The 57,671-nt window shown below is 57.6% G+C and carries 50 protein-coding genes (2 of these 50 cut by a window edge); 19 read left to right on the top strand and 31 right to left on the bottom strand.

Features of this window, described 5'->3' with window-relative positions:
- The 5 genes from ACODTZ_RS22760 to ACODTZ_RS22740 all read right to left on the bottom strand — a co-directional run.
- On the bottom strand, positions 1-380 hold the 5' portion of the coding sequence (locus ACODTZ_RS22760) for a hypothetical protein (protein ID WP_489028273.1). 163 nt of this gene lie to the left of the window's left edge; only the first 380 of its 543 coding nucleotides appear in the window; it begins with the start codon at positions 378-380; its stop codon lies off the left edge, out of view.
- Between the two features lie 361 nt (positions 381-741).
- Complete coding sequence (locus ACODTZ_RS22755) at positions 742-1,029, bottom strand: hypothetical protein (protein WP_489028271.1); 288 nt, start codon at positions 1,027-1,029, stop codon at positions 742-744.
- A complete protein-coding gene (locus ACODTZ_RS22750; RefSeq protein WP_489028269.1) occupies positions 1,029-1,568 on the bottom strand; it encodes a hypothetical protein in 540 nt (179 codons plus the stop codon). The genes ACODTZ_RS22755 and ACODTZ_RS22750 overlap by 1 nt, the downstream gene beginning before the upstream one ends.
- Before the next feature lie 7 nt (positions 1,569-1,575).
- Positions 1,576-3,510, bottom strand: a complete 1,935-nt coding sequence (locus ACODTZ_RS22745) for an AAA family ATPase (protein WP_489028267.1) — start codon at positions 3,508-3,510, stop codon at positions 1,576-1,578.
- 170 nt (positions 3,511-3,680) lie between these two features.
- Positions 3,681-5,153 carry a hypothetical protein gene (locus tag ACODTZ_RS22740; protein ID WP_489028265.1) on the bottom strand — a complete coding sequence of 491 codons (1,473 nt, stop codon included), beginning with the start codon at positions 5,151-5,153 and terminating at the stop codon, positions 3,681-3,683.
- 649 nt (positions 5,154-5,802) lie between these two features.
- Here ACODTZ_RS22740 and ACODTZ_RS22735 point away from each other — a divergent pair.
- The 3 genes from ACODTZ_RS22735 to ACODTZ_RS22725 all read left to right on the top strand — a co-directional run bounded on the left by ACODTZ_RS22735 (position 5,803) and on the right by ACODTZ_RS22725 (position 8,449).
- On the top strand, positions 5,803-6,255 hold the full coding sequence (locus ACODTZ_RS22735; protein WP_489028263.1) for a hypothetical protein: 453 nt from the start codon (positions 5,803-5,805) through the stop codon (positions 6,253-6,255).
- A gap of 794 nt (positions 6,256-7,049) precedes the next feature.
- A complete protein-coding gene (locus tag ACODTZ_RS22730) occupies positions 7,050-7,460 on the top strand; it encodes a hypothetical protein (protein WP_489028261.1) in 411 nt (136 codons plus the stop codon).
- Between the two features lie 95 nt (positions 7,461-7,555).
- A complete protein-coding gene (locus ACODTZ_RS22725; RefSeq protein WP_489028259.1) occupies positions 7,556-8,449 on the top strand; it encodes a PcfJ domain-containing protein in 894 nt (297 codons plus the stop codon).
- Positions 8,450-8,622: 173 nt separating this feature from the next.
- Here ACODTZ_RS22725 and ACODTZ_RS22720 read toward each other — a convergent pair whose 3' ends face one another.
- Positions 8,623-8,793 (bottom strand): hypothetical protein, encoded by a 171-nt coding sequence (locus ACODTZ_RS22720; RefSeq protein WP_489028257.1) that lies wholly within the window; start codon positions 8,791-8,793, stop codon positions 8,623-8,625.
- A gap of 340 nt (positions 8,794-9,133) precedes the next feature.
- Here ACODTZ_RS22720 and ACODTZ_RS22715 point away from each other — a divergent pair, with 340 nt between their 5' ends.
- Together ACODTZ_RS22715 and ACODTZ_RS22710 are read left to right on the top strand one after the other, a co-directional pair.
- Positions 9,134-9,523: a hypothetical protein gene (locus tag ACODTZ_RS22715; protein WP_489028255.1), complete on the top strand. Its 390-nt coding sequence runs from the start codon at positions 9,134-9,136 to the stop codon at positions 9,521-9,523.
- Between the two features lie 266 nt (positions 9,524-9,789).
- On the top strand, positions 9,790-10,275 hold the full coding sequence (locus ACODTZ_RS22710) for a hypothetical protein (protein WP_489028253.1): 486 nt from the start codon (positions 9,790-9,792) through the stop codon (positions 10,273-10,275).
- Between the two features lie 142 nt (positions 10,276-10,417).
- Here the strand turns inward: ACODTZ_RS22710 and ACODTZ_RS22705 are convergent, their stop codons facing one another.
- From ACODTZ_RS22705 to ACODTZ_RS22695, 3 genes are read right to left on the bottom strand one after another with little or no spacing between them, the layout of a single operon-like run.
- Positions 10,418-13,672, bottom strand: coding sequence for an error-prone DNA polymerase (locus ACODTZ_RS22705; protein ID WP_489028251.1), 3,255 nt, complete (start codon positions 13,670-13,672; stop codon positions 10,418-10,420).
- Positions 13,669-15,180, bottom strand: a complete 1,512-nt coding sequence (locus tag ACODTZ_RS22700; RefSeq protein WP_489028250.1) for a Y-family DNA polymerase — start codon at positions 15,178-15,180, stop codon at positions 13,669-13,671. Before ACODTZ_RS22700 ends, ACODTZ_RS22705 begins: the two co-directional genes overlap by 4 nt.
- A complete protein-coding gene (locus tag ACODTZ_RS22695; RefSeq protein WP_489028248.1) occupies positions 15,101-15,856 on the bottom strand; it encodes an ImuA family protein in 756 nt (251 codons plus the stop codon). The genes ACODTZ_RS22700 and ACODTZ_RS22695 overlap by 80 nt, the downstream gene beginning before the upstream one ends.
- Positions 15,857-16,042: 186 nt before the next feature.
- Between ACODTZ_RS22695 and ACODTZ_RS22690 the strand changes: the two genes are divergently transcribed.
- From ACODTZ_RS22690 to ACODTZ_RS22680, 3 genes are read left to right on the top strand one after another with little or no spacing between them, the layout of a single operon-like run.
- The gene (locus ACODTZ_RS22690; RefSeq protein WP_489028246.1) at positions 16,043-16,318 is read left to right on the top strand and encodes a hypothetical protein; all 276 of its coding nucleotides are present in this window, start codon (positions 16,043-16,045) and stop codon (positions 16,316-16,318) included.
- Entirely contained in the window at positions 16,315-16,641 is a 327-nt protein-coding gene (locus tag ACODTZ_RS22685; RefSeq protein ID WP_489028244.1) for a hypothetical protein, read from the top strand. Before ACODTZ_RS22690 ends, ACODTZ_RS22685 begins: the two co-directional genes overlap by 4 nt.
- A gap of 12 nt (positions 16,642-16,653) precedes the next feature.
- Positions 16,654-17,382 (top strand): SOS response-associated peptidase, encoded by a 729-nt coding sequence (locus ACODTZ_RS22680; RefSeq protein ID WP_489028242.1) that lies wholly within the window; start codon positions 16,654-16,656, stop codon positions 17,380-17,382.
- A 157-nt stretch (positions 17,383-17,539) separates the two neighbouring features.
- Here the strand turns inward: ACODTZ_RS22680 and ACODTZ_RS22675 are convergent, their stop codons facing one another.
- Positions 17,540-18,313 carry a hypothetical protein gene (locus ACODTZ_RS22675; protein ID WP_489028240.1) on the bottom strand — a complete coding sequence of 258 codons (774 nt, stop codon included), beginning with the start codon at positions 18,311-18,313 and terminating at the stop codon, positions 17,540-17,542.
- Positions 18,314-18,834: 521 nt separating this feature from the next.
- Here ACODTZ_RS22675 and ACODTZ_RS22670 point away from each other — a divergent pair.
- Complete coding sequence (locus tag ACODTZ_RS22670) at positions 18,835-19,506, top strand: hypothetical protein (protein WP_489028238.1); 672 nt, start codon at positions 18,835-18,837, stop codon at positions 19,504-19,506.
- 217 nt (positions 19,507-19,723) lie between these two features.
- Here ACODTZ_RS22670 and ACODTZ_RS22665 read toward each other — a convergent pair whose 3' ends face one another.
- The 7 genes from ACODTZ_RS22665 to ACODTZ_RS22635 form a co-directional block, all read right to left on the bottom strand.
- Positions 19,724-20,758 (bottom strand): hypothetical protein, encoded by a 1,035-nt coding sequence (locus ACODTZ_RS22665; RefSeq protein WP_489028236.1) that lies wholly within the window; start codon positions 20,756-20,758, stop codon positions 19,724-19,726.
- Between the two features lie 170 nt (positions 20,759-20,928).
- Positions 20,929-21,696, bottom strand: a complete 768-nt coding sequence (locus tag ACODTZ_RS22660) for a sulfite exporter TauE/SafE family protein (protein ID WP_489028234.1) — start codon at positions 21,694-21,696, stop codon at positions 20,929-20,931.
- Between the two features lie 180 nt (positions 21,697-21,876).
- Positions 21,877-22,902: an ABC transporter permease gene (locus tag ACODTZ_RS22655; protein WP_489028232.1), complete on the bottom strand. Its 1,026-nt coding sequence runs from the start codon at positions 22,900-22,902 to the stop codon at positions 21,877-21,879.
- Between the two features lie 23 nt (positions 22,903-22,925).
- Positions 22,926-24,470, bottom strand: coding sequence for a sugar ABC transporter ATP-binding protein (locus ACODTZ_RS22650; RefSeq protein ID WP_489028230.1), 1,545 nt, complete (start codon positions 24,468-24,470; stop codon positions 22,926-22,928).
- A 57-nt stretch (positions 24,471-24,527) separates the two neighbouring features.
- A complete protein-coding gene (locus ACODTZ_RS22645) occupies positions 24,528-25,457 on the bottom strand; it encodes a sugar ABC transporter substrate-binding protein (RefSeq protein WP_489028461.1) in 930 nt (309 codons plus the stop codon).
- Positions 25,458-25,647: 190 nt separating this feature from the next.
- Positions 25,648-26,778 carry a Gfo/Idh/MocA family protein gene (locus ACODTZ_RS22640; protein ID WP_489028459.1) on the bottom strand — a complete coding sequence of 377 codons (1,131 nt, stop codon included), beginning with the start codon at positions 26,776-26,778 and terminating at the stop codon, positions 25,648-25,650.
- A 46-nt stretch (positions 26,779-26,824) separates the two neighbouring features.
- The gene (locus ACODTZ_RS22635; protein WP_489028228.1) at positions 26,825-27,883 is read right to left on the bottom strand and encodes a sugar phosphate isomerase/epimerase family protein; all 1,059 of its coding nucleotides are present in this window, start codon (positions 27,881-27,883) and stop codon (positions 26,825-26,827) included.
- 463 nt (positions 27,884-28,346) lie between these two features.
- Between ACODTZ_RS22635 and ACODTZ_RS22630 the strand changes: the two genes are divergently transcribed.
- A complete protein-coding gene (locus tag ACODTZ_RS22630) occupies positions 28,347-29,513 on the top strand; it encodes a substrate-binding domain-containing protein (protein ID WP_489028226.1) in 1,167 nt (388 codons plus the stop codon).
- A 5-nt stretch (positions 29,514-29,518) separates the two neighbouring features.
- Here the strand turns inward: ACODTZ_RS22630 and ACODTZ_RS22625 are convergent, their stop codons facing one another.
- The gene (locus ACODTZ_RS22625) at positions 29,519-30,337 is read right to left on the bottom strand and encodes an SDR family oxidoreductase (protein ID WP_489028224.1); all 819 of its coding nucleotides are present in this window, start codon (positions 30,335-30,337) and stop codon (positions 29,519-29,521) included.
- Positions 30,338-30,450: 113 nt separating this feature from the next.
- Here ACODTZ_RS22625 and iolG point away from each other — a divergent pair, with 113 nt between their 5' ends.
- From iolG to ACODTZ_RS22595, 6 genes are all read left to right on the top strand, one after another.
- Complete coding sequence (iolG, locus tag ACODTZ_RS22620) at positions 30,451-31,500, top strand: inositol 2-dehydrogenase (protein ID WP_489028457.1); 1,050 nt, start codon at positions 30,451-30,453, stop codon at positions 31,498-31,500.
- A 231-nt stretch (positions 31,501-31,731) separates the two neighbouring features.
- Positions 31,732-32,796, top strand: coding sequence for a sugar ABC transporter substrate-binding protein (locus tag ACODTZ_RS22615; protein WP_489028222.1), 1,065 nt, complete (start codon positions 31,732-31,734; stop codon positions 32,794-32,796).
- Between the two features lie 17 nt (positions 32,797-32,813).
- Positions 32,814-34,313 carry a sugar ABC transporter ATP-binding protein gene (locus tag ACODTZ_RS22610; RefSeq protein ID WP_489028220.1) on the top strand — a complete coding sequence of 500 codons (1,500 nt, stop codon included), beginning with the start codon at positions 32,814-32,816 and terminating at the stop codon, positions 34,311-34,313.
- Positions 34,310-35,356: an ABC transporter permease gene (locus ACODTZ_RS22605; RefSeq protein WP_489028218.1), complete on the top strand. Its 1,047-nt coding sequence runs from the start codon at positions 34,310-34,312 to the stop codon at positions 35,354-35,356. Before ACODTZ_RS22610 ends, ACODTZ_RS22605 begins: the two co-directional genes overlap by 4 nt.
- Before the next feature lie 77 nt (positions 35,357-35,433).
- Positions 35,434-36,408: an aldo/keto reductase gene (locus tag ACODTZ_RS22600; RefSeq protein ID WP_489028216.1), complete on the top strand. Its 975-nt coding sequence runs from the start codon at positions 35,434-35,436 to the stop codon at positions 36,406-36,408.
- A gap of 130 nt (positions 36,409-36,538) precedes the next feature.
- Positions 36,539-37,762 carry a Shedu immune nuclease family protein gene (locus tag ACODTZ_RS22595; RefSeq protein ID WP_489028214.1) on the top strand — a complete coding sequence of 408 codons (1,224 nt, stop codon included), beginning with the start codon at positions 36,539-36,541 and terminating at the stop codon, positions 37,760-37,762.
- 32 nt (positions 37,763-37,794) lie between these two features.
- Here ACODTZ_RS22595 and ACODTZ_RS22590 read toward each other — a convergent pair whose 3' ends face one another.
- The 9 genes from ACODTZ_RS22590 to ACODTZ_RS22550 form a co-directional block, all read right to left on the bottom strand.
- Positions 37,795-38,631, bottom strand: coding sequence for a TIM barrel protein (locus tag ACODTZ_RS22590; protein ID WP_489028212.1), 837 nt, complete (start codon positions 38,629-38,631; stop codon positions 37,795-37,797).
- A gap of 119 nt (positions 38,632-38,750) precedes the next feature.
- Positions 38,751-40,598 carry a 3D-(3,5/4)-trihydroxycyclohexane-1,2-dione acylhydrolase (decyclizing) gene (gene iolD, locus ACODTZ_RS22585; protein WP_489028455.1) on the bottom strand — a complete coding sequence of 616 codons (1,848 nt, stop codon included), beginning with the start codon at positions 40,596-40,598 and terminating at the stop codon, positions 38,751-38,753.
- 456 nt (positions 40,599-41,054) lie between these two features.
- Complete coding sequence (locus ACODTZ_RS22580; protein WP_489028210.1) at positions 41,055-41,966, bottom strand: MurR/RpiR family transcriptional regulator; 912 nt, start codon at positions 41,964-41,966, stop codon at positions 41,055-41,057.
- A gap of 142 nt (positions 41,967-42,108) precedes the next feature.
- On the bottom strand, positions 42,109-43,056 hold the full coding sequence (locus tag ACODTZ_RS22575) for a substrate-binding domain-containing protein (protein WP_489028208.1): 948 nt from the start codon (positions 43,054-43,056) through the stop codon (positions 42,109-42,111).
- A gap of 76 nt (positions 43,057-43,132) precedes the next feature.
- Complete coding sequence (locus ACODTZ_RS22570; RefSeq protein ID WP_489028206.1) at positions 43,133-44,149, bottom strand: ABC transporter permease; 1,017 nt, start codon at positions 44,147-44,149, stop codon at positions 43,133-43,135.
- Entirely contained in the window at positions 44,118-45,638 is a 1,521-nt protein-coding gene (locus tag ACODTZ_RS22565; protein ID WP_489028204.1) for a sugar ABC transporter ATP-binding protein, read from the bottom strand. Before ACODTZ_RS22565 ends, ACODTZ_RS22570 begins: the two co-directional genes overlap by 32 nt.
- A gap of 2 nt (positions 45,639-45,640) precedes the next feature.
- Positions 45,641-46,627, bottom strand: a complete 987-nt coding sequence (locus ACODTZ_RS22560; protein WP_489028202.1) for a hydroxyacid dehydrogenase — start codon at positions 46,625-46,627, stop codon at positions 45,641-45,643.
- A gap of 1 nt (position 46,628) precedes the next feature.
- The gene (locus tag ACODTZ_RS22555) at positions 46,629-47,447 is read right to left on the bottom strand and encodes an HpcH/HpaI aldolase family protein (RefSeq protein WP_489028200.1); all 819 of its coding nucleotides are present in this window, start codon (positions 47,445-47,447) and stop codon (positions 46,629-46,631) included.
- A gap of 11 nt (positions 47,448-47,458) precedes the next feature.
- Positions 47,459-48,895: an NAD-dependent succinate-semialdehyde dehydrogenase gene (locus ACODTZ_RS22550; RefSeq protein ID WP_489028198.1), complete on the bottom strand. Its 1,437-nt coding sequence runs from the start codon at positions 48,893-48,895 to the stop codon at positions 47,459-47,461.
- Positions 48,896-49,191: 296 nt separating this feature from the next.
- On the opposite strand from ACODTZ_RS22550, the gene pyc reads away from it, so the two are divergent.
- Positions 49,192-52,656, top strand: coding sequence for a pyruvate carboxylase (gene pyc, locus ACODTZ_RS22545; RefSeq protein ID WP_489028196.1), 3,465 nt, complete (start codon positions 49,192-49,194; stop codon positions 52,654-52,656).
- A gap of 12 nt (positions 52,657-52,668) precedes the next feature.
- The gene (locus ACODTZ_RS22540; RefSeq protein ID WP_489028195.1) at positions 52,669-53,058 is read left to right on the top strand and encodes a tautomerase family protein; all 390 of its coding nucleotides are present in this window, start codon (positions 52,669-52,671) and stop codon (positions 53,056-53,058) included.
- A 235-nt stretch (positions 53,059-53,293) separates the two neighbouring features.
- Here the strand turns inward: ACODTZ_RS22540 and ACODTZ_RS22535 are convergent, their stop codons facing one another.
- Genes ACODTZ_RS22535 through ACODTZ_RS22520 form a run of 4 tightly spaced genes read right to left on the bottom strand, consistent with a single transcriptional unit; the run spans position 53,294 to position 57,085 of the window.
- The gene (locus ACODTZ_RS22535) at positions 53,294-53,782 is read right to left on the bottom strand and encodes a hypothetical protein (RefSeq protein WP_489028193.1); all 489 of its coding nucleotides are present in this window, start codon (positions 53,780-53,782) and stop codon (positions 53,294-53,296) included.
- Between the two features lie 7 nt (positions 53,783-53,789).
- Positions 53,790-54,755: a Gfo/Idh/MocA family protein gene (locus tag ACODTZ_RS22530; RefSeq protein WP_489028191.1), complete on the bottom strand. Its 966-nt coding sequence runs from the start codon at positions 54,753-54,755 to the stop codon at positions 53,790-53,792.
- Positions 54,752-55,966: a Gfo/Idh/MocA family protein gene (locus ACODTZ_RS22525; protein ID WP_489028189.1), complete on the bottom strand. Its 1,215-nt coding sequence runs from the start codon at positions 55,964-55,966 to the stop codon at positions 54,752-54,754. The genes ACODTZ_RS22530 and ACODTZ_RS22525 overlap by 4 nt, the downstream gene beginning before the upstream one ends.
- Positions 55,967-55,969: 3 nt before the next feature.
- Positions 55,970-57,085, bottom strand: a complete 1,116-nt coding sequence (locus ACODTZ_RS22520) for a Gfo/Idh/MocA family protein (RefSeq protein ID WP_489028453.1) — start codon at positions 57,083-57,085, stop codon at positions 55,970-55,972.
- 324 nt (positions 57,086-57,409) lie between these two features.
- Between ACODTZ_RS22520 and iolE the strand changes: the two genes are divergently transcribed.
- Positions 57,410-57,671, top strand: the 5' portion of a protein-coding gene (gene iolE, locus ACODTZ_RS22515; protein WP_489028187.1) for a myo-inosose-2 dehydratase. 638 nt of this gene lie beyond the right edge of the window; only the first 262 of its 900 coding nucleotides appear in the window; the start codon lies at positions 57,410-57,412; its stop codon lies off the right edge, out of view.

Below are 57,671 nucleotides of genomic sequence, written 5' to 3'. Positions count from 1 at the left end.
AACCAGGCTCGCAGTGCCTGGATTGTGACGGTCCACTTGTTGGATTCCTTTCGGCCTTCCAGATGCCCGTTGCGGATAGCTCGCTCCAAAGTGCTGACCTTATAGGTCGGACTGGGGAGGCGCTCCCCATTGCGCAGCACCTCCCCGCCAAGGATCGGCAGATAGATCGCATTCGACAGAGTATGCCTGAAATCATCGTCGAACGGCCGGGTTGTCCTACCGGCAGCCTCGACCAAAGCCAGGTCGATCGCCTCATGGAGCGTACGGCTGGCCGAGGCGCAATACAGTTCGTGCTCCACAATGAGCTCGTCGATATCCGCCATCAGACGTCGGCTCATCTCAGCGTCGCTCAGTCCGTCCAGCTCGTCATTTTTGTCCAATTCAGATGCTCCACGTTATTTCTGTCCGGGGAGAAACACGATCTCGCGGGCACATGTCAACAACTATTTTACAACTTTTACGCGGGCGATTGGAAACGTGAGGAAGAGTTGCAATTGAGTTCTTTAATTAGTTTATTCAGTAGGTTAGTGGTTATTAGAATTTGACGTCTTCCTTTAACTGGATTTAAAGTCGCCGACTTCCGAAATTCAAGAACTCAACCATTCAGAGCACCGCTGCGAGTTCTTGAATTTCGTTACGCGGTCACGGCGTCAACACTCGCGTTGGTACGCGATGGCAGCCGATCTGATCTTTCTCGCCCGCCGCATCCCTTGGTCTTTACCGCGATCGCCTTCCATCATCTCAATGCATTCCCCTGCCCGCCGCCTCTCGCGCGGTCCGCACAATCGCCTCGATGCGCGCCATCCCGTCCACTGGCATCGCGCTCGGGACAGCAGCGACTTCAATGAGGAGATGGCCACCAGAATTTGCGATCCCGGTTACGATAACGAACGAACGAACCGACTGCGGAAGATCGCAAAAAGAAGCCAGGGCGTCATGGATAGCTGGCATCCACGCGGTCGGAACGGATACCCTGGCTCCCGGGAAGATCACCGAGCCGTAAAGCCTATTGAGTTCGCCAGCCGTCATCAGATCATTCCCACAGTCAACTCGGCAAACGTTCGCGGCTGGAAATAGACGTCGGGCATATCGACCCCGACGTCGCGAGACCGCCCTACTCCCGGAAGCTTGCCGTGTGAGTGGCCGTAGAAGTGCACCGATCCATAGTGCTGGCTCGGCCAAGACCGCGCTGCGTAATGAGACAGCCACAGATCGTGACCGCCATCCGTGGTGCGCATTGCATGTTCAGGCCGCGACGCCCAGTCGAGCGTTGCCAGCGTCGGGTGCAGGCCACCCTTTTTGCCCACGTCATGATTACCGATGACGAGGTATTTGCGGCCTTTGAGGCGCGAGAATACGCCCTGGATACGTTCGGCGTCGCGGGACAGATTGAACGCGAAATCGCCGAGGTGATAGACGATATCGCTGTCGCCGACGACCGAGTTCCAGGCGTTCACGATGTATTCGTCATGCTCCTTGATCGTCGAGAACGGACGCGGCTGCATCGACAGCATGCGCTCGTGACCGAGATGGGTGTCGGCGATGTAGAATTTTCTTACAAAGGTCATCACACACTCAAACAGCAAGAGAAAGTTGGGCGTCAGCGCGATATCGGGCCACCGCGTCACGCACGTCGGAGCCGTCGAGATAGCCAGTACGCATCAATTCGTCGGCCAGCCTTTCGATCAGGAAACGATGATCGCGGATGACATCCAATGCTCTCGTGAGGGCATCCTGGAGGATGTCGTCCACTCGCCGATACAGCGAGAGATCGTAGCGCCGAAGCTCGGCAAGATCGATTTCGCCGGCACGAACCGTCGTTGCCAGGCGATCCCCCATGCCGACGGCAGCGAGCATGTGCGTAGCGATGTCCGAAGCCGCTCTGAGGTCTTCCGAGCAGCCGTCCGAATGATCGCCGAAGAACAGCTTTTCTGCTGCGATGCCACCCACCAGTCGGGCGATCTTAGAACGATAGAAGTCCTTGTCGCGATGTGCGATATCGCCCTGCTCGAACCCGCACATGCCAGCTGCGCTCGGATGTTCGTTCCGGCACAGGAAGACACTGACGCCGAGCAGGTGATCGGTTCCGAGGACTTCATTGACGACGGCATGACCCAACTCATGAATGGCGATCAGACGCAGCTCTTCCGACGTCCGAGGCTGACGAGCGGGCAACTGCTGGCGGACATGATCGAGGTTGAGTCCAACCCGATCCCGACGTGCAGCGCGACGGGCGTCGCGCGCCAGACGTTCAAGGTCTGCGCCAGACATTCCTTCAGTTCGCTCCATCAAGCTTGCGACGTCGAGATCGGAGCGCAGGTGCTGGCGCAAAATGCCAGCTCGAGCCTGGATGTCGGGCATTGGGATTTCGAAGTGTCGATCCAGACGACCCGGGCGCAGGACAGCCGCATCGATGGGCGACGGATCATTCGTTGCTCCGATGACGATTACCCCCTCGCGGGCGATTGCGCCATCAAGGCATTCGAGCAGGCCGTTAACGACACCACGGTTCCAGTCGTCGTGCCGGGCATGGTTGAACGAGCCTCGAGTGGGGAAGTTGTCGATTTCGTCGATCAAGAGAACGGACGGCGCATGCTTGCGAGCCTCAGCGAACGCATCCTGCATCGCTTTAAGCAGGTCACCTTGGTGCCCGCCGCCGGTCCCGAGCCAAGAGCTGTAGCTCCCGCACACAAAGTGTGCACCGAGTGTACGAGCCAGAGAAGACGCGAACGTGGTTTTGCCGCAGCCGGGAGGGCCAGAGATAAGTGCGCCATTGTCGACGTCCGTCCAAGCGATTTTGCCGTCACGCCAATCTGTGACGTCGCGAGCCAACTCAAGACCCCAATCCCGCGCGTCGCCGTACCCGTGCATAAGCTCGAGCGGCGTCATGTCAGGGACACGCCGGCCGTCAGGAGCCGTCGGTGACCCAAGCGTGGCCGCATTGGCGATATCTTCCGCAGCCTGAATCTCCGCTTGCATTCGGCAAGTCTCCGAGATTTCCCGCTGTGAGCGGAGCGCGACAAGGCGACGCCGCCAAGGCAACGCGATCAGATTGACCGCGTCCTCGACGTCGATGGTGCGCCCGCAGATCGCCGCGGCTTCCATGACGAGGATCGGATCGAGTTCGACCGATTTGAGAGTGTCGGCAAGGTCAATGGAACGGTGATCGAGACCATCCGCTTCATGTTCTGCGAAATAGACGGTGCAGGGTGCCTTATCGAGGCCTACATCAAGCGCGCCGTCACGCAGAGAGACCGCCTCGACGTAATGGTACGGTGTCACGATTGCGCCGTCGACGACATTAGAGATATCCCAGTCGTCGTTAGACTCTTTGCGACCGCGATGGATGAGCAAAATTGCCTCATCTTGCCAAAGATCGCACAACGTCGTCTGCGGCACGATGAAGACGTGGATTCCAGCAGGCGTCGGTCCGAGATTGGAGATGATACGAGCAATGTGCAGACGTGCGAGCGTGCGCTCGAAATCTGCGCGAACGAGACGTGCGTACATGGGATGCCCCTCCGCCACGAATAGCGACCTCACTTGAGGTCTTTAGAAACTATCGGGCTATGATCGGGGTCATTTCGCAGTCTCCGTTTCGAAGTTCGGCAACCATGCCGCGTGCGCCACTTGATGTCAACTCGGTATCCGGGTGTCTGGTTAATCGTGTACGATCGAACTTAGAATGGGATGTCCGCATCATCGACGTTGTTGTCGCCGGCCGTTTGGATGACATCGATCATCCTCAGCGGCGCGTCGTCATAGGTCAGCGCCTTCGGCTGCCACTGCTCTAGTGATGTCACCACTGGTGACGCCTGCTCGACCGCCTTGTTCGGCTCTCGGACGCGATTAGGCACGACCACGGCGGCCGTTTGCTCAACTTCTTCGAAGTCCGGTACAACGCCGAAGTCGAAGGCGTCGCGCTTGTCTGCCCATATGTCGAAGACGTCTTCAATGCCGAACTGCTCGACAAGATCAAAGAAGTCACTGCTTGTCAGGCCGACGATGGATTCCCCATAAGAGCGTACCGCATGCAAATCCGTTTGCCAGACCGTGAATATCTTGAACACATGCGCTCCCAGCAACGTGGAGGCCTGGCGGAAGCGCGTGAAGGACGGGTAGAACTTACGATCCTCTGGCTTCATGTCGTAGACTCGTTTGATAAGTCTCTCTGCCATCTCCGGTTTGACCCAACAGGGCTTCGCCTCGCGAACACGTTTCGCCGAGCTGCCGACAGTGATTACCAGCTTGTCGACCTCGTCCTCGGTGACGAAGGATGCCGAGATGGGAAACCGATAATGCACTCCTTTGATCGCCAGAAGTTCGTCGAGAACGAGCTTCATCGTTTTGTCGAGGACAGACCTCTGTGTCTTTTCCGGCATTCCTACGAACTTACGGAATTCCGACCTGGTCATGACCGGCACTTTTCTGTGCATCTCATGTTTTCCAGCCTCGAGGCATAGCTTCAAGTAGAGAGGGAAGCTGAACTTGGATGTGAACCGCGCCAGAGCGTTCAGCTCGACCCATGCATAGTCGGCGCTGTGCAGCACCGCCAGCTTCAACGCCGTCGGCAGCCTGAAGAAGACTTCGTCGTGACCACGAAGTTCGGCGAGGTCTTCGTCATGCAAGAGTTCGATCATTCGCATGCTGCAAAGGCCACGTGCGCCTTCTTGATTGAGGCGCAGTGTCATGAATGCCTCAGACAGCCGAACGATGGCGAGCTTGGCGCGATGGAGACTGTTAAGCCCGAGGAAATTCACAATATCTCGTAGTCTAATGGCATGGACGTCGCGACCGATGCCCATTTTCCGCGCTTCAGCGAACAGCCTCCAAAAAGCGGCTATATCGTGTGCGCGGAGGTTATTGGACGAGATGCGCATCGTATCAACGACGACCCTGGGGATTTCAACGCGGGGCGAAGTCATATGATTGCTGTAGACGGCTTCCTGGCTGAGGTTGCGACATTTCAAGCCATATCTACGATCGCCCCGAATGATGTCCTTGCCGACACGCTTTCGTACGTACGACTTCAGCTCCCCCTCGGGTTGCAGCACGACCAAAATGCTGCCTCGCTTTCCGCTGAGGTCAGGGAACTTTCTACGCGGTTTTCCGATTCCGATATCTTCGTCCGAATTTGTGATAGGCCACTGCACGTCTTATGTCTCCCGAAACACAATACAAGTATGTTTTTCGGCCAATCCAGACACAAGCGCCCAACAGTGTTTTTTCTATTATTTTCCCCGCCGCCTTTATTTTCAGTCCATTGGTCCGCGAGATCAAGAACAGTGAGACGTGGTAGAAAGTAAGAAATTGGGAAAACCATGGACGGAGACCTGACATCACATATTTGACGTCGGAGGGTTCATCGGGATGAGAAGCCTTTACTGCGATAGCAACTTGAAACAGGGGTTCGGATTGATCCGAGATGGTTTCCAGGGCTTCGCCTTTTAAAAGGGACGGGACGCTTCGCTTGTTCTTGTAATTCTGCCCAATGGCGGAGCATGGAGCAAAGGTTAGATCGGCAGGGAACGTCGACAGCGTAGCGACCGAGATAGCTGTCCATATGACAAAGGGGTTCCCTTTCTTCATGGGTTTCCTCGACTATGGGCTCCTTATTTTTTGTTTGATATCCCTTTGTCGCCCCGGCGAAGCGCCGGAGGCTCCCAGTGCGCCACGAGGTTTTCAAATCGATTTCTACATGTAGAAACACATTTTCATTTCTACATGTAGAAATTACTTTATCACTTCTTGGCCGGCAAGCACACTTCTACATGTAGAAACACAATGTGTACGGAGTGAGCAATGACGGCAACGGCGATTAACAACGAGATCGAAGAACCCACGGCGTCGATCCGAGACGAACTAGGCCTCCTGCGCGAGCTTCTGGATGAGACTGACGTCGTCGTCGCCCAGCGCCCCACGAAGGCGTCTCGGAAGGCTGCGGTTGGCATCGACGATATGACGCCGGATGAATTCAAGGCGTATAAGAGTCGGCTCCAGTCCGAACGTCGTGCTAGGTTGAAGGCGCAGGATGCTGCCGGCAGCTTGCCGTTTGACGCGGAGACCACCCGTGACGCGCTCGCCGACGCCGCGATCATGCTTCTCTACGCAGGCGGCCCCGGCGCGACCGCAATCCTGAACTATTTGGGGCAGGTGTACGCAGACAAGCCAGGTGCGCCGATGACAATCGCCGCTCGGGTGAAGACCCGAGTTCTGAAACCGAAATTGCTGAGGTTTGCTCGTAAGTCTTCCTGATTTGCGCATGGGACATCGGCGTCCCATACGCAAATCAGAATCCCGTGCGGTTTGTCGCTTGCATCGAAACGTCGTTTCATCGGTCAGTAACGCCGTTTCGGGAGATTTCAGATGGCACGCCAATTCTATCGGACCACAGAGCGGCAGCGGACGTCGGCGCAAGCGACCCGCAAGCGACGCGCGGATGCAGGCAGGCCTCAGCCAGTCATAGTCGACGAGGCCCTGTCAGCGGCGCTGCGGTCCGCCCTCAGGCGTCTAAAGTCTCAGGGAGATCAATCGTCAACGACGTCCGAAGTCCTGAACAGTATATTCGATTCCGCTGTCAAGCATCTCACAGATGTCCGCGGCATGGACAAAGGGCAGTCCTCGGTCGCTTTGTCAGCTCGTCTCCTCAAACGTCGACGCTATTCTTTGACGTCTTGATTTCCCCCTGGTTTGTTTGTGTTCTCCCCATTACTTCCTCTTTCGGAATCGGGATTCTCGAAAAACACGGCGTTTCGACCGTCGGCGACGGGGCTACTTCCGCGCCGCCGGTCGTCGTAGCATGGGTCATTGTTCAGAGACTATGACACATGCCCACTTACGAAGGCTCCGGCGACCCGGCCTCGATCGCTCTCGACCGCCTCAATGCACGTCAGGCAAAGAGCGCGCCGACATATCGGCCTCCCCAACCGACGTTCTGAAATAATGGCGGCGTTTTCAGGTTTTTGGCGAAACGCCGTTGCGTCATTCTGCCGATGGTCACAGCATAGTTGTACGGACGGAAAAGGAACGTCCCAGGGAGACGTCAGACAATGAACATTGGAAATTATCACATTAGTTCGCGCGCCGATGCAGATATCGAGAGCCTGGTCGACTTCTTCGACGATACGACGTCGAAGCGCCGAAACGGCCTTGCGCAGATTTTGCGCTCTCTCGAGCGCGAGGTTGTCGCACCAACTGGTGAGAAGCGCTGCGACTATATTCTTAGGTGGGAGCTGCCGCGCAATTTCCTCCAAGCGAAGGACGGAAAGCTGGAGCGAGTTCGAGTGTACCACGGATTCAAGGATAAACTGAGGGGCCATGATGTCGTCGGCCTCTGGGGTGACATCGCTGAACACGTCAAGGGACCGAAAAAGTCTGTTTGGCGCATGATCTTCTGCCATGCCATTCTCGCCGCGCTCCTCCAAGGCAACGAGGAGGATGAGCCAAAGATGGCTGCCTGACACATCCGAACACACTCAAAGAGGGCGGCCACCGAGCCGCCTTATTTTGTTGCTTGCAGGCATCATCGCCACGCTCCCAATCAGGGAGACGTCACATGAGCAAATACGATCATAAGGAATATCAACTAGCGCTTTTCTACGTGTCATCCGAGCTCGATATGCCGGACCGCGTGCTACAGCCGATCCGGAATTTGTTCGACTATAGCCTCGGCAGGATATTTTGGCGGGATTGGCTCAGGTCTGATGAAATCGATCCAGAGTGGGCTCCGACCCCCGGGGATCACGACGATCCGGCGTGGCATCGCGTCGACGGCTGGCCTGAGCAAGGCGGCGAATATCTTCATCGAAAATGGTCGCGCAGGGCGCAGTTGTGGATGCAGTGGCACTCGGTGGATGCGTGGCACGTCGTGGACTGGCTCGTAACTGCCCAATCCGAGGGACATGGCTGGCTAGCGAACCTTGACGACCAAGGCCGGCCGAAAAAGCTGATGAAATGCGGATCGATCGACAGGCTTGTTCATGAAGCGACGAAGGGACTGCGTGACCGCAACGCGCGCCTTGTTCGTGACGCCGTCCTCGGTCCGAATGACGAACACTTTGTCCACGACCTCGGTGCGGGTCACACGCTAGTTCGGCTCCGCTCGCGTGCAGCACTTCGAAAAGAAGGCATTCTCCTCAGACATTGCATCGGCCGAGGCAGCTACGACGACATGCTCGGCGATCCCGAGGCTGTCCTCGCGTCCGTCCGCGACCCAGATGGCGCACCATTGGCGACGCTGGAGGTGTGGGGCGGCTACATTCGCCAGTTCCGATCGCGATCAAACTCAGAGCCGTCGGATGCGATCAAGAACCTGATTGCGGGCGCTGCCGATAGGTTCGGTTGGCGCGATTGGCGGGACCGGCCCGGCTCCCGCGCCGAAAATGCAGAATACGGAGCCGAGGCCGCGGTGATCCTCCGCGGCCTGCCGCCAGCTCGACGTCGCGGTTAATCTGGCTTCTTTCCGCCGGCGGCCTCATCATCGATATAGCCCCAGACGACAGAGAGAAGTCTATGCATCTGTTTCATCACCTCCACGACGCGTTGGAGAGGCATTTGCCATCGATCGTCGACGAAGACGACAGGCACGAGGCGCTACGGTATCTGCGAGGCCTCAAGTCCGTTTTAGCAACGAAGGTCGATACGACGGAGTCGAACGTCATACCGCTCGATGATCATCTGGTTCGACGTCGCCTCGAGCGCGTAATCGCCAAGACGCACGCTCGACAGATCGCCGAGGCTCGTCGGGTGCATCAGCGGGCGGTGGAGGAGTTCGGTTGGGATATACGATGACATCGACTGAACGTCTCACTCCCGACAACGAAGAACCTGATCATCCACCGCCTCCGCCGTGGGGGGAATGGTGGCCCGAAGCCTGGGAGCAGCGCGACCTCGACAACGCGGATGCCGAGGTGCCATCACCGCTACCGTGAGTCATATTTTTGCGAGTTGCATAAACCTCTAACGACCTTGGAAAGGTTTGATTCCGAGACGCCGGCTACAAGGCAGGCTCAACAGTTCGGGAGAAGTCCAATGTCGACGTCGATCCTCATCCACAGCCTTATACGTAGCGAGTCTTCTTCTCGCTATTCGGCTTGCGGATGCCGGTCAAAAAATCCGTCGAAAGGACTACCGGATGACCCCTGGCTCTTCGGCACCGACGCCACCGCCACAGGCGACTGATCTCAAAACCGAGACTGCCCTGCTGCAGCTTGCGTTGCACTTGCATCACCTCCGCACCAAGGCTGACGTACTCGACGGCCGCAGCCTTACGCTCGACGACGACGGCTACATGCTGACGCCGAATGCTGTCCGCGAACCTGGACCGTGCGCCGTGTCTGTCGCATTTCCGGATGGCGTCACCATTGGTGCCGTGTTCGAGACGCTGGGCTTCCCGTTCAACCATCCAAGCCTGGAACACGCACTGACAATCGTCGCAAAGGCCAAAATGGAATGGGAGACCGCTCGCGCGGAAGCGCAGCGTCTCCTTGAGGCTTTCGTCGGTGAGTTCGCAACGGCGGCATAAAGCATTAGGACCTCTACGTCCGCCCACATGCCGTAGAGGTCGTAAATTCCCTAAAATCGACAAACCGATAAAATGCCGGCCAATCCAGGAATGAGTTTTTCAGGCACTGGCGTTAGATCGGAAATCAGAGACAAAGAGAAGGAGAGGCTGCTCAAGGCTACGATAGGAGCCCAATCGCGAAGAAGGCGACAACCAACATATTGGCAATTGCGTTCAATACGGGTCACCGGCTCACCGCCTGCCGGTTGCGAAAGGAGCTCTCGACAATGTCGAAGCCTTACCACCAGCGCCCGGCCGGTCCGGCGCTTCCGTCCCCTCGTCCCGAAGTGGTTCGTCGTCCCGACGGATACTGGCCTGGCGAGGAGAAGTATCACGTCTGGCGTACCGCCGGTCCTGATTCCATTGATCGCGATCGTGGTGTAATCCGCGAATACGAGGTCTTTGGTCTGCTGGACTGGCATTCCGGTCCACGCGCGGCACAGCTCAAGCTGTCTCGTAACTGGACGCTCCGCCTCCTTCTCGTCGACAAAAAGTTGACGGCAGAGGCGCAAGTGCTTCTCTATCCTCGTGCTGCGAAGCTCGTGGGTTCCGAGGAGCCGGAACGCGGTGTGGTGATCACGTTCGCGATCTCGACGGCCGACGAGGACGCCGAGCTTCGCAAACTGAAGCGCTACGTGCTGCGCCTGGCACCGTGGGCGAGCAAGCGCCTCGGTCCCGCCTTCGAGAATTATCTCGAAGAACAGGGTCTCTAAGTCTCTGCAAGCCCTCGGCGTCTAACCGCGCCGGGGGCTTTTTCCTGCCAGCGATGCCGCACCGCAGGCCTTCCGTATTGACCCCATATCCGGCGATTTCTTTGATTGAGACGGAGTTGGCATCTTATTCCAATTCGGCTGGCTAATGGAAGTTTCTGCATTTTATCTTCAAGCTATCGATGTGCAGATCAGGAATGAATATGTCCCGCGGCTTGAGGGGATCGCGGCTATCCTGACCGCCCGGCGTTCCGTGTGCGAACTCATCACCGCGCCCGCTCGGCAGCACGAAGCCAGAGTCCCTATCCGCCAAACCGGATAGATCGCCTGTTAAATCGAACAACTGCTGAGCAACCAGGTGAACGACTTCGCCTTCCCTCTGAACGCGGCCATTGATCGCCATCATCGACGCGCCCAGCACGATCTGTCGCCGCCGCTCAAACAACGATGGCCAAACGACAACGTTAGCAGGCCCGCTCTCGTCTTCGATCGTGATGAACATCACGCCCTTTGCGCTCCCTGGCTTCTGCCGGACCAACACGAGCCCCGCAGTCATGACCCAGCGGCCATTGCGGGCGTTCATTGCCTCGGCGCAGGTCACGATCCGGCGTCCAGCCAAATCCTTGCGTAGAAACGCGACCGGGTGTTCTCGTAGTGTCAGGCCGACGTGGCTATAATCCTCCACCACGTTGTGACCATCCGTCATCTGCCGCAGTTCGACTACGGGCTCCCGCTGCTCGGCGACCGCACGGTCTTCGCGCTCGGCGGCAGCCGCGAACAACGGCAGCGGCTCGTCGCGCAGCGCCTTGATCGCCCACAACGCATCGCGGCGCTGCAGACCCAGCGAAGGCAGGAATGCATCAGCCTCTGCCAATTCCACCAAGGAATCCGCAGGCACATTCGATCGACGCCATATGTCGTCAACGGACTCGAACGCGCGGTTCATACGCGCCGAGACTATCCGAGCGACACTGGCGTTCGGCAGCCCCTTGATAAGCCTCATTCCGAGACGGACAGCGTAACGGTCGGAGCCTTCAATTTCCTCGAGCGTGCAGTCCCAACGCGATCTGTTGACGCAGACAGGTCGGATTTCAACGCCGTGGTTTCGAGCATCTCCGACAATCTGGGCGACAGCGTAAAAACCCATTGGTTGACTGTTTACCAGAGCGGCACAGAAGACCTCCGGATGATGGCATTTCATCCAGTTCGACGCGTACGCGATGAGCGCGAAGGACGCGGCATGGCTTTCGGGAAAACCGTAGGACCCGAACCCCTCAAGCTGGCTGAAGGTCTTTTCGGCAAATTCGGGGCTATATCCGTTGCGCACCATCCCATCGACGAGCTTCGCCTTAAATTTCGAGACCCCTCCTGTGAACTTGAACGTCGCCATCGATTTCCGCAGCTGGTCGGCCTCCCCACCCGTGAACCCGGCGCAGACCATAGCGACCTTCATCGCGCTCTCCTGAAACAGTGGGACGCCCAGCGTCTTGCCGAGCACAGCTTCGAGTTCGGGGGTTGGATACACGGGGTCTTCCTTGCCCTCACGGCGACGGAGGTATGGATGGACCATGTCACCTTGAATCGGACCGGGCCGGACGATCGCGACTTGGATGACGAGATCGTAGAAGGTCCTTGGCTTCAGCCGAGGGAGCATGGCCATCTGCGCACGGCTTTCAATCTGGAACGTACCGAGCGTGTCAGCCCTGCGGATCATCTCGTACGTCCGCGGGTCCTCTTGCGGAATGCGTGCAAGGTCGAGGTCGACGTCCTTGTGCTGCCTGAGCAGTTCAAACGCCTTGGCCATACACGTGAGCATACCGATGGCGAGCACGTCGACCTTCATGAATTTGAGGGCTTCGATATCGTCCTTATCCCACTCGATCACCTGACGATCGGCCATCGTCGCTGGCTCGATCGGCACGAGATTGTCGAGTCGGTCATGGGTCAGGACAAAACCACCCGGATGCTGACCGAGATGGCGGGGTGCCCCCATTAGTTGCTGCGCGAGCTTGAGCGTAAGGGCCAGGCGACGATCATTTGGATTCAGGCCTCGGGTCTCAAGTCTCTGGTCGGAAACCAGTTCTTCCGACCAATGCCACATCCCTGAGGACAAAGCCTTGATGACATCCTCAGGCAGGCCGAGTGCCTTGCCGACATCACGTATTGCCCCCTTCGCCCGGTATCGGTTCACGGTTGCGCAGAGTGCCGCCTTATCCTTGCCGTAGGTCTTGTAAATCCATTGGATGACCTCCTCTCGTCGCTCGTGCTCGAAGTCGACGTCGATATCCGGCGGCTCGTCGCGCTCCCGCGATACAAAGCGCTCGAATAGCAAATCGTTGGTTTCCGGATCGATGGATGTGATGCCCAGGATGTAGCAGATAGCCGAGTTGGCGGCCGATCCCCTGCCCTGGCAGATGATGCCCTTACTCCTTGCAAACCGAACGATGCTGAACACCGTCAAAAAATAGGGGGCGTACTGCATCTCGTTGATCAGGTCGAGTTCGTGATGGATCGCTTTCACCACCTTTTGAGGCACACCCTCCGGATAGCGGTTCGGGATGCACTCGCGGACATAATGCGCGAGCGACTGCTGAGCATCCATGCCCTCAACAATGGCTTCAAGCGGATACTGGTAGGTCAGCTCGTCGAGGCTAAAGCGGCAGCGGTCGACGATCTCCATCGTCCGGGCAAGCGCCTCTTGGTATCGTGGAAACAGTCTGGCCATCTCCTCAGGGGGCTTGAGGAAGCGGTCGGCATGCCGCTCGCGCTCAAAGCCCACTTCGTCGATGGTTGTCCTGTTGCGAATGCAGGTCACGACATCCTGGAGCTGCCGGCGGCCGGGCTCGTGAAACAGAACATCGTTTGTGACGACGGTCTTCACCCGGACCTTCGCCGCCATGTTCGAAATCTCGTGCAGCCGAAGCTGATCATTCGGGCGACGACGCAGGCTCAGGGACACATATGCCCGGTCGCGGAAGATGTCCGCCGTCTTCCTGAGCTGTACCGCACACACTTCGTCGGCAAGGTCAGGAACCAGAATGCCAATCAGACCGTCGGCATAGAGCGCAACGTCATCCAACGTCAGGATGCAGTTCACCTTACCACCGCGCTCCTTGCCGAGTGTCAGCAGGCGGGTGAGCCTGGAATAAGCGGCGCGATCCGTTGGGTAGACCAGAAGGGACATGCCGTCCTGGAGGTCCAGCCGACAGCCAACGACGAGCCGAACCCCGGTTGCGCGCGATGCCTCGAGCGCCCTGACGATCCCGGCAAGGGAATTGCGATCGACGATCCCCAGCGCCTCGATGCCCAGCTCCTTGGCCGTGGCGAACAGTTCGTCGGCGGATGACGCGCCCCGCAGAAAGCTGAAGTGGGTCGTGACCTGGAGCTCCGCGTAGGTCATCCGAATATTCCATGCACGAACCACCGATGCGATCCGGTCTCAGGATCGACGCCATCGCCCTGCCGAAAAATCCAGAGACGCTCGCCGCCTTCACCCTCAATGACGAAATAATCGCGGACGGCCTCAAGCTCGGCATCGCGTCGCCACCATTCTCCGAAGACCCGTTCGGGACCGTCGGCGCGTTTGACCTTCATCCGCCGGCCGCGCCAGACAATGCTGGCTGGAGGATAGTCGGGCATCAGTGCGATTGCGTCGATCCGATCCGGTCGAGCCAACAGGCGCACGGGACGCGGCCAGTGAAGCGCCCAGGTGTCGTCGCCAACCGCGGCGGCGGCTGCGATCCGCTGGACACTGCGTTCAGGCACGTCAGATGCGACTGGGCCCATCCTGTAAACACGCTGCCCTCGATTGCCGAAGATGTCGATCAGTGGCGTGACATCCGTCACCTCGTCCTCGACGAGCGCCGAGGCCGTCTGCAGCGCGTCAAGCGGTTCGGTCATCACCGCCACCAGCGTCAGCTTCTCGATACCGAAACCAGGTTCGATTTTCTCGGTGCGATCGCGGAACAGCTTGGTCAGCCACGCTATGTCGCGCGCGGGCTTCGCCGTCCCGGCTCGGATCGCCTGTCGGGTGCCGTCCACCTTCTCGACAATGAGATCGGTCCGCCGGACACCGAGACCCTTGCGCTGGAGTTCGGCCACAAGCTGCACAATCAGGCGACCGACATACTTGTCAATCGTCTCCGCAGCGCCAATGGGTTCGGCGAATGCCCGGCTGACCTCGATCAGGTCGGGAGTGCGGATGGGGTCTATTGGCTCCGCCATACGGCCGAACATCTGATCGAGGCGGCGACCGATCTCGGGGCCAAACCTGAGTGCAAGCGGTGCCCGCGGCTTCGCCGACAGCTCCCCGATCGTCCTGAAACCGAGGGTCCGGAGATCGCTGGAAATCTTGGGCGGAAGCCGCAGAAGGGACAACGGCAGGCTTTCCACCGCGCGAACCGTTTCGCCGACAGGCACGATGACCGCTTCGCGTTGAATGGCGCGAGCGCAGGCGTGGGCAGCTCCCCAGGTGTCGGCAATAGCAACACGCGCCGACAGTTTCTTCGCGCAGAAACGATTGGCGATCCCCGTCAGCATCGCCAACTCTCCGCCTTGAAGATGGTCGGCACCTTCCGTGTCCATGACGATCCCGTCAGGCGCATCCATCGCAACGATTGGGGAATACTGGCTAAGCGCCCAGAGCGTGATGCGCTCAAGTGCGGCCGCATCCGCAACCGGGTCAGCATCGGCCAGCATAAGACCTTGGAAGATGGCCTGCGCTTTCGCTGCGGGCATGCCGACACGGACGCCGGATTTCTTGGCGGCCGCATCGACGGCCGACACCCAGCGCTTGGACCCGCTGCGCGCGATAACCGCGATGGCCTGCTCAACGGAAATAGATGGATCGGCCCGCCTGATCCTGTCCGTCGCCAGGTCCGGTAGATAAATCGAGACGACCCGTGGCATCACACGCTCCAACGATAAACTCTGCGCACTCACCCGCTTTCACTCGTATCAATTCCAGCAACCATCTCGCCCTACCGATGCCCGGCACCGGAAGCGGCTCACTCGGGAGAACGCTGACCCGCCACCTGGTGGTCGCCGCCGTCGGCTGGCCGTAATCGCTAGCCTCGGTTTGCCGACGCCATCGTCGAACCGCCAGCCCGATGGTCCCCGTCTTCTCGGCCGCAAGCTGAAGCCGCCGGGATGTCGTCATTGGAAACCTCACCAGCTCGCCGACCACCGCGCCGAGCCCCCCATAGGCCAGTGCCTCCTCCATCGACGCCAGCACGTCCTCCTCCTTGTCGCTTTCGACAAAGATCACCCGTTTCGGATGGAGGCCTGCTTGCGCCAGAGCCGGGAAAAAGAGATCGGGTCGCGTGAGGCACCAGACGACCTGGCCTTTTGTCTGCGCCGCGATCCCAGCCACCATCAGCGCGGCAGCCGCTCCGTCGACGGTCCCTGCTCCACCGCCCGCGAACTCATGCAAGGCACCGAAGGCAAGTCCGCCGCCAGGCAATCGGTCGTCGATCTCCGGAATGCCGAACGGCAGGACACGCTTCTTGCGTGCTGACGCGCCTTCGAGATGCTGGATGCGCTCTCGTAGCTCCGAGATCACAAGATTTGTGGCACCCTGCGCCATCGCGACCTCTGTCTAAAACCGGGTTTCCATTTCGCTTCAAAGCGAGTATGTTCCCTTTTTGTTCCTGATCGACATGTGAGTCAATCGTGATGTTCGGGGCGAAATCGAACATCCAATGCCAGTCCACAGCGGCTTTGCAAGCGATCAGGAAACGAATTCAACGAGCTAACGAGCGTCCATCCACAGATGAGCACAATCGAAAAAATAAGAAAAAATTCCTCTGATGAGGACATTATTCTCCGGCAGGTGCAAGGTCACGTTCTGCGGGTCGACTGCCGGGCCTGCGGCCGCAGTGACGACCTCGATCGGAAAGCGGTGGTGAAACGCCATGGCGCATCAATCCCGATGCACAAGCTGCGTCGTAGGATCGGCCTCGGATGCGACCGGATGAATGCCACCGACGGCATCGACAGATGCCAGCTCACCATTTCTGCGAAACCCGACAAGGAGGACTTAGCGTGATCGACAACATCGTTTCAGTCGAAGACCGTCGTATCGCCAGGTTGGACGGCACGCTGTTCAGCCGCAGCGATGAAGAAGTCATGATCGCAAGCACCATCGCGAGCCTCGAGGCGCGTAATAAGGAGCGTGATACGGTGCGCGACTATATCGAGCGGATGGAAACCGGAGAAATCATGCTGCATCCCGACGATGGCACCGCGCCATCACCTTTGCCGCTTGCCCAACTTCTCGACCTCCTCTCCGGATACGACCACATGCTGTCCACCGAGATAGGCAGGCTTGAAGTCGAGAAGGAAAGCCTTCACGGTCCCTATCAGGATTGAGGAGGCTCCCGCATGTGCAATGCCTACAACGTCACGACCAATCAGCAGGCGATCCGGTCGTTCGTGTCGATCACCCACGACCATATCGGCAACATGGAAGAATCCATCGATGTCTATCCGGACCGTTTCGCGCCGATCGTCCGCAACCACAAAGATCGCCGCGAACTGACGATGGTCCGCTGGGGCATGCCCTCCTCCAGCAAGGCGTTGCTCGATGCCGCCAGTAAGCGGGCCGACAAGCTTCGCGCAAAGGGCAAGGAGTTTGATTTCAACGAACTCCTGAAGATGGAACCCGATGGCGGCACCACCAACATCCGGAACACGTCCAGCCAACATTGGAAGCGATGGCTTGGCGTACAGAACCGTTGTGTGGTCCCGTTCACCCGCTTCGCTGAACCCGATCCGGCCAGCAAGGTCGAAGGCGGCCGCACGCCGAATGCCTGGTTCACTAGCACGGGCGACGACCCGCTCATGTTCTTTGCCGGGCTCTGGGTCAAGGATTGGACCAGCGTGCGCAAGGTCAAGGACGGTCTCGTCACCATCGACCTGTTTGCCTTCCTGACGACCGAGCCCAACGGCCTCGTCGCGCCGATCCATCAAAAGGCCATGCCAGTTATCCTGACGACAAAGGACGAGGTCGAGACTTGGCTCACCGCTCCGTGGGACGAAGCAAAGGCCTTGCAAAGGCCGCTGCCGGAGGACCTGCTGAAAATCGAACCGGTGATGGATGCAGTTGCCTAATGTCCTGTATCAGTGCGTATTCGGTTGAATGCTGTCCGCAAACGGTCGAAGGAACCGCCTCACGATGTTCATGTTGTCGCTTTCGTCGGCTATACGCGAACTACGCAATGAGAAGACAAGGCCCGTTGCCGTGCGTCATCGGGGGCCAGAGCGCTGATCACTGCGTTTGCGCGTTGTATCTCAGCACTGAAGGCTCGATATCTTCGTATCCCCAATTCTTCAGCATTTCGTGAAGTGTGAGGTTCGTCGAAGAGTTTGGGCGGACAAGAAGCCGGTCACTGTGCAGGAAATCTCTTATCTCAAGACTCGGGTCACCACGGGTGTAATAGTCAACGAAGGCATACAGCCACTTCTTACATGCGAAGTTTCTCTTCAGCACCTCGATTTCAGCAGGCGCTTTGGAAGTGGTGATTGCTTCCCGGTAAGCATCAGTGCCCATATCAGTCATGGTCTCTTGGGACATCTGATCGTCCTCATCTCTGGTGAGCCAGATGCGGAGCAGCAAATATTTCTTGTCGCGCTCTGCAAGATTTTGTTCCCTACGCGACAGAAAGCTTTCCACGTCGAATTTTTTGCGGTCGCGTTCTGCGTCGTCGTAAAACGCGTCGAGAACCCAACCATCATCTGCACGTCCGGCAAAATCGTTCTGATCTCGTGGTGTCAAACTTGTGGCGCACAACACCTCCTGAGACTTTATGAATTCAGAAAACGCCTCATTCCTCGATTGCAGATTTACAGCACGTATAGCCAGATCGCCCTGTTGACTTGTGTAGTAAGCGGACAGTGCAGCAGCTATTGCAGCTCCTAAACTAAGGACATTGGCAAGTAGTAACATGTGCCTATCGAAGTGGTCCCCAGAAACGATCCTCTTGATCGGCCTCCAAATCCACACGAACAGGGGCGCAAAAGGGGAAAATATAAATTTCAGCATGCAGCGGCTCCGACACGTAAAACGAGGCCAAGCCTATAACCGCAAAAACTAAATATATCCCGCCACAGATGCTTTCCCGATGATACCTCGCGCCACTTTACTTTCGATACGTCTTTGAAATCCGTCGTGCATAGTTGCGAACCCGTTTCGGTAAAGCCGTGCACCTAAGGTGATCGGAACTTGTCTGCCTTTTTTGTCAATGAGTGTGGCGACATGCAAACATTGCCTCCTATCCAATTCCCGCAGTGTCAGGCGGCATGCGATGGGGTCATCCGGTGAATTTGCCCGACGTACCACGAGATGCAGTTCATTCCCGGAACGTCTAGCTGTGGTAAATGATCGTCCGTCGGTTGAGCTTAACGAAAGCTCTCGGTTTCAGATACCGCGAAATTGAACGCTTTAATGAAACTGATGTTGTCCACGGTCGCAGTCTAACGGTCGTGCAAACCTCACCCCGTTGGAGGATTTCGGCGCACAATCTGCGTGTTATAGATCGCCGAGACAGGTTTCGGGGAGAACAGATGCGACAACTGATATTTGCCCTTGCGGTAGCGCTTTCGCCGGCGGTCGCCTTCGCGGAGTGCAATTTCGATAAGCCCGTGGGATCATGCCGTGCAACGATATCGATCGACAGCACCTCGGGATCGAAAGGAAGCTATTCCGCCGAAGTGACGGTGAAAACCTCGGCATCTTCCTGCTCGAAGGTCGAGTATTTCCTCGACAGCACCCCGCAGACAACCGTCATCAAGAGCGGCAACACCGAAGACGAGAGCCTGTTTGGGACGCAGCCAATCACCAAGAAATCGTTGCAGGTCAAGAAATGCACGAACTACGCATCGAACGACGCCACGGGGAAGAGACCGGGTGGGGACGGAACCGCCGACAGCGTCGGAGCGCGATATTTCCAAGGAACGTGGACGGGTTCGATTGGCTGGGGCATAGCGCGCGGCCCTGTCACTTTGGATATCTCTGTGAATGGCACCCATGGGAGCGGGTCATCACAGTCCAGCGTCGGAGGTCCGCAACGGATTGATGGGGCAATTTCGGGCAACCGCATGACGTACCAACATGTTGACGAAGAAGAGACCGTGACCGTCGTCCTGACAAAGGTGAACGACAATACCCTCTCGTACGACGCGTGGTCAGCGCAGGGTGGAGCGATCCACGTGACCGGGAAGCTGACCCGCCGGTAGCCGCGCCCATCCGCATGTCCTGGTTTCCAGCCGCTGTCTATGGAGGTGCCGAGATATGCGCCCTTTTGGAACTCTGACAGTTAGGGTTGCGTCGATCTGTGGCAAAACGATGAGCCATCGAGGCTAGCTTCAGGCCGTCCGTGAACCGCCTCCTGCCGCATTTTCAAGCCTGTGGAATTCCGTAGTCGCGTCATTCGCCGAGCGGAGGCGCAGAGACCTACTGCATGAGATTGTACCTGTTCATCTCGATGAACTCGTTGCATTTAGCGCCCCACTGTATCCGAACACTATCGATATCTTCTGCGTCGAAGCGAGGGCGATAAAGCAGCATGATATTCTCGCGGTAGGCCCGGTCAGCAACTTCGTGCAAGCCGTATCCGGTTGCGTAAGATTTAACGGGATTAACTATCCACTCAGTCACGTGGGCATCCAACAAGTCCATGTTTTGTTTGGCGAAGGCGAAGCCGAGAAAAACAACCTGACTCGCGCGGCTGATCGCATAGTGCATTCGCTCGACCAACTTCGGGTCTCGTACCGTTTCAGACCAAGTCTGTATATTCTCGGCCATTTGGGAGAGGTTGTCTGTGTCGCCATACGGAAATAGGCTTAGGGGACCAAGCGAACCGTAGGGGTGAATGATATTCATCTCATCGACGATCTGCCGTGCCATTTCCCGACCGACAGCAGGATAAGCGTGCACGATCGCCGTTTCGAGGTAGTGCTCGAGGCATCGGTCGTAGTTGAAGCAAATGATCGTAATGTTTCTGCCAATCTCATGAACTTCGCTTGCCTTCACGCCGTTGAAAAGCGCCTTGGCAAAAGTGCTGATCCACGATTTATTTGCAGTTTTGAAGCCAGCGGCTGCATTGAATTGCTCGTGGCGGAGGAGGCTACTCTTTTCTGCCGCGGCAATGGCGTAAGCGATCTGCAATTTGCCCAGCTCTGCGATCCGGGCATCGTCAGAATGTCGAAAAATGTACTCGTCGATGCTCTCCGCCATGTCGATCGTCTCCGAGATTTTACGCATTACAGAAAGCTTTTCATTCAGGAGATCGACGTCACCTTGTTGGCTCATATTAATGCCTCTGGCGATCACCTCGTAAATCTGGACGACACCCTCTTTCAAACCACCATGGTCGAAGCGGTAGAGACAGTTTTGAGAGATAGTCTCCATGAGCTGCGAGCCGACGGGCATGTCGAACTCTGCACTGGCTCCAGCACCAACTACGAATACGGTGTCATCACGAAACATGAGGCTCCCCCAGCAATTAGGGGATTAAGGCGAAGAGGATGATTCCCTGCAACCGGAAATATCGAATGCTCGGCATGATATATCGGGTCCACTTGTCCCTCTCGATAATATAGGACCCTGCGATCGAGCAACCGGCAACCGAATGCAAGGCGCGACGTGAGCAATCTTGCTTATCCAGACAAGGCCGCTCCTAAGTAGTCGAGGATGAGCTTGAGGGAAAGGATCAGCAGCGTGATTTCAATGATCCTGAAAAACACACCATCTGGCAACATCTGCGTCAGCCTCTTCCCGACGACCGTCCCGACGATTGCCGCGGGCGCGAGCCAAAGAACCAGCTTGGTATCGAAGTTGGCGAATTGGTGAAGCTCCCAGTACGGAATGATCTTTGCCGCGTTGACGATGGCAAACAAGATCGTCGCCGTGCCCGCGAACTTCATCTTCTCCAGGTTTTGAGGAAGGACGTACATCTGGAAAGGCGGCGCGCCCGAATGCGAAACGAAGCTAGTGAGCCCCGTTAGGATGCCCCAGAACGTCCCTGGCGCGACCCTGGCATCTGCCTCGCCCCGGCTCGCACGGTAGCGACGGCCAAACCATGCGTTCAAACAGAACAACACACCGACAAGCCCCACCAGCATGCCAATGAACAAGCTCGACAAATAAGCGCTGAACCCCCATCCGACCGCCACGCCGACCAGAGATGCAGGGGTGAGTATCAATAGGTTTCGACGCGAATAGCTGTGCCGATAAAGGTACAGACCTACCATGTCGCTGGCGACGAATATCGGCAACAGGAGTGCAGCCGCAGTTACCGGAGAAATGACAGTTGCCAGCAATGGCACTGACAACGTCCCGACCGAGGGTAGCCCTCCTTTCGACAGACCGACGACAAAGGCAGCAATCGCCGCGATTGCGATTATAAATGGGGTGTGTTCGATCATGACTGAACCCGTAAACCCTGTGCGAGGAGAGAAGTAGGAGCGTCGACGGCACTCATTCGATCCCGGCAGAACGTCCGCATCGTGTATCCGTGCAAGGGAGCCAATAAGTCGAACGCCGGCTTAGCCGGCGTTCATTGCGGGCTTGACCGCAGGGTTGATCAAGCCAAAATCGTTCGGCAATCAGACCTTCTTGCGCTTCTGCCTGTACACGTCGGCCACGACAGCCGCCACGATGATCGCGCCTTTGATGATCTCTTGGTAGTATGCATCCACACGAAGGAAGGTGAACCCGGACGACATCACGCCGAGAATGATCGTTCCGATGACGGTACCGGTGATCCGTCCCACGCCACCAGCGAGCGACGTGCCGCCGATGACCGCCGCAGCGATGGCATCGAGTTCGTACATCACGCCCATGCCGGACTGGGCGGTCTGCGCACGAGCGGCTGTTACGATGCCCGCCAACCCAGCCAACGCACCAGCGATCGCATAGACCTTGATGAGGTGCGCTTCGATGTTGATACCGGAAACACGCGCCGCCTGCGGGTTAGCCCCGATCGCATAGGTGAACTTGCCGTAGCGGGTGTAGCGGAGCGCGATGTGAAAGATCAGGGCGACAACGAGGAACACGATAACCGGCCATGCACCGCTACCGATGAAGTTGAACTGGTCAGTCAGTCCGGAGACGGGTTGACCTTTCGTGTACCACTTCGAGATGCCTCTGGCGGAGACCATCATCCCGAGCGTCGCAATGAACGGAGGGATTTTCGTGTAGGCGATCAGCCAGCCGTTGACCAAGCCAGCGGCCACGCCGATCACTATACCCGTTGCAATCGGAATGATGGCCGGCAGATCGGTCAAATCCGGGTAAATCGCCCTGGTCCACGTTGAGGACTGAGCAAAACCCGCCGCGACCATCGCGGTCATGCCGACGACCGATCCAGAGGAAAGATCGATGCCACCGGTGATGATGACCTGCGTGACGCCGACGGCAATGATACCGATCACGGAAACTTGGAGAACCATGATCGTCAGGCGCTGCGAGTTCATCAAGAAGCTCTGGTGGACGAAAATCCATCCCAGGATTTCATAGACGAGTGCGATACCGACAAGCACCAGGAAAATGCTCAGTTCCGTCGGAAGCCTGCGCTTACGCCTTGGAGAGTGATCTTGGGTTGCCGTTTCGGCTAGGGCTTTGCTTTCCATTTTAAATCTCCTCCGATCCGGCTTCAGCGGGATGCGAGTTCCATGACCTTGACTTGTGTGGCCTCGCTACGATCCAAGAAGCCAGTTACTTTGCCCTCGTGCATGACCATGACGCGGTCGCTCATGCCGAGAACCTCGGGCATCTCCGATGAAATCATCAGTACGGCGACGCCCGCCTTCGCGAATTCGGTGACGATCCGGTGGATTTCGGCCTTTGCGCCGACGTCGATCCCACGCGTCGGTTCATCAAGGATGAGAATCCGCGGATTGGTGAGCAGCCATCTCCCGATGAGGACCTTCTGCTGATTGCCACCGGACAGGTTTTCAATGCGCTCGTAGAGGCCTGGCGTCTTCACCCGAAGGCGCTTTGCCATCGCCTCACAAGCATCCTCCACGGCGCTCTCCTGCACAAACCCGCCTTTGACGAACCTGTCGTGCAGTACGGCAACCTGCATGTTCTGCAGGATATCCAGGATCAGAAGACACCCAGTGTCCTTCCGATCTTCGGTCAGGAACGCCATGTGGTTTTGAATAGCGATTGCCGGCGACTTGATGTCCACCCGCTTGCCGTAAAGGTCGATCGTGCCGGAACTCGCAGGGGTGACGCCGAAGATCGTCTCGGCGACATTCGAACGTCCCGATCCAACGAGACCCGCGACTCCCAGGATTTCACCCGCCCGCACGTCGAAAGAAACGTTCTCGAAGACGCCGTTCAAAGTCAAGTTCTTGACTGAAAGGGCGACGTCGCCGATCGCGACCTCCTCCTTGGGGAACATCTGGGTGATCTCGCGCCCGACCATCATCTTGATGATGTCGTCGCGGGTGACGTCGGACGCCGCGTGGGTGCCGATGTAGCGGCCATCGCGGAAAACAGAGAACTCGTCGGCGATTTCGAACAGTTCGTTCATCTTGTGTGTGATGTAGACGATCCCGATCCCATGCGAACGCAGGTCACGGATGATCTGAAAGAGATGCCCAACCTCGGTTTCCGTCAGCGCGGAAGTCGGCTCGTCCATGATGAGAACGTCGGATTCATACGAAACCGCCTTGGCGATCTCGACCATCTGCCTGCTCGCCACGGATAGATGCCGCACCTCGATCTCCGGGTCGATGTCGATTCTCAGGCGCTTAAAGAGCTCCTCGGTCATTCGACGCATCTCACCGTGGTTCACGAAGCCGAGCCGGTTGAGCGGCTCGCGACGAATCCAGATATTCTCCGCAACCGTCATGAACGGCATCAGGTTCAGTTCCTGATGGATCATTGCGATCCCGTTCTCGAGCGCATCAAGCGGAGACTGCAGTCTGATGGGCACGCCACGCAACGTGACGTCGCCCTGGTCAGGCGTATAGATGCCGGCCAGTATCTTCATCAAGGTACTCTTGCCGGCTCCATTTTCGCCCATAAGGGCATGGACGGTGCCCCGCTTGAGGCGGAACGAGACATCGTCGAGAGCCAATACCCCAGGAAACTCCTTCCTGATGCCTTCCACCGCAAGAAGGTATTCGGAGTTGGGGACGGCACCACTGCGGCGAACCGCGGCCATCGTAGATGGACTGATCGAAGTCATAACTCGCCTCCCATTTAGACAATTGGGGCGCGGTTTGGCACCGCGCCCCAGGTGCCGTTAGTTCTTCGCCGTGTACTGAGCGAGGTTGTCCTTGGTGACGAGTTCGAACGGGATGTAGGTCTTCTTTTCGACCTTTTCGCCGCGCGCCAGCTTGAGGACTGTGTCGATAGCGCCTACGCCCTGACCCTTCGCGTTCTGGAACACGGTGACGTCGAGATCGCCGGCCTGCATTGCCGCGAGGGCATCCGCAGTCGCATCAACGCCGCCCACGACGACCTTGTCCATCGGCTTGCCAGCTGCCTTGAGAGCCTGGATCGCGCCGAGGGCCATTTCGTCGTTGTTGGCAATTACGGCGTCGAACTCGCGTCCAGCGGAGAGCCAGTTGGTAACGAGGTCGAGCGCAGGCGTCCGCATCCAGTTCGCGGTCTGCTCTTCGATCACTTCGATACCCTTGCATTCAGTCGACGCGAGAACATCGTGGGTTGCCTTGGTGCGGCCGCGCTGGCCCGTCGTACCGAGCTGGCCCTGGATGATCACAGCTTTGCCCTTGCCGCCGAGCATCTTGCAGACGGTCTGGGTTTCGAGAGTGCCTGCCTGCTCTTCGTTGGAGCCGACGAAAGCCTGCTTGTCCGGAAGGCTGTCGACGTTTGAAGGGGCGTTGTTGACGAAGACGATCGGAATGCCAGCCTCTGCCGCACGCTTGGAAATGGCAACGCCTGCATCCGCGTCAACGAGCATGATGACGATCCCATCGACACCTGCCGCGATGAAGTTGTCGACTTGGCTCTGCTGCTTCGCGATATCGCCCTGGCCGTCTTCAGTGTTCACCGTGACGTCCTTGAGGCCCTTTGCATGGTCTTCCATCGAATGACGGAGGCCAGTCAGCCAGTTGTCGTCGAAGAGCGACATGGCGACGCCGATCGTCTCGGCATGGGCTGCGGCCGACGTCATGGCAACGAATGCGGCGCTGAGCATCAACTTCTTCAGTTTCATTTTCTTCTCCTCCACAGTGACGCGGGGCCCCTCGGCGACCGCTTGAAAACCGGCAACAGTTATCCAATCCGGCAGATGGTAATTCCGCTGGTTCCACCGCCCGGCTGCGGTGTGTTTTGTTATGGATGCCTTAGCCCGTCGCCGAACCCGCTCCCGTCAAGTTCGGCTTCCAGGTCATTTCATGTCAGGCGAACTTCGGCTTGAGCCAGCCGCCGCCCTGTTCATGGCTATCGACGACGGCGTCGACGAACGCCACGCCTTTCAAACCGTCATACGATGTCGGGACATTTGCGCCCGTCGCATTGGGTTCGCGACCGTCGGCTTTCGCCCGGATCGATTCCGCGAAACCCTGGTAGAGATTGGAGAAAGCCTCGATATAGCCTTCCGGGTGTCCTGGCGGTGTGCGCGTGCGCGCCCGTGTCTCCAGGCTCAGGTCGTCACGGCCCCGCTTGATAACCTTTGGAACGCCGAACAATTCCGTGAAGACGAGTTCGTTCGGTGACTCCTGATGCCAGACGAGGCTGCCTTTCTCGCCGAACACACGAAGGCGAAGACCGTTCGATTGTCCGATCGCGACCTGCGACGACCAAAGCAGGCCCCGCGCGCCGCCCTCGTAGCGGATCATGACGTGAGCGTTGTCGTCCAATGCTCGGCCTTCTACGAAGGTAGCGAGATCGGCCGCAATCGCTTCGGCTTTCAAGCCCGTCACGAACCCGGCCAGATGATACGCATGCGTGCCGATGTCACCGATCGAACCGCCGCGACCGTTCTTCTTGGGATCGGTGCGCCATGCCGCCTGCTGGTTGCCCTGCAGTTCGATCCCGGTCGCCATCCATTCGAGCGGATATTCCACCTGGACCACCCTGATCTTGCCGAGGTCGCCGCGAGAAACCATCGCCCGCGCCTCGTGGATCATCGGGTACCCGCTGTAGGTATAGGTGATACCGACGAAACGCCCGGTCTCTTTGGCCAGGTCGTGCAATGCAATCGCGTCTTCGATCGTGGTCGTCATCGGCTTTTCGCAGATGACCTCGATTCCGGCTTCGATGAATGCCTTCGCGATCGGAAAGTGTGTGTGGTTCGGCGTGCAGATTGCAACGGCGTCGATACGATCAGGTCGGTTGCGCTCGCCCTCCACCATGGACTGGAAGCAATCGTAAGAACGGTCAGCCTCGATGAAGTTGTCCGCTGCAAACGCATGGCCGCGCGCGGCGTCTACGTCGAAGGCACCGGCGACCAGCTCGAATTGATTGTCGAGCCGAGCGGCGTAGCGATGGATGCCCCCGATGTACGCACCGAGACCGCCACCGACCATTCCAAGCCGCAATCTACGTTTAGAAAGAGACGAGCTGCTCACCGAATTACCCTTCAATTCCCAGAATTTCGTTGTTTACCGCACGGTCAGCGCCCGACTTGACGAAGTCGTCGAAGGCGCGTTCCGAGACGCGAATGATGTGGTCGCTGATGAACCGAGCGCCTTCGGCAGCGCCGTCTTCCGAGTTCTTGAGGCAGCACTCCCATTCGAGGACCGCCCAGCCATCGAAATCGTAGCCGGAGAGCTTCGAGAAGATCGCGCCGAAGTCGACCTGACCATCGCCCGGCGAGCGGAAACGGCCAGCTCTGCTGATCCAGGGCTGATATCCGCCGTACGCACCGGTCTTGCCCGTCGGGCGGAACTCTGCGTCCTTGACGTGGAACGTCTTGATCCGCTGGTGGTAGTGGTCGATGTATGTGAGGTAATCGATCGACTGAAGCACGAGGTGGCTCGGGTCGTACATGATGTTGCAGCGTGGGTGGTTGTCGACCCGCTCCAGGAACATCTCGAACGTCAAGCCGTCGTGCAAGTCCTCCGTCGGATGGATTTCATAGCAGACGTCGACGCCCTCGCGGTCGAACGCATCGAGAATCGGCCGCCAGCGGCGAGCGAGCTCGTCGAAGCCGTCGGAAATCAGGCCATCCGGCCACTGCGGATAGGGATAGAAGTATGGCCACAGGAGCGTGCCACTGAATGTGGTGTGGCGATCGATACCGAACCGCCTCGATGCCTTGGCAGCGCAAAGAAGCTGGTTTACGGCCCATTCCTGGCGAGCCTTCGCGTTACGGTGGACCTTTTTCGGCGCGAATGAATCTGCCGGCAGGTTGAACGACGGATGTAGCGCGACGAGCTGGCCCTGGAGATGGCTCGCGAGATCGGTGACCTCGAGGCCATGTTCGGCCAAGGTTCCCTTGAATTCATCCACGTAATCTTGGCTCTCGGCGGCAAGCTCGAGATCAATGACCCGGGTGTCCCAAGTCGGAATCTGAACGCCCTTGAAGCCCTTGTCGGCGGCCCATCCTGCCAGACCCTTGAGGTTGTTGAACGGAGCTTCGTCTCCTGCAAATTGAGCGAGGAAAACTGCGGGACCCTTGATAGTGCGCATGTCGTTCACCTTGATTTTAAGAGCGTGCACGCGACGAGGACCGTCCAATGCGCGCTAGCCTTCCGTGGATTTCCGGGACCAAGCGCCATCGAACAGACTGCAGCCGTCGCGCAAGCTTCTCGCTCCTCCTTGCGAACCCCGGCCACTCCATATTCCGGGTCCGCAATAAAAAATGTAACAGGAAGAGATAAGCAATAACTATTGCATGTCAAGAAGAATCGACGGTGGCTCTGAGGTGGTATTCATCAAGCTCATCTCTAGCGCCACGGGCGCGAGACGTATCGGGTGAGGTCGCTCGATCACAGCTGGTTAGAATATTTATTGTATTTCTCCGATCGAAGCAACGTTCGATGCGGCCAGAGTAAAGCCTCGCCTCTGCGACGAGTGAGGCCGCGAAACTGGAGTTACGCAATGATCATTGCGTAAATGCAATTGTGAGCTATGGTGAGTTTGAGGAGTTGTCATGGACATAAAACTATCTAAGCCGCGCGATACGCAGGAGCTGCTCGAGACACTCGCCGCGGCGCAGCCCGACCTTGGGAGAGGCGGACGACGCTTGGCAGCCTTTTTCATTGAGAATCTCGATGCAATTGCAATGCTCTCGAGTTCCGAGGTTGCCAGAAGGTGTAGCGTCAACGCTTCAAGCGTTGTGCGTTTAGTTCAAAGCTTAGGTTTCACTGGATATCGAGAGTTCCAGAGCGTGCTCCAACAGCACGTTTCGAATACGTTCAGAGAAAAGGGACGTTCAATGGCGAGGCTACCGTCCTCGTTAGCCCCCCCTTTCAAACAAACTCGAATCAAACTTCTCGCCGATTCCGGGCGTTCGTTCATTGACGCTGCTGCAAACGCCGCCAGCCAATACTCCAATCATAACCCGACTGTTGATATCGAGGCAGACGTATATGTTTCATTCACGGTAGACCCAATCGAATTTGCCAGCCGGATCGAACTAGCCGCCTCCACTGCTGACGGAGTAATCCTTGTTGCACGAGAGCATCCGGCAATTAACGACGCAGTTAGGTCCGTTATGGCCAAAGGAACACCGGTGATCTGCCTCACCACCGATTTGCCGACCTCAGGAAGGACCGCGTACGTTGGATCGGATCAATATGTCTCCGGCGCTACGGCCGGTTGGCTATGCGGCCGAATGCTTCCGGCTGTAGAAACCGGACAAGTTCTTTTCGTATACAGTGTACCCTTCCGTTGCCATCAAGATCGCGAACAGGGCTTCAGGAACGTCCTAAGATCAGAGTTTCCACACCTTTCCATCGACGAAAAGGTGAGTTCCAATGAGAGCGCAGACGTCGTCCACGAGGCGGTCATGCGCTACATAGAAAGGAACGGGGCTCCTGCTGCAATCTATAATGTATCAGGGGCCAACCTTGGCGTGGGCAGAGCGCTTGAAGAAGCCAATATCAGCCACTCGACTATCTTTATCGGACACGAATTGAATAACAATTCCCGTTCCCTGCTTGAACGGGGCATAATGGATATTACGATCGGCCATGATTTCGAGCGCGAGATCGCGCTCGCTGTTGAGTGCATAAGGATGGCACAGCAAGGCGTTCAACCAGTCAACCGGATCACGCAGAGCCAGGTCTTCACGCGCTACAACTGCGCCATCTTCTGATGACTTTAGAGCTCGAGCTTCGACATGGGCGTCGGCGGCGAAAACTGGTACGCACCCCAAACTGACTGATCGAAGTTAATCACGGAACCAGTCATGAGTCCGGAATCCTCCGATGCCAAGAATGTAACCGCCTTAGCAACCTCCTGAGGGGCCAGCAAACGACCGAACGGTTGTTCAGCTGCAGCCTTCTCCAACCAATTTTCATCGGCTCCGTGATATTCACGCTGGATTCTGTCTTCGCCATCAGATGCCATCCAGCCGATGTTGAGCTGGTTCACGCGAATTTTGTTTCGCATGGCGGCAAACGCGGTGTTACGTGTGAAGGTGGCGAGCGCAGCCTTGGAGGCGCAATAAGGCGATATGAAAGGTTGCCCGGCGAGAGCAGAGGTCGACCCGATATTGACGATCGCACCTTCGATGTTGTCCCGAACCATACGCCGGATCGCCTCCTGCATCAGAAAGAACGGTGCGCGGGCGTTCACCGCGAACATCCTATCGAAGAGCTGCTCGTCGGTGGTGAGGATGTCGCCCCTATCCGTTAGCCCAGCGGCATTCACCAGGATGTCAACTCGACCAAATGCCTCGTCAGCAGCATCGAAAACTGCTCTGCAGTCGGCGACACTTTCCAAATCTGCTTGAACGAAACGGACGCCGCACCCCGTTTTTGCCTTGACAGCTTTGGCAACGGCGTCCCCTTTTTCACGATTTCGTCCGCACGTCACGACACCTGCAGCCCCAGCTTCCGCCAGTTGCATTGCTATGGCAGCGCCCAATCCCTGTGTACCGCCGGTTACGACAGCTATCTTCCCATCAACTCTGTTCATCCAAAGCCTCCTCTCCGTGTATGCAATAAACGTTGCATATTGCTTGGTATCGGAATTTGTATTGACAAGCATGCGTCATTGCAACATGTTTTGCGCCGAGGATGCATAAATTGATGCAGACATTGCGTCATAATTTTATTGGGAGGATTACCATGTTGCGTATTGCTGTTCTCGGTTGCGGTCGCATAGGACAAATGCATGCTGCCAATGTCGCTCGGCACCCGCGTGCGGAGTTGGTGGCTGTCTATGACGTGCATCGCCCGGCAGCTGAAAAGGTCGCTGAGGCACAAGGCGTCAAAGCCGCCGCGAGTGCCGAGGAAATTTTCTCATCTGACAAGGTGGACGCGGTTCTGATCGCCACGGCGACACCAACGCACGCCGATTACATCGAGATGGCGATTGCTTCCGGAAAGGCGGTCCTCTGTGAAAAACCAATCGATCTGAGCCTCGCTCGCGTCAATGCGTGCGCAAAGAAGATCGGTGACACAACGATCCCGATCCAGCTCGGCTTCAATCGTCGTTATGATCCTGGCCACAGCGCGGCCCGTGCAGCAATGTTGGCCGGCGAGATCGGTGATCTCCATCAAGTCATTATCACCTCACGCGATCCGGCAATCCCACCGCGCGCCTATCTCGAAGCAGCCGGCGGCTTGTTTCGTGACATGACCATCCACGACTTCGATCTCGCACGCTTCATGCTGGGCGAGGAGCCGACAGAGGTATTTGCAGTTGCGAACGCCCTGATTGACCCGGCCCTCGGTGCCGAGCTCAAGGAAGTCGACACCGCGATGATCATCCTACGCACCGCGTCGGGGAAACAATGCCATATCAACAACTCCCGGACGGCCGTTTACGGATATGATCAAAGAGTGGAGTTGATGGGAAGCACAGGGATGCTCATCTCGGACAACCGCAAACCCCACGAGCTGCGGCGGTTTACCAACTCTGCGGTCGAGGCAAGCCAACCGTATCAGTTCTTCTTCCTGGAGCGTTACCTGGAGGCTTTTATGGCCGAAATCGATGGCTTTGTAGACTGCGTCGAGAAAGGCGCAGTTCCTCTCGCCAGCTTCGACGACGGACGCAAAGCGCTGGTGTTGGCAGAGGCAGCCTACCTCTCTCTGAAGGAAGGCCGCCTGGTCAAGGTTTCTGAAATCAAGGCCTAGCATTCACGACGTTTGAGCCCGCTGAGAGGACGGCGGGCTCTGGGGAGGAGCCCCAGATAAATGATGCGGTGTCGGTAAGACGGTCACCGCCGTGAAATTTGCGACTGACGACTTCGCAAATGATCTTCGTCTCATTTCGCAAGATCGGACCCTTCTGTTGGACGACAGAGGGACAGAGGAGGTGCGTCCTGCCTCAGGCAGGACGTCGAACTTAACCAAGTGGAGGATGACATGAATTTCACGACACGTATTCTGACCCGTGGCAAGGCGACCAGTGCTATAGTTGCTGGCGCGATGCTGGTGGCTTTGACAGCTGGTAGCGGTATGGCAGCAGACAGCAAGCCGGACATCCGCATCGGCTATACGCCGAAGTTTCTCAAAGACGATTTCATGACGCTCCTGCTCGCTTCCTCGAAGAAGGAATATGCGGCCAGAGGCTTCACGTTGGTCGGCGCTCCCGACCCGAACGGCGACATCGCCGCACAGGTTGACGCGCTGCAGAACCTAATGGCCAACGGCGCAAACGTTATTGTATTTGCTCCGCTCGACTCCGCAGGCATAGTTCCGGCGGTCAAGAAGGCGAATGACTCCAACGTCCTCGTGTTCTCGATCGATGATGCTCCCGCTGGCGGAAAAGTGACAGCGACCGTTCGCGCCGATAACGTCAATGCCGGCGCTCAGGGTGCCAAGGAAATGGTTAAGCGCCTCGAAGGGAAGGCGTGCTGGAAGGACGACAGCTGCACCGTCCTTGAACTTCAGGGTGCCCTCACCTCCCCGAACGGCCTGGACCGCTCGAGCGGCTTCGCGAACACGATGAAAGAACTCGCTCCCAAGGTGAAAGTAATCCAACGTCCAACGGAATGGACGGCGGACATGGCTGCCGACGCGGCACAGAACGTGCTGACCCAAACCCCTACCCTCAATGGGATTTTTGAGGCTTCGGAGCTGATGGCGACTGCGGTCAATGCTCAGCTGAGCGCGGCCGGCAAAGGCGCTCCAGTTGGTGATCCGGAATCCGTCATCCGCATCGCGATCGACGGCACACCGCAAGGCCTGCAGCTGATCCGCGACAAGGCGTTGGATGCCACCGTCTCGCAGCCCCTTAGCGCATACGCGAGCAAAACGGCCGAACTTATCGACCTCGTCTCCAAGGGCGGCAAGATCGAAGTCGGACCGACATCCGACGGCCAAGTCATCGACACCCCGGTTGGGCCGCAGTACCAGCTGAACGCCACCCTCGTAACTGCCGAAAACGTCGACTCGCCCGATCTCTGGGCAAACAAGGTCGGCAAGTAAATCGAAAGGAACGCGTTGTGGCTCCAGAGATCATGGAAAATCAGCGACCCATCGTGGAGATGCGAAACATCTCCAAGACCTTTGGTTCCACGCGCGCGCTGAACGGTGTGGACTTCACCCTTATGCCAGGTGAGGTCCACGCCCTCCTCGGTCGAAACGGCGCTGGAAAGAGTACGCTCGTCTCGACCATGAGCGGATACACCCCGGCCGACACAGGGTCGATCCGGATTTCCAACACGGAAGTCGAAGCAAATGGCAAGTCCTACGCGGCGGCCATTCGCAACGACATCGCGCATGTTCAGCAGACGCCGCAGTTGTTCAACCTCCTGACCGTATCCGAGAATCTGTTTCTCGAAAATCCCGCCGTTCAAAACAGCTATGGAGTTGTTAGCCGCGGACGCATGCTGGAAAAAACGAACGATCTCCTCGGCAAATGGAATATGGATATTCGCCCCACGGCGCTCGCCGGAGAGCTCGGCGCTGGTACGCGGCAGCTGCTCGAAATTATGAAGGCCCTTAGCCGAGGCGTTCCGGTCATGATTCTCGACGAACCTACGGCCGCGCTGAGCCATGCAGAGAAGATGATCCTGTTCGATCAGGTCAGAACGCTGAAGGCGGCAGGGGTCTCTTTCATCTACATTTCTCACCATCTGGACGAAATATTCGAGGTCGCCGACACCGTCACCATCTTGCGTGACGGTAAGGTTGTGAAGTCACGCGAGCCCGTTGGTGGTCTCGATGTCGAGATTATCGCCGACCTTATGATGGGCGAAAAGACTGTCCGGAGCGAGCGAGAAGACCACACTGACTATCAAGCCCCGGCACTGCTTCAAGCCAAGGGCATTCGCATCGACGAATTCTCGGAGCACGACATCAATTTCCAGGTTCGTCCAGGCGAGATTGTCGCGTTGGCGGGCCCCGTAGGTGGTGGGAAGGAATCACTCGCGATGATCCTTGCCGGGCAACAGAACCCGGCTAAGGGAGAAATCATCAGCCCCCGGGGCGCACTGCCGACTATCGGACTGGTCCCCACCGATCGACATGCGAGCGGATATGTAGGGATGCTCGGAGTTCGTGAGAATGTCAGCATCGGCGGACTGGATGTTTTGTCGGATCGATTTGGTTTCATCAGCAAGAAGAAGGAAGCGGACCATGTCGGTCGGCTTGCCCGACAGACGAACGTCATCGCTTCTTCGCTCGAACAAGCCGTTGGCCAGCTTAGCGGAGGAAATCAACAGAAGGTGGTTTTCGCGCGCGCGCTTTGCCGCGGCCCTGAAGTCGTTGTCGCGCTGAGCCCAACCCGGGGCGTCGACGTGGGTGCCAAGGAACAACTTTATGGATTGCTTCGACGTCTCGCCAGTGAAGGCTTAGGTGTCGTCGTAGTCTCCGACGAAGAAGACGAAATCGTACAGCTTGCGAACCGCGTCGTGATCGTTGTCGAAGGCCGGCTCGCAGACGAGCTTGTCGGCGAATACACCATGAAAGACCTAATCTTGCGAATGGAGGGCGTGATATGAGCGTCGAAATGACCAGCATTTCAAAACCTGAAAAGCGGAACCCCGGCCAGTCGCGTATGTCGGCCTTCGGAAGTGCCTTCGTGGCCGAGGGGTTCACGATGTACCCAGTTCTTCTGATCTTGGTTATCGTTGGCGCGATCATCGCACCACGTTTCGCTACGACAACCAACCTCATCAATATTCTTGATCAGGTCAGTGTTCTCGGACTCACGACCATCGGACTGACCTTCGTCGTCCTGATCGGACGTCTTGATCTATCGCTCGAAGGCATCGTCGGGTTCGCGCCGATGTTTGCTGCCTGTTCGATTGTGTCTGCGTCAGCCGGTGGCTTCGGCATCGAACTGCCGGCTTGGACCGGCCTGATCGTTGCAATGGGCACTGCCGCTCTCATCGGCTACTTCAACGGCTTCATGGTCGTTAGAGTGGGATTGAACCCCTTCATCTCAACCCTCGGGCTTCTTGTTCTTCTTCGAGGCGGCATCCTCATCGTCTCTAGTGGCCGTTCGATCTATTCTCCAGGCAAGGCCCTGACTTATCTCGGCTCCTCTAACATCCTGGGCATCCCGGTCTCGGTATTCGTGTTCCTGATTGTTGCGGTCGTTGTCGGACTCGTCTTCCACTATCACCGTTACGGCCGAGCTCTTTATGCCGTCGGAGGCAACGAAGATGCAGCTCGCGCTGCTGGCATCAACGTTGACAAGGTGATCTGGTCCGCGTTCGTTTTCGCGGCTTTGCTCGCTGGACTGGCAGGCGTACTGATGACCGGTCGCCTCGACTCCGCAGTGACAACACAAGGACAGGGGATCATCTTCTCGGCATTTGCCGCAGCCGTTATCGGCGGCGTGAGCCTCGGTGGCGGTCGTGGAACGATCATCGGCGTCGTAAGCGGAGTCTTGCTTATCGGCGTGATCAACAACCTCCTCACCCTGGCGCAGGTCCCAAGTTTCTATGTGCAGGCCTCTACTGGAGCAGTGATCATCGTTGCAGCCATCCTCACGACCGTAGCAAGCAGGCGCTCAAGCGGCGTGCGGACCAGAACCTGACCGAAGGCAGCTGACGGCCTTCCTGGGGCCGTCAGCTTTGTTGCGTCGTACTGTGCATTTCCGAGGACCCGACTATAATGGAAAAGCGTGTGAAAAGACGTCAGATCGGAAAGACGGGACTGGAAGTGACCGAGGTTTGTTTCGGCACTGCCCCGCTCGGCGAGATGCCAGACACCTACGGTTATAGCGTCGACGAAGCGACCGCCCGCGAAACAATCCACGCCATCTTCGACGGGCCTGTGAACTTTATGGACACCTCCCGAAACTACGGGTTTGGCCGTAGCGAGCAGAGGATCGGTGCTGCAATTCGAGAGCGCGGCGGCACTCCAGAGGGGTTCGTTTTGTCTACAAAGCTCGACAGGGACATGGAAACGGGCCGCTTTGACGCAGACCAGGCCCGCCGCTCTTTCGAGGAAAGCTTGACGGCGCTTGGGCTGGATCGTGTCGATATTCTCCACCTCCATGATCCCGAGTACTCTGACGACCTCTCGGCAATCACGCGACCGGGTGGCGCACTCGATGCGCTGTTCCGTATCAAGGAAGAAGGACTGGCGACGGCAGTCGGTTTGGCAATGGGACGTGTGGACATCATGCTGCCGCTCGTCAGGGAGCGGCCGTTCGACGTCATACTCAGCCATAACCGCTACACGTTGTTGAACCGCTCAGCGAACGAACTCTTCGATTACGCTCATTCGCAAAGCATCGGCATTCTCAACGCCGCTCCCTATGCCGGCGGTGTGCTGGCAAAGGGTAGTTCAAATGTCTCGCGCATCACCTACCAAGACGCTGACGACGTAGCCTTAGAGCCAGTAAGGCAGATTGAAACCATTTGCGCCAAGCATTCGATCGCACCAGGCGCAGCGGCCCTTCAGTTCTCTCTTATTGACCCGCGGATCGCGTCGACGGTGATTGGCGTGTCCAAGCCCGGCAGGATCGACCAGACGATCGGATGGGCGGCCGCCGACATTCCCCTAGAGATGTGGAACGAGTTGCGAGGACTCGAATTCTCGGCTCAGGACCCGGAAGCCCAGCGCGAGTATCGGCCAGGTTGACGTCGGGCATCGACCCGACGTCAACGAGGCCATCGTGCCAAGCAAAAATGCTCCGACTACGGGCACTTGCTATCTTGATAATAATTGAGCAGTAGGTTGTAGTCTTAGCCGGGATCAACTAGGCGCGCTCATGTCCGAAAACGATGAGACATATTTTTGGGGACGCCTGCCTCATTGGACCTATTTTTCAAAACGGATAAGCAAAATCTTCGAGCGGGATGTGACCCCTCGCAGGTTCTTGCACCGCATCATTGAAGGCAAGGGAGGCATCATCGCGATGAAGGAAGGCAAGGAGGTCGTCCTTCGCAACCAGGAGGGCGCGCGCTACCAGCTAAAGGCGACCTTATATGAAAGCGACCAGCAGATAACCAGCCTCACTTTTCAGAAGTGGAACAGCAAGGGCGGACCGCACAAAGAGATCGCCTTCTCGCTCTACGGTCGAGAAATTGATGAACTGCTGACCTTCATTAAGTCGGCGGAGACCATGATTTTTGTAGATGAGCAAGGCGGCCGAGTTCCTGACCGTGAACAGGTTCAGGCGACGTTCGACCGGAGGCAAATCGCCAAGTTTCTGATCGAAGACCCGGTGATGCTCAATGCCGTGCTCGACGCGGACGTTCAGGCGCAGGACATTTTCGGGCTGGCCAAGCGACGTCGCGAGTTGAGTTACTTCCGCCGAATGCTAGACGACGTCGAGTTTCGTCAAACGGAGGCGCAGGCACATGGTGGCCTGGAACTAGCTTGGCAAGCCTTCTTCGAGCGAAACACCTGGATATTCGGCTACGGCCTATCCTATCTTGCCCTTTCGGCTCTGGATGGAAAGGCATTACGCAACAAGGTTGCAGGGTACAATATTTCCGGCCGAGGGAAGGAAGTTGACGGCTTGCTCAAGACTGTCGCTGCGATCAATTCTCTCTGCTTTGTCGAAATCAAAACATCGGACACAGGTTTGGTGAAAGCGTATCGACCAGGAGTCTTTTCGCCAAGCACAGAGTTGGCTGGTGCCGTGTCACAGATACAGGTGACCGTCCAGCGCGCCTTGGAAAATCTGACTGAGGAATTCCGACCGATCCATAGCGAGACCAGCGTACCAACAGGAGAGACGCTTTTTCAGTTCCAGCCGCGGTCGTTCCTGGTTGTCGGCAACTTAGATCAGTTTCAAACGCCAAACGGAACGAACAAGGACATGTTTAGGTCGTTCGAACTTTTTCGTCGATCACTTAGATGGCCCGAGGTGATGACGTTTGACGAACTATATGCCCGAGCGAAGTTTATCGTGGATGACGAAGAAACACCCGTCACGAGCCAAGAAGGAAGTGTTGAATACATACCAGCGGCCAATTACGAGCGATAAAAGCGGTACTTCTCGCCCGGACGTAAAAACTATCAGATGACAAGTTCCCCGCGTAGGTAAGCTATACTGGCCCCGATACTGCTCTCGACATTTCGATCCGAATGAACAGACGATGCGAAGGGCTCATATGAATGGGCTCCGCGATAGCCGAGAGACGCAAGGCTCCTAATCTGCTGTACGTTACCCAGCCAATCACGGCCATCGACCAGCACCCGATCGCTATCTTTCATCTGATCGGGGCTCAGCTCGCCATCGACGACACCGGAAATATGGACAATTCCTGTCATGTCAGGGAAAAACTCGGTCTCACCCGAAAGGTGATGATGGAATGTGTCGTGGACCAGTCGGAAATGCTCTCGCCCGCCCACGGCGTCGATTGCCGCGACTGCCTCTCGCTTGTAACGGAGTGAAGACGACTTGAAGCCCAAAGGTTCCACGAGCGCAATTAGACCAGCATCCCTCAGCAGTGGAAGCACCTTGGACAGGGCCGACTGTATGTCGCTGAGCCGCTCACCGTCCGCCTGTTTAGCCCCATCGTTGCTGGGAATCAGGCTTATTGACTCCGCGCCACTTTGTAGGGCTTCGTCGATCAGCCGCTTCACTTTGCCGTAGATGTTTTCCGACCAACGATTGAAGCCGTACACCTCGGACAATCCAAGGAGCCGGACGTTTTTCTTACGCGCATATTCGCCGATTTCCGCCGGAGTGTGGCCGTCGAAAAAGGCCGCAGTGCTCACGCCCTTGTCGACGAGGTCATTTCGAAGCTCGACGCCCTGACAACCGAGGTTGGCTGCAAGGTCGATGAATTCCCGAACGGGAAGAGCCGGGGCAACAATCTGGTTAAGTGCGAAATTGATCTGTTCAGGCAACGCTCGAACTCCGGATATCGTAGTGAAAGGCCACGGTCCTTGCCCATTCGCGGAAATGAGCGGACCCACGGCGTGTCAGCCGAAACCGCCACACCGGAATTGAGAAGGATACGCCCAGATTAAGCGCCGACCCGTTGACGCTTGCGTCCAGCTTGCTGGTCCTTGGCGGCGGCATTGACTTCCGCCCTCTGGCTGACCTGCGGGACACCGACGTCCCACCAGGCATCGCCCGGCGTCCAGGCGAACGCGTCAGATACAATCGTTAGGACGGTCGTGCGATCCGTAGACTGAGCCCATTCCATCGCGGCACCCAGGTCCGCCAGGCTTTCGACGTGGCGGGTCAATGCACCCATGGCTTCGGCGTGCTTGGCGAAATCAACCGCGAAGGGCTCTTTTACTTTGCAATCCTTGATGAGGTTGTTGAAACCCGGGGTGCCCTTGGCGTTTTGAAGTCTGTTGATCACGGCATAGCCGCCGTTGTCGCAAACGATCAGGATCATCTTGTGGCCGGACAGCACCGTCGAATAGACGTCCGAATTCATCATCATGTATGTGCCGTCTCCGATCATCACGATCGGAGTTCTCGTCGGGTCAGCCATCGCCGCGCCCCATCCGGCAGCGATCTCGTATCCCATACAAGAGAAACCGAACTCGCAGTCGAAGGTGTTCGGAGCCTTGACGCGCCAATTCTTCATCACCTCACCGGGGAGACCGCCGGCGGCCGTGATGAGAAGGTCGCGATCCTTTGCCTTCGAGTTCACGATCCCGACGACCTGAGCATAGGTCGGCACGGCCGCGTTCGTGGGCTTCTGATATCCATCAAGGGCATCGTTCCACTTGGCGAATTCCTCTGCGCCCTTTGTCGTCCAAGCTTCGTCGGCACGGTAGCCTTCCAAAGCGGTCGCCAATTCGGACACGGTCTCCAATGCGTCGCCGACAACTGCTACAGCGCGATGCTTGTTTGCATCGAAGCGCGCCGCGTTGATTGCAACGAACTTTGCATCCGGCGAAAACACAGTCCAAGACCCTGTGGTGAAATCCATCAAGCGGGTGCCGACCGCCAGGATGACATCGGCGTCTCCGGCCATGGCGTTCGCAGATGTCGAGCCGACGATCCCGATAGGACCGACGTGGGCAGGATGATCGTGGCTTACCGTGCCTTTTCCTGCGATCGTTTCACAAAGAGGGATGCCATGGCGTTCAGCGAGCTCGGAAAGCGCCTCGCTGGCACCCGAGTAGCGAACCCCGCCGCCGGAAATGATCAGTGGACGTTTGGCGGCCTTTAAGACCCTGACGGCCTCTTCTAGCGACTGGCGATCGGGACGCGGGCGCGGCGAACGATGAAGGGTCGGTTCGAAGAAGCTTTCCGGATAGTCCCAGGCGATTTCTTGGACATCCTGCGGGAGGCCAATGAACGCGGGGCCACAATCGGCGGGGTCGAGCATGGCTGCTACCGCCTGCGGCAGCGATGCAATAATTTGCTCAGGATGGACGATGCGATCCCAGTACCTTGATACCGGCTTGAAGGCGTCGTTCACCGTGATCGTCGGATTGCCGTAGTGCTCAACCTGCTGCATGACCGGATCAGGACGACGGTTTACGAAAGTGTCGCCGGCCAAAAGGAGGATTGGCAAACGATTGGTGTGGGCAACACCTGCTGCCGTTACCATGTTCAGCGCACCCGGACCGATCGAAGCCGTTGCGACCATGATCTGCCGCCGCCGAGTCGCCTTCGCGAACCCGATTGCCGCGAGCGCCATCGACTGTTCGTTCTGCCCACGCCATGTCGGAAGGACATCCTTGACCGCCTCGAGCGCTTCCGAGAGGCAGGTCACATTTCCGTGGCCGAAGATACCAAATAAGCCTGGGAACAGCGGCTCGCGCTTCCCGTCGATTTCGGTAAACTGGTTGCAGAGATAACGCACCAAGGCTTGAGCCATGGTCAAACGAACGGTATTCATATCCATCCTCCCAATCGGCTGATCTGCAGCACGATTTCTAATATGGGAATTTTTATTGCAGATTTTCAGAACGCGCAAGCTTTTTTGCGAATTGGGCTGAATTCCATTGGAGGCCGGGAAATTTTCGAGATGGCACTGCTCGCGCCTACCTATCAGTCTGCGCTCGAAGCATTGAAGGAAAGCAGTCCGCCTGGGGACAGCGCGCCAATCGATCGGTTCCTGGCATCAAACGGGTTTCCCCTACCCATCCCGTCGACAAGCGATTACTTCGGGATGTCTCCACCAGCACGGGCAAAAATGGCTTCTTGTTCAATACCGCTCTTACGACCCCTCGCAGGCATTCAGCATTCAACCAGACATGATGTCTGTCGTATCAAACATTCCATCGGCGGGACGTGAGTTGCCGATGAAACGGTGAAGTTTTCCGACAAGTCGATCTACTGAGAACGCCACAAAGCAGGCTCAAGATTTCCGGCGAAGGTTCTCGGTCACAGTGGGGATTCGCGGCGCTCCGCTCTCGTCAACCTGCAACATCGCGGCCAATGAAACCGCGATACACTGGGTGAGGCAGATCGGAGCCGCGAGACTGCGTGAGAACGAATACTCGTCCTCCGGCACAGTGAACAGGACAGCGGCGTTTTTAGCCAATGGAGATAATTGACTGTCAGTGATGGCGACCATAGGGGCACCGTTCTGGGCAGCAACATCAGCGATGGCGACCACTTCCTTCGCATAGTGGCGAAAGGCTATTGCGACCAGCACATCTTTTGGACCCATGACTTGAGCCATTTCGGGAGCAAGGCCGCCAGCCGGATCAAGCAGCACCACTCGACGTCGCAACATGGACAAAACATATCGAAGGAAGCGCGCGATTGGCTCTGAACGCAGCTGACCTGCGATGAAAATGGTGTCCGCGTCCTTCAATACTTCCGCAGCACGCTGAAGGTCGTCTTCCGTGACAGAGCCCAGCATTTCTTGGAGGGTCGCGATATCACGGACAACTAGGTCATGGAGGAAGCCAAGATTGCCTTTTTTCTTGGTCTTTTCGAGATCGGCATCCAATGCGCTGATGCGTTCACGATATCCGGGTGCGGCGGTCGACAGGCGGGTCTGAAACACCGACTGGAGCTGCTTGAAGCCAGAGAAACCAAAATTCTGGGCAAACCGGACAAGGATCGACGGATGCGCCCCGCACTGCTCCGCAATAAAGTTGATCGACTGCATTGCGACCACATTCGGGTTCTGCGTGAGATAGCGGGCTACCTGCTGGAATCGCTCACTGAGAGTTGGGTACGCTTTCGTTATCTCGTTTACGAAGCTTTCGTAGTTGGCGAGATTTGCCGGCGGTTCCGTCGTCTGTTTCGTCCGTGGCATTCTGACGGCTCCCATTCGCTCGCATATTCTTTGCCGAAGCGGCTAATGAGCATATTTCTCAGAGGTATTGCAAGATTCCGTTTTCTGCAACGAAATATGTGGAGGCGCTACGCGCGCCTCCACGGTCCATATCCGATTTTGCTCAGTAAGGTGCGTCTGGGAAATAATATTCGGCTGCATTGTCCTTGGTGATCAGCGGGCTGCCGAGAACGTACCGACCATTGATGGGTGCCTGGGTAGCAAACTTCATTGTCGTCAGTTCGATCGCGGGAATGATCAATGTCGGAGGATAGAAGATGTCGGCATCCACCATCTCATTGCCATCCTGCACCAGTTTGATGACCTTGTTCATGCCGGAACCACCGAGGACAGTGACGCCTTTTCGATCCGACTGCTTGATAGCCTCGACAGCACCAAGAGCGGCGTCGTCATCGCCAGCCCAAACGCCATCGATCTTGGGGAAGCGCTGGAGATAGTCCTGCATGACCTCGAAACCCTTGTCCGGATTCCAGTTGGCATATTGCATATCGAGCACCTCGATTTTCGAGTCCTTCAAGGCGGCTTGGAATGCATCGATACGGATATTGTCGATAGCTGTCGGAATGCCGCGCATCACGACGATTTTGCCACCGTCTGGAAACTTCTTTTTGAAGTATTCGGCTGCCGCTGTGCCGTACTGAGGGTTATCGCCGCCAACATATAGGTCTTCGATGTTCTTTTCGGCCAAGCCACGGTCGACGACAGTGACGAATACGCCCTTCGCCTTTGCCGCCTTGACAGGTTCGGTAAGGGGATCGGATTCCTGCGGGAGAACCACGAGGGCGTTGATTTTGCGGCTCATCAGGTCTTCGATGTCATTCACCTGCTGAGTTGCGCTTGAGGACGTGACAACGACGAAGTCGATGTTTGGAAACGCCTTTTTCATCGCTTCAACGGTGCGTTTGGTGTGATAGACAAGTCCGCCCGTCCAGCCATGATCGGCCGCGGGAATGGAAATCCCGATCGTTGCGTCGGCGGCAAACGCCGCCCCCGATGTTGCGGCCAGTGCAAAGCCACCAGCAGCTATTATGTTTCTAATCCTACTCAGCATCTAATTCCCCTCCCAGTGGGACTTGGTAATGAGACCGCGGAAATGCGGAACTCGATATTTTAGGGGACCCACTGGGTCATCCCTGAGATCGATCGCGCTGCAAAAGAACCGCGATGACAATGATTGCACCTTGCACAGCACCGTTCAGATACGGACTGATGAAGCCGGTCAGGTTCAGAATGTTGCTTATGAAACCGAGGATCAGGACGCCGACAACCGTGCCCCAAACTCGTCCAAATCCGCCACCGAGAGCGGTCCCGCCGATGATCACCGAGGCAATAGCTTCAAGTTCCCACATAAGGCCTGTCGATGGGGTGGCTGCGCCGAGACGCGGCACATAAATGACGGTGGCAATGCCAACGCAGAGGCCCTGGATGACGTACGTGAGAATCCGGACCCGATCGACGGGGATCGCCGAGTAAAGGGCGACGTAGCGGTTTGAGCCAATAGCTGCCACGTGCCGACCAAAGCGGGTACGCCTCAACACGGCTTCCGCGACGATTGCGATCACGATGAAGACGAGTATCGGGACGGCCACACCGCCGACCGAGCCATAGTAGATCGGGCGCGCCGCGTCGCGGAGCGAGAAATCCAGTGAGATTGAACCCCCGTCGGAAAGCCACGTCAGGACGGATCGAAAAACGCCCATAGTCCCAAGAGTTACGATAAAGGCTTCAACACGACCTTTGACGATCATCGCCCCGTTCACGAAGCCGGCCGCCGCGCCCAAGAGCAGCGAAAATGCGATCCCCGCCGCGACCAGAAGCCACCCCGTTCCGAATGAACCGGTCGCCTTGTTCATGACCATGATCGCAACACCGGCGACGAGCGCGGAAAGCGATCCAACAGAGAGGTCCAACCCGCCGGCTGTGATTACGAACGTCGCTCCGATAGCGATGATTCCGATAATCGCGCTTCGGGTGAAGACGTTGGAAAGGTTTTCCGCTCCAAGGAAGCTGCTGCTCATGAGCGAGCCCACGATCATCAAGATGATCAAAGCCAGGAGTGGCCCCGCCGCTTCCACGGTCTTGATCGCCTTTTGACGGCCCGTGCCACCGGCACTACCGACGTGCGTTGCCGAGATATCGGACATTGTCTAGCTCCTCCTGAACTCCCATCGCGAGCCTGATGATCTCGCTTTCATTGATCCGATCGCCGACAAGCTCTCCGACAGTCTTGCCCTTGCGCATCACCACTACCCGGTGGGCCAAACCAACGATCTCCTGCATCTCGGAAGACACTACGACGATGGCCTTGCCTCGCTCGGCCAGGTCAGTGATGATTCTGTAGATTTGCTGCTTGGCACCGATATCGACGCCGCGCGTCGGCTCGTCGAAAATGACGAGGTCGGGATCAGTCGCCAGCGTCTTCGCGATAAGCACCTTCTGCTGGTTTCCACCACTGAGAGCGCCAGCCGTCACATCGACTCGACCTGATCGAATGTCGTACGCTGCGATGGCTTCGATAAGCTCCGCACGCTCGGCCTTCTTGTCTATCCATCCTCGGCCCGACAGCGCTCCCGACGTTAGCGCGAGGTTGACGTCGAGTGGCTTCCCGAGAAGAAGCCCTTTGGCTTTCCGATCTTCGGTCAAATAGGCTATACCGAGTTGCCAAGCCTCGCGCGCACCCGGCAGGTTTCTAGCACGCCCGTTCAAGCGAAATTCCGTGCACACTGCAGGGCGCAAACCACAGATTGCCTCAAAGAGTTCCGTGCGACCTGACCCGACCAGCCCAGCGATACCAAGAACTTCGCCGCGTTTGACTGTGACCGAGGCGTCTACGACGAAGCCTGCGCTGGCGATATTCTGCACTGAAAGAGCATCGACCGTCTTCTGTGGAGGACGCTTTGGCGGGTAGATTTCCGCAAGTGGCCGGCCCACCATCGCTTCGGCCATCTGCGCCTCGCTCAAGTTGGAGGCGACCTCGAGGCGAACGATTTGGCCATCTCTTAGAATGGCCACTCGGTCGGCGATCTCCTTGACCTCGTCGAGGCGGTGCGAGGTGAATATGACCGATCCACCGCTTTCCCTGAATTGCCGAACCTTGTCGAAGAGGCGCGCAGCCTCTGTCCCAGAAAGGACTGCTGTTGGCTCGTCCATCAATATAAGGCGAGGATCGCGCGCGAAAGCCTTCGCCAACTCAATCATTTGCCAATCCGAAACAGGAAGGTCTTTGAGCGTGGACCGTGGCTTCGCAGTAGAACCGAGCTGAGCCAATGTCTCTGATGCCAGCTTCTCCATCGCCGTCGTGTCGGTGAACGGTCCTTTCCGAATCTCCCTGCCAAGAAACACATTTTCCGCAACAGTCAGGTGCGGCGCGAGACAGAACTCCTGATGGACCATGATGATACCAACGGTCTCAGCGTCTGTGAGCTTGGCAGGTGCTTTGCGACCGTCGAAACGGGCTTCGCCGGCCGTCTGGGCAACCAAACCGGCGATGATCTTCATTAATGTGCTTTTCCCGGCCCCGTTCTCACCGACAAGGGCGAGGACCTCTCCAGGCTGAACCTCAAGATTGATGCCTTTCAGAACGGGGACTTGCCCGTATGACTTTGTGACTTCAGTTAGAGAGAGTAGCGCCATCGTTATGCTCCGACGGCCGTGCCGGCGGGCCCCGACACCTGATCTTGGTTGACGACCAACGAGCGGTCGAGCTGACCTTCAAAGAAGTTAACGATGTTCGTGGCAGCCGAGATTGCCATGCGTCGGGCGCAGGCTTCGGTGAGACCCGCGTTGTGCGGCGAGAGAACCACCCGATCGCACCGGAGAAGCGGATTGTCGTCAGCGGGAGGTTCCTCGCCAAAAACGTCAAGGCCAGCGGCGGCCAACCGTCTAGCGTCGAGCGCCTCGACCAACGCTACCTCGTCTATCAAGCCCCCCCGCGCGGTATTGATCACGATCGACGACGGCTTCATCAATGCCAATTCGGCGCGGCCGATCAGGGGTTGGTCGCCAACCTTGGGAACGTGAAGGGAAACGACATCGGCGACCCGAAGGCCCTCACCGAGATCAGCGACGGGTTTTGCACCCCGAGCTAGGATAGACTCATCCGCCTGAAAACGGTCGTAGGCAAGGACATCCATTCCAAGGGCAGTTGCGATCTCGGCGAGACGTCGTCCAATGCGACCGAAGCCCACCACAAGAAGAGTCCTGCCATCGAGTTCGGCGCAGTCGAGACTGTTCCGGTAATTCCAGTCTCCAGCTCGAGTGCGTTGATCGAAAACCACCGTTCTGCGGGCGGCAGAAAGCATCAGCATCGTAGCGTGTTCCGCGACGGCTCGAGAATTCACATCTCCGACGACCGCTAGGGGAATGCCGCGGGCGTTTAGCGCCTGTACATCGACCGCGTCATATCCAACACCGTGGCGGGACACGATTTTAAGATTTGGCGCGGATGCGATGTAGTCTCCAGGAAGCGGCTGCGTCCGGATCAGGATCGCGTCGGCGTCCTTTAGGAACGGCTGGTAACTCGACGAGGACACCTCTTCGACGTAATCAACCTGCACGCCCGGCCGATCCAGCACTGCCAAGCCGTCGGGATGGATTTTGCCTGCGACCAACACGCGGACCATTTTAGTATCCTCCCTTAGCGTTGGCGTCGCTCGGGCCGGAAGCGCCACTGGTCAACTCGCGAAACTTCTTGACGCTTGCCTCGGCCGCACCGGCGAGCAATCGAACATCGTTGGAAACCGTGACGAGGTCGAAGCCCCAACTAACTGCCTCGGAGGCATATTCGGCGGTTCCGTTATGGAGTGCGGCGCGCTTCCCGGCCGCATGTGCCCGCTGGAGGATGTGCTTGATCGCATCGATCATTTCAGGCTCTCTGCGATCAAAACCGGGAGCGTATTTCCGCCCCTGCAGACCGAGCGTGAGATCGGCAGGGCCGATGTACACACCATCGAGACCTGGCGTTGCGAGGATGTCTTCCAGGTTTTCGAATGCCTGGGCTGTCTCAATCATCGCGAGGCAGATCATCTCGTCGTCAGCTTCGTCGGCATATCCTGCACCCGCGGAAAAGAGCGCGCGGCTCGGACCGAAGCTACGGACGCCTTTAGGCGGGTAGCGGACGTAAGAGACAAGCTGTTCAGCTTCAGCACGAGTATTGACCATTGGGCAGATCACGCCGTATGCACCCGCATCGAGAGCTTTCATGATATCGGCCGGGTCCAACCAAGGAACGCGGACCAGCGGAGTAATCCCGCTTGCTCGCATTGCCTGCAGCATGGGCACCGCGCCGTCGTAGCCGACAATGCCGTGCTGCATGTCGATCGTGATGGAATCGTAACCCTGCGCCGCCATGATTTCGGCACTGAACGAGTTGGCAATCGACACCCAGCCGTTGAGCACAGGTTTCCCATCCGCCCAAAGGCGTTTAATTCCGTTCTTGATCATTTTTGGCTACCTCAGATCACGACTTGCGCGAGTTTGACGTTCGAGTAGTCGAGTATGCCCTCGACCCCGCCCTCACGCCCCATGCCACTGGCCTTGATGCCGCCGAACGGCGCTTCCGCCGCCGCCAGAGCGAAACTGTTAACGCCGACCATACCTGCAGCCAGGGTCTCCACAGCTTCGCGTGCCCGGCCTTGGTTTCGCGTAAACACGTATGCGGACAAGCCCATTTCCGATGCGTTCGCGCGAGCGAACACTTCGTCTGGCGTGGAGAATGGCGTGATTGCAGCGATCGGGCCGAAGTTCTCTTCGGCCAACGCCATCCCATCATCCGCAAGATTGGAAATGACCGTCGGCTCGAAGAAGAAGCCTGTGTTCATCTCGGCCGGCCGCTTGCCACCTGTGACGATCCGCGCGCCACGCGAACGGGCGTCTTCTACAACAGCCTCGATCGCGCTGAGACGGCGCTGGTTGATCAGCGGTCCCATTTGAGTTTCGTCTTTGAGACCGTGGCCCAGTTTCAGAGCACTGGCGCGACGGGCGAAGCCGTCAACGAAGCGGTCGTGAAGCGACTCGTGCACGTAGAACCTGTCGGGCGTGACGCAAACCTGGCCGGCGTTGGCGTATTTCGTGGGAACGGCGAGATCGAGTGTTTTCTCCAAGTCTGCATCGTCGAAGACGATCATCGGCGCATTGCCGCCTAGCTCCATACTGACCCGCTTCACGGTGTCGGCGCTATCTCGGATCATCTGCTGTCCCACTTGGGTCGATCCGGTAAGGGAGACTTTGCGGACGAGCGATGACGCCATGATTGGCTTATACGTGTTGGCGGTGGGGCCGACGAGAAGGTTCGCGACGCCAGCAGGAATGCCAGCTTCGCGTATGCAGTCGAACATCACCATGGCGACGCCAGGAACTTCCACTGACGGGCGGACGATCACGGAGCAACCAGCAGCTAGTGCCGGGGCCACCTTGCGAGCGATCAAAGCGGCGGGGAAATTCCAAGCAGTGAACGCCGCCACAACGCCAACAGGCTCGTGTGAGACTTCGAAGCGTCCACCAGGCACCCGGCTTTCGACAACACGGCCGTAGATGCGGCGCGCTTCTTCGGCATACCAACGAAACTGATCAACGGCCAAACCCCATTCTCGCCCGGCCTGCACGACTGGCTTGCCCGTTTCTAACGTGATCTGGCGGGCCGCCTCGCCTGCTCTCGCCGCCATAACGTCGGCTACCTTGTGAAGAAGATCGGCGCGCGTCCACGCGGGGGTTTTTTTCCACGTCTGAAAGGCGCGGTCAGCCGAAGCGATGGCGGAGGCCGTGTCGTCGACCGATGCTGCGGGTACCACCCCCAAGATTTCGTTGGTAGCGGGATCGGAAATCTCGGTCGACGCGCCAGTGGGCGCTCCAGACCATGCGCCATCGATGAATAGGCCATACGAACCGTACATGTTTCCTCCTCCTCACGTCGTTTAATTTTGACGACGCAATAAAATTTACCGGGAGAAGGAATACGCAATAAACATTGCATGTCAAGCGGCTTGGCAATTTTTGTACGATGGACTGCGACAGCCGGAAATTTTGTTGCCACTTTTATCATCGCGCAAATTCCTGTGCGCGTCAAACAAACAGGAAGCATTGCAATATTTATTGCCTCTTTTGACATCATGCATATTTCGTTGTATTCGCCTCGGAGATCGGACGTCAACATTGCCGCTCGATGAGTTTCAGCACTGAGGAGACTGCTGTGCCCATATCAAAGATACTAGTTGCCAACCGTTCCGAAATTGCGATCCGAGTGTTTCGCGCTGCGAACGAGCTCGGCATCAAAACAGTCGCGATATGGGCCGAGGAAGACAAACTCGCCCTCCACCGTTTCAAAGCAGACGAAAGCTACCAGATTGGCCGCGGGCCGCATCTTGCCCGTGATCTAGGGCCGATCGAGAGCTATCTATCCATCGACGAGGTGATCCGTGTCGCCAAGATGTCTGGCGCGGATGCAATTCATCCCGGCTACGGGCTGTTGTCGGAGAGCCCCGAGTTTGTCGACGCTTGCGAAAAAGCAGGGATCACCTTCATCGGCCCTCGCAGCGATACAATGCGTCAACTCGGCAATAAGGTAGCGGCACGCAATCTCGCCATCTCCGTCGGCGTTCCTGTCGTTCCGGCTACCGATCCGCTGCCTGACGACATGGCCGAAGTCGCCCGCATGGCCGACGAGATCGGGTATCCCGTGATGTTGAAGGCCTCCTGGGGTGGTGGCGGTCGCGGCATGCGTGCCATCCGCTCCGAGGGTGATCTTGCTCGCGAGGTGACGGAAGCCAAACGAGAGGCTATGGCTGCCTTCGGCAAGGACGAGGTCTATCTGGAGAAGCTTGTCGAGCGCGCGCGCCATGTCGAAAGTCAGGTTCTCGGCGATACGCACGGCAATGTCGTACATCTCTTCGAGCGCGACTGCTCGATCCAGCGCCGTAACCAGAAGGTCGTGGAGCGCGCGCCCGCCCCTTATCTCAGTGAAGCGCAGCGCCAGGAACTGGCCGCCTATTCGCTGAAGATCGCCAAAGCGACAAACTATCTCGGTGCAGGTACTGTCGAGTACTTGATGGATGCCGATACCGGCAAGTTCTACTTCATCGAGGTCAATCCGCGCATCCAGGTTGAACACACGGTGACCGAAGTCGTCACTGGCATCGATATCGTGAAGGCACAAATCCATGTCCTCGACGGTTTCGCGATCGGTACGCCGGAATCGGGCGTGCCAATGCAGCAAGAGATTAGGCTCAATGGCCACGCGCTGCAGTGCCGTATCACCACAGAAGACCCCGAACATAACTTCATCCCGGATTACGGCCGCATCACCGCTTATCGCTCTGCTTCGGGCTTCGGTATCCGCTTGGATGGCGGCACCTCGTATACCGGGGCCGTCATCACCCGGTACTACGACCCACTTTTGGTGAAAGTCACTGCTTGGGCACCGTCGGCACCCGAGGTTATTATGCGCATGGACCGCGCACTGCGCGAATTCCGTATCCGCGGGGTCGCCACCAACCTGACCTTCCTGGAAGCGATCATCACGCATCCGAAGTTCAAGGATAACAGCTACACCACCCGCTTCATCGACACGACGCCGGAGCTGTTCCAGCAGGTCAAGCGCCAGGACCGCGCGACGAAGCTGCTCACCTATCTGGCCGATGTCACCGTCAACGGCCACCCGGAAGCCAAGGACCGTCCACGCCCGACAGCGGATGCCGCCAAGCCCGTCGTGCCCTACACCAACGGCACGACGATCAAGGACGGCACCAAGCAGTTGCTCGACACGCTGGGTCCGAAGAAGTTCGGCGAATGGATGCGCAACGAAAAGCGCGTGCTAATGACCGATACGACGATGCGCGATGGCCACCAGTCGCTTCTTGCTACCCGCATGCGCACCTACGATATCGCCCGCATCGCCGGCACCTATGCGCATGCGCTGCCGAACCTGCTGTCGCTGGAATGCTGGGGTGGCGCGACCTTCGACGTATCCATGCGCTTCCTGACAGAGGACCCGTGGGAGCGCCTGTCGCAAGTACGTGAGGCGGCTCCTAACCTTCTTCTCCAGATGCTGCTGCGCGGCGCTAACGGCGTCGGTTACAAGAACTACCCTGATAACGTCGTCAAATACTTCGTCCGCCAGGCTGCTGCCGGCGGTATCGATCTCTTCCGCGTCTTCGACTGCCTGAACTGGGTCGAGAACATGCGCGTGTCGATGGATGCGGTGGCGGAAGAGAACAAGCTTTGCGAAGCGGCGATCTGCTATACCGGCGATATCCTGAATTCGGCGCGCCCGAAGTACGATCTGAAGTACTACACCGATCTCGCCGTCCAGCTGGAAAAGGCCGGCGCGCATATCATCGCGCTGAAGGATATGGCGGGCCTCTTGAAACCGGCCGCCGCCAAGGTTCTGTTCAAGGCGCTGCGCGAGGCGACCAGCCTGCCGATCCACTTCCACACGCACGACACCTCAGGCATTGCGGCCGCGACCGTTCTCGCGGCCGTCGATGCCGGCGTCGATGCCGTCGATGCCGCCATGGACGCGCTGTCGGGCAATACCTCGCAGCCGTGCCTCGGCTCGATCGTCGAAGCGCTGCGCGGCTCCGCGCGTGACCCTGGCCTCGACACCGAGTGGGTACGTCGCATCTCCTTCTACTGGGAAGCGGTGCGCCACCAGTACGCGGCCTTCGAAAGCGACCTCAAGGGACCGGCGTCGGAAGTCTACCTGCACGAAATGCCGGGCGGCCAGTTCACCAATCTCAAGGAGCAGGCCCGTTCGCTTGGTCTCGAGACCCGCTGGCACCAAGTGGCGCAGGCCTATGCCGACGCCAACCAGATGTTCGGCGATATCGTCAAGGTGACGCCGTCCTCCAAGGTGGTCGGCGACATGGCGCTGATGATGGTGAGCCAGGACCTGAGCGTCGCCGACGTCGTCAGCGCCGACAAGGAAGTGTCCTTCCCGGAATCGGTCGTCTCGATGCTGAAGGGTGATCTTGGTCAGCCGCCGTCGGGCTGGCCGGCAGCGCTGCAGAAGAAGGCTTTGAAGGGTGATGCGCCCTATACGGTGCGTCCAGGCTCTCTGCTCGAAGACGCCGATCTCGATGCGGAGCGCAAGACGATCGAAACCAAGCTGGAGCGCGAGGTCAACGACTTCGAGTTCGCCTCCTACCTGATGTATCCGAAGGTCTTCACCGACTTCGCGCTGGCGTCCGACACTTACGGTCCGGTCTCCGTTCTGCCGACGCCCGCCTATTTCTACGGTCTCGGCGATGGCGAGGAGCTTTTTGCCGATATCGAGAAGGGCAAGACGCTCGTCATCGTCAACCAGGCGATGAGCGGTCCCGACAGCCAGGGCATGGTCACGGTGTTCTTCGAGCTCAATGGCCAGCCGCGCCGCATCAAGGTTCCGGACCGCGCCCATGGTGCATTAGGTGCAGCGGCCCGCCGCAAAGCGGAGCCGGGCAATGCCACCCATGTCGGCGCGCCGATGCCTGGCGTCATCTCCCGCGCCTTCGTCTCCTCAGGCCAGACGGTCCGCGCCGGCGACGTGCTGGTGTCGATCGAAGCGATGAAGATGGAAACGGCGATCCACGCCGAGAAGGACGGCACGATCGCCGAAGTGCTCGTCAAGGCGGGCGACCAGATCGACGCCAAGGACCTGCTAGTAACCTACAACACCTGAAAGTGACGCCCTATGCCTCTCCTGAAGTTTCATATCTACGAAGGCCGGTCCGACGAAGAAATCACCAAGCTACTGGATACATCGCACGCAGCGATGGTTCGGTCGTTTGGAGTACCCGATCGCGACAGATATCAGCTCGTCACCAAACACACCTCTCGCACCATGATCGCGCAGGATACCGGGCTGGGCCTCGAACGCTCTCCCCGTTTTGTCCTGCTCGAGGTCGTCTCACGGCCACGATCGCGCGACGAAAAACTCAGGTTCTACAAAACTCTCTGCGTCGATCTCAATGAGCGCTGTGGCATCTCGGCCGAAGACGTCATGATTTCGTTCGTACCAAACTCCGACGACGATTGGTCGTTTGGAATGGGGCGCGCGCAATTTGTGACCGGAGAGTTGTGAAGCCTATTCGGTGGTATTGAGGGAGGTGCGAATGACACGGCTTAGCTGGATACGACATCTGATAAAGACAATGGCGAGTGCGTTGGCTCAGCACTTTAACTCACGTACCGATGGGCAAACGTCCGCTGGTGATGACGCCGTCGATATACCTCGGTGGTGGTGAAATTGTCACGGGTGACCTCGGGCGTTAGATCAAAGTGAGCGCTTCATTCCGGACATCTGTCTGACAAGCTTGTTAGGGCCGCCGTACAATTGAGTACTGGACGTCGGTCATCTCAAGAAAGCTCTCGATCGTGAGCATAAAGGAAATGCCCTGGGCAGAGCCCCGAAGGGGAATCAGCATACCAGAGGGCACGACCTCGTCTCCTGTCACGGCCAAAAGCCCGTGTTCGAGACCAATGATCGCCTGCAGGACTTTCTGAATAGTGACCCTGGCCGAGGAAAGTAGAGTAAGCTCCAGGCCGTGTACCGGCAACGAAGCTCCACTGACCTTGAAAACGTTAACGGTTATCGTTCGTTTCGAAAATCGGTCCTCCAGGACCTTTTCACGAAGAAGTCTTTCCAGCGCCACGCACGACAACACGATAGATCGCTCGAGCTGATCCACTGGCCGATCGCTGCCGACGTAGTTTTTGTCACTTACCTGCTGGAAAAACCCCCATGCCCGTTCACGTTGAAGCTCTAGCTCGCTATGCCAGGACCTTGGATTGGAAGCGAAGATCATCTTGCTTTCACGCGAGAGGAAAGTTGATTTCCACCCGCTGCCGCGTCTCCAACGCAATGAGCACCTGCTCAGCGATGAAGGTTGCTGCGAAACCATCCCACGACGTTGCTGCTCCTTCCGCGATGTTGCCGTTGGCGATCGCGGTGACCCATTTCTGGTTCTGGATACGATAGGCGTCAGCGAATCTGGGAATCCAGTTCTGCGGATACGAAGTCTGTTCGCCGCCATTGACACGCAGCCGCTTTGCCGTTGGCTCGGCGAGCGAGACGGTACCATTCGAGCATACCGCCTCGGCCTGCACATGATAGCCGTAGGTGGCGTTCATGAAGACTTCGACCGAAATCACCGTGCCGCCTGCGGTTTCGAAAACAAACAGCGCGGGGTCCTTATCTTTGGTCGGGATTGCGTTAACAGCAATGAGCTCGTCGTCGAGCAGCCAGCGGCATATGTCGATCTCGTGAACCAAGGTGTTGGTGACGGGCATCGCTCCCACAAACCACGGTGGAGCCGACGCATTGCGGTGGCTGCAATGAAGCATCCGGACCGTGCCCAGTTCTCCAGCCCTCAACTTGCCTTTCATGGCGCGATAGGAGGGATCAAACCTTCGCATGTACCCCGTTTGGACCAACGATCGACCCAATCTTCGTTCCAGTCGAACGATTTCAAGCGCCTCTTTGGACGTTGTGGAGAGAGGTTTTTCGCAAAGTACAGGTTTCCCCGCTGCAAGCGCTGCCTTGAGCAGACCGAAATGCGTGCTATCAGGAGAAGCAATCAGTACCGCGTCAACCGAGTGATCATATACGAGTGCCGACGGATCGTTCGTCGTGCGGGCACCTTTTGCCGCCAATTCGGCGCGCCCAACGTCCTGATCGGCGACCATCGCTAGGTGCGCGCCAGATATCTCTTCGCGAATGATGCGTGCATGATCTGCGCCCATCACCCCTGCCCCAATGACACCAATTCCAATACTCATCGGAAATCCCCTTTGATATAGCGACCGGGATCAACCCATACGTTGCCGCCGGCTTGCGAGGCTAATGCGGCTTCCACAAAAGCCACACCGGCCAGTCCCTCAACGGCTGTCGCGAAGAACAGCGGAACATCGACCAATCGTTTCTCCCGCTTTGCTTCTATCGCAACGGCGACTTCGGAATAGACGTTCGCGAATCCTTCCAGATAACCTTCAGGATGCCCTTTCGGGACCCGGGTCATCAGATAGGATTCGGGCAGAAGACCGGTGTTTCCCTTCGACAGGAGTCGCGGGGCTTCATCCGTCGGGGTGTGCCGCAAGACGTTCACGTCGTCCTGTCGCCATTCGATCCCACCGTCGGTCCCATAGACTCGAATTCGCAGACCGCAGTCATTGCCCGGGGCAACCTGGGTAATGATCATGGTGCCCCGCGCGCCGTTTTCGAAGCGGAGCAAGACGTGAGCGTTGTCGTCAAGTCTACGTCCGGGAACGAGGGAGTCGATATCGGCCAGTAACTCGGTGACCCGCTGGCCAGATACGAACTGCGCCAAATGCCATGCGTGCGTACCGATGTCGGCAATCGCGCCACCAGGGCCCGACCTTTTGGGGTCAGTACGCCAAGCTGCCTGCCCATCTCCGGTCTGGTCGATCGGGCGGGTGAGCCAGTCCATGACAAACTCGACATGCACCAACCGGATTTCTCCGAGCTCACCATTCGCGATCATCGCTTGGGCTTGTCGCACCATGGGATAGGCAGCGAAAGCGTGGGGAACAGCAAACAGGAGATCGGAATCCGCAGCCCGCTGAACCAGGTCCCTCGCGTCTTCCAACGCCGTCGTTATAGGTTTGTCGCACACGACGTGAATACCGGCCTCGAGGAACGTCCTCGCGATGTCATGGTGGGTGAAATTCGGGGTGGTTATCGCCACGACCTCAATACCGTCCGGCCGATCGGCTTCCTTTCGGGCCATATCTTGATAGCTCGCGTAGCACCGTTCAGGCGATATAAACCACTCCGCCCCTGCTCGCTGCGCCGTTTCCGGATTGGAAGACAATGCGCCCGCAACCAGCTGATAGCGATTATCCATCCGAGCCGCGATTGCATGGACGGGACCGATGAAGCCGCCGCTTCCTCCGACAATGCCCATGCGTATGGGACGGCTCGGCTTGGGAAGTTGAATATTCGAAGTGCGTCCGCGCTTCTCCTCCTGCATGATCTACTCCACCGTCAACCAGGACTGTTCGCGCGACGAACGCTGGATCGCCTCGATTACCGTCTGAATTCTCAGGCCCGCCCGGAAGTTGAAAGGTTCGGGTCGCGCACCCGCGATTGCCTCGATGTAACCAGCCACTTCGATGGCTTTTAGGTCATTGAAACCGAGTTGATGCCCTGGAGCGACGCAAAAGCGGCCGTAGGGTGCATGGTCAGGCCCTGCTTCGATCTTGCGAAAGCCCTGGCGTCCCTTGGCGTCCGCCGTCGAGTAGAAATGCAGCTCGTTGAACCTTTCTTGTGTGAACGAAATCGCTCCCTTTGTCCCGTAGACCTCGAAATCGTGCTGCATCTTGCGGCCGGTAGCGATCCAGTTGCCCTCGATCGATCCGCTAGCGCCGTTCTCAAATCGAACGAATGCCCGTGTCACGTCGTCCGTCGTAACAGTCTTGCGGCCGCCTCGCCCGTCCGGTCGATCGTGGATCATCGTAACACAATCGCCCATAACCTTGCTGATTGGCCCGAGCAGGAACTCTGCTGTCGCCAGCGCGTGGCTGCCGATATCTGCCAGCGCTCCGCCACCTGCGGGATCGTGTCGGAAAGTGAACGGGCTGCTTTCGTCGACCATGTAGTCTTCGGCATGAAGACCACGATAGCCACGAATATCGCCAAGTTCGCCAGCGGCAATCATCTGCTTTGCAAGGACGATCATCGGATTGCAGAGGTAGTTAAAGCCGACCTGTGTCTTGATCCCGGCGCGTTCTGCGGCCTCGGTCATCTCCCGGGCGTCAGCGGCTAAGGGAGCCAGCGGCTTCTCGCAGTAGACATGCTTCCCCGCCGCAATGGCCGCGAGCGCCATTTCCTTGTGAAGCGCGTTGGGAGCTGTGATATCTATGATGTCAATCGAGGGATCGTTGACCATCGTACGCCAGTCGTCCGTCGATTGGGCAAAGCCAAGAGCAGACCGGGCAGCTTCGGCCTGCGCAATACTTACGTCGGCGATACAGGCAAATTCGACGTCATAGTGAAGCTCGAAGACCCTTTCGGCTGCGGCAAAGCCGAATACGTGGGTTTTCCCCATGAAGCCCGATCCAATGAGCCCGAGCCGAAGTTTGTTTTTCATCTGGTCAATCCTTTGATTGTGGAGCGTATCGGCCTCGTGCACGCGTATAGGCGCGGCTTAGCACCCTGCTTATAAGCTCGGAGGTGTGATCGGATAGTGTAAGGGGTTGCCGCTAATGGCGACGGAATGTCAGCAAGATTAGGTCAAGCAAGGTCTCCTCCACCCTCCTCGGAAATTCGATAGCTGCTGTCTCGCCTGATGCCGACGGTAGCTCGCAACAAGTTTGCAACATTTTTTGCAAATTTCTTGATCTGTCAATATATATTCTGTAGGAGCGGATCACGACGAGTTTGATCATATTGACCGCTAATGGAGGAGGGTCGCATGAAGGCTAAACTGGGAATCGCGCCAATTGCTTGGTGGAATGACGATCTCGCGGAGATCAGCAGCGATATCTCGCTTGAGGGTTGCCTAGCGGAAGCCAGCGAAGCCGGTTTTACCGGAATGGAAACTGGTCGCCGCTTTCCGATGGACCCAACGATCCTGACGCCTATTCTCAATCAATACGGTATCAGTGTGTGCGGCGGCTGGTTTTCAGGCCTTCTTCTCGACGGCAACATTGAAGCAGAGAAAGACCGAATTGCGC

The sequence above is a fragment of the Rhizobium sp. FG113 genome (genome assembly GCF_057809895.1).
This window is presented reverse-complemented; position numbering and strand designations above follow the sequence as displayed.

Bases quoted from the DNA above. Each gene is read 5' to 3' on its own strand.
- ACODTZ_RS22755 (WP_489028271.1), bottom strand. From the start codon at position 1,029: ATGACGGCTGGCGAACTCAATAGGCTTTACGGCTCGGTGATCTTCCCG.
- ACODTZ_RS22750 (WP_489028269.1), bottom strand. From the start codon at position 1,568: ATGACCTTTGTAAGAAAATTCTACATCGCCGACACCCATCTCGGTCAC.
- ACODTZ_RS22745 (WP_489028267.1), bottom strand. From the start codon at position 3,510: ATGTACGCACGTCTCGTTCGCGCAGATTTCGAGCGCACGCTCGCACGT.
- ACODTZ_RS22735 (WP_489028263.1), top strand. From the start codon at position 5,803: ATGACGGCAACGGCGATTAACAACGAGATCGAAGAACCCACGGCGTCG.
- ACODTZ_RS22730 (WP_489028261.1), top strand. From the start codon at position 7,050: ATGAACATTGGAAATTATCACATTAGTTCGCGCGCCGATGCAGATATC.
- ACODTZ_RS22725 (WP_489028259.1), top strand. From the start codon at position 7,556: ATGAGCAAATACGATCATAAGGAATATCAACTAGCGCTTTTCTACGTG.
- ACODTZ_RS22720 (WP_489028257.1), bottom strand. From the start codon at position 8,793: ATGTCATCGTATATCCCAACCGAACTCCTCCACCGCCCGCTGATGCAC.
- ACODTZ_RS22715 (WP_489028255.1), top strand. From the start codon at position 9,134: ATGACCCCTGGCTCTTCGGCACCGACGCCACCGCCACAGGCGACTGAT.
- ACODTZ_RS22710 (WP_489028253.1), top strand. From the start codon at position 9,790: ATGTCGAAGCCTTACCACCAGCGCCCGGCCGGTCCGGCGCTTCCGTCC.
- ACODTZ_RS22705 (WP_489028251.1), bottom strand. From the start codon at position 13,672: ATGACCTACGCGGAGCTCCAGGTCACGACCCACTTCAGCTTTCTGCGG.
- ACODTZ_RS22700 (WP_489028250.1), bottom strand. From the start codon at position 15,180: ATGCCACGGGTCGTCTCGATTTATCTACCGGACCTGGCGACGGACAGG.
- ACODTZ_RS22695 (WP_489028248.1), bottom strand. From the start codon at position 15,856: ATGGCGCAGGGTGCCACAAATCTTGTGATCTCGGAGCTACGAGAGCGC.
- ACODTZ_RS22690 (WP_489028246.1), top strand. From the start codon at position 16,043: ATGAGCACAATCGAAAAAATAAGAAAAAATTCCTCTGATGAGGACATT.
- ACODTZ_RS22680 (WP_489028242.1), top strand. From the start codon at position 16,654: ATGTGCAATGCCTACAACGTCACGACCAATCAGCAGGCGATCCGGTCG.
- ACODTZ_RS22675 (WP_489028240.1), bottom strand. From the start codon at position 18,313: ATGCTGAAATTTATATTTTCCCCTTTTGCGCCCCTGTTCGTGTGGATT.
- ACODTZ_RS22670 (WP_489028238.1), top strand. From the start codon at position 18,835: ATGCGACAACTGATATTTGCCCTTGCGGTAGCGCTTTCGCCGGCGGTC.
- ACODTZ_RS22665 (WP_489028236.1), bottom strand. From the start codon at position 20,758: ATGTTTCGTGATGACACCGTATTCGTAGTTGGTGCTGGAGCCAGTGCA.
- ACODTZ_RS22660 (WP_489028234.1), bottom strand. From the start codon at position 21,696: ATGATCGAACACACCCCATTTATAATCGCAATCGCGGCGATTGCTGCC.
- ACODTZ_RS22655 (WP_489028232.1), bottom strand. From the start codon at position 22,902: ATGGAAAGCAAAGCCCTAGCCGAAACGGCAACCCAAGATCACTCTCCA.
- ACODTZ_RS22650 (WP_489028230.1), bottom strand. From the start codon at position 24,470: ATGACTTCGATCAGTCCATCTACGATGGCCGCGGTTCGCCGCAGTGGT.
- ACODTZ_RS22640 (WP_489028459.1), bottom strand. From the start codon at position 26,778: ATGGTCGGTGGCGGTCTCGGTGCGTACATCGGGGGCATCCATCGCTAC.
- ACODTZ_RS22635 (WP_489028228.1), bottom strand. From the start codon at position 27,883: ATGCGCACTATCAAGGGTCCCGCAGTTTTCCTCGCTCAATTTGCAGGA.
- ACODTZ_RS22630 (WP_489028226.1), top strand. From the start codon at position 28,347: ATGGACATAAAACTATCTAAGCCGCGCGATACGCAGGAGCTGCTCGAG.
- ACODTZ_RS22625 (WP_489028224.1), bottom strand. From the start codon at position 30,337: ATGAACAGAGTTGATGGGAAGATAGCTGTCGTAACCGGCGGTACACAG.
- iolG (WP_489028457.1), top strand. From the start codon at position 30,451: ATGCAGACATTGCGTCATAATTTTATTGGGAGGATTACCATGTTGCGT.
- ACODTZ_RS22615 (WP_489028222.1), top strand. From the start codon at position 31,732: ATGAATTTCACGACACGTATTCTGACCCGTGGCAAGGCGACCAGTGCT.
- ACODTZ_RS22605 (WP_489028218.1), top strand. From the start codon at position 34,310: ATGAGCGTCGAAATGACCAGCATTTCAAAACCTGAAAAGCGGAACCCC.
- ACODTZ_RS22600 (WP_489028216.1), top strand. From the start codon at position 35,434: ATGGAAAAGCGTGTGAAAAGACGTCAGATCGGAAAGACGGGACTGGAA.
- ACODTZ_RS22595 (WP_489028214.1), top strand. From the start codon at position 36,539: ATGTCCGAAAACGATGAGACATATTTTTGGGGACGCCTGCCTCATTGG.
- iolD (WP_489028455.1), bottom strand. From the start codon at position 40,598: ATGGATATGAATACCGTTCGTTTGACCATGGCTCAAGCCTTGGTGCGT.
- ACODTZ_RS22580 (WP_489028210.1), bottom strand. From the start codon at position 41,966: ATGCCACGGACGAAACAGACGACGGAACCGCCGGCAAATCTCGCCAAC.
- ACODTZ_RS22575 (WP_489028208.1), bottom strand. From the start codon at position 43,056: ATGCTGAGTAGGATTAGAAACATAATAGCTGCTGGTGGCTTTGCACTG.
- ACODTZ_RS22570 (WP_489028206.1), bottom strand. From the start codon at position 44,149: ATGTCCGATATCTCGGCAACGCACGTCGGTAGTGCCGGTGGCACGGGC.
- ACODTZ_RS22565 (WP_489028204.1), bottom strand. From the start codon at position 45,638: ATGGCGCTACTCTCTCTAACTGAAGTCACAAAGTCATACGGGCAAGTC.
- ACODTZ_RS22560 (WP_489028202.1), bottom strand. From the start codon at position 46,627: ATGGTCCGCGTGTTGGTCGCAGGCAAAATCCATCCCGACGGCTTGGCA.
- ACODTZ_RS22555 (WP_489028200.1), bottom strand. From the start codon at position 47,447: ATGATCAAGAACGGAATTAAACGCCTTTGGGCGGATGGGAAACCTGTG.
- ACODTZ_RS22550 (WP_489028198.1), bottom strand. From the start codon at position 48,895: ATGTACGGTTCGTATGGCCTATTCATCGATGGCGCATGGTCTGGAGCG.
- ACODTZ_RS22540 (WP_489028195.1), top strand. From the start codon at position 52,669: ATGCCTCTCCTGAAGTTTCATATCTACGAAGGCCGGTCCGACGAAGAA.
- ACODTZ_RS22535 (WP_489028193.1), bottom strand. From the start codon at position 53,782: ATGATCTTCGCTTCCAATCCAAGGTCCTGGCATAGCGAGCTAGAGCTT.
- ACODTZ_RS22530 (WP_489028191.1), bottom strand. From the start codon at position 54,755: ATGAGTATTGGAATTGGTGTCATTGGGGCAGGGGTGATGGGCGCAGAT.
- ACODTZ_RS22525 (WP_489028189.1), bottom strand. From the start codon at position 55,966: ATGCAGGAGGAGAAGCGCGGACGCACTTCGAATATTCAACTTCCCAAG.
- ACODTZ_RS22520 (WP_489028453.1), bottom strand. From the start codon at position 57,085: ATGAAAAACAAACTTCGGCTCGGGCTCATTGGATCGGGCTTCATGGGG.